The sequence below is a fragment of the Leptolyngbya sp. FACHB-8 genome, assembly GCF_014695575.1.
Lineage (GTDB): Bacteria > Cyanobacteriota > Cyanobacteriia > Elainellales > Elainellaceae > Vacuolonema.
In genome coordinates this window covers 1-57,671 of the sequence record NZ_JACJOO010000076.1, presented here as the reverse complement: position 1 = coordinate 57,671, position 57,671 = coordinate 1, and the positions used below count along the sequence as shown (strand labels likewise).

General features: G+C 50.4%; 48 protein-coding genes and 1 tRNA gene (1 of these 49 running past the window's edge). 26 read left to right on the top strand and 23 right to left on the bottom strand.

The genetic code is table 11. The annotated features are described in order from the left end of the window. Together H6F91_RS21570 and H6F91_RS21565 are read left to right on the top strand one after the other, a co-directional pair. On the top strand, positions 1–1,049 hold the 3' portion of the coding sequence (locus H6F91_RS21570) for a hypothetical protein (RefSeq protein ID WP_190774681.1). It extends 1,084 nt beyond the left edge of the window; the window shows 1,049 of its 2,133 coding nt (coding positions 1,085–2,133); its start codon lies off the left edge, out of view; it ends in the stop codon at positions 1,047–1,049. Positions 1,050–1,217: 168 nt separating this feature from the next. Then, positions 1,218–2,975 carry a DUF3685 domain-containing protein gene (locus H6F91_RS21565; protein WP_190774680.1) on the top strand — a complete coding sequence of 586 codons (1,758 nt, stop codon included), beginning with the start codon at positions 1,218–1,220 and terminating at the stop codon, positions 2,973–2,975. Positions 2,976–3,017: 42 nt separating this feature from the next. Here the strand turns inward: H6F91_RS21565 and H6F91_RS21560 are convergent, their stop codons facing one another. After that, on the bottom strand, positions 3,018–3,968 hold the full coding sequence (locus tag H6F91_RS21560) for an SPFH domain-containing protein (protein WP_190774679.1): 951 nt from the start codon (positions 3,966–3,968) through the stop codon (positions 3,018–3,020). 67 nt (positions 3,969–4,035) lie between these two features. Continuing rightward, positions 4,036–4,461, bottom strand: a complete 426-nt coding sequence (locus H6F91_RS21555) for an NfeD family protein (protein WP_190774678.1) — start codon at positions 4,459–4,461, stop codon at positions 4,036–4,038. 355 nt (positions 4,462–4,816) lie between these two features. On the opposite strand from H6F91_RS21555, the gene H6F91_RS21550 reads away from it, so the two are divergent. Further along, positions 4,817–6,751, top strand: a complete 1,935-nt coding sequence (locus H6F91_RS21550; RefSeq protein WP_199307974.1) for a protein phosphatase 2C domain-containing protein — start codon at positions 4,817–4,819, stop codon at positions 6,749–6,751. A 471-nt stretch (positions 6,752–7,222) separates the two neighbouring features. After that, positions 7,223–7,447 carry a ferredoxin-thioredoxin reductase variable chain gene (locus H6F91_RS21545; RefSeq protein WP_190774697.1) on the top strand — a complete coding sequence of 75 codons (225 nt, stop codon included), beginning with the start codon at positions 7,223–7,225 and terminating at the stop codon, positions 7,445–7,447. Positions 7,448–7,622: 175 nt separating this feature from the next. Here the strand turns inward: H6F91_RS21545 and H6F91_RS21540 are convergent, their stop codons facing one another. Both H6F91_RS21540 and H6F91_RS21535 read right to left on the bottom strand, forming a co-directional pair. Continuing rightward, a complete protein-coding gene (locus H6F91_RS21540; RefSeq protein ID WP_190774677.1) occupies positions 7,623–7,853 on the bottom strand; it encodes a hypothetical protein in 231 nt (76 codons plus the stop codon). Between the two features lie 159 nt (positions 7,854–8,012). Beyond that, entirely contained in the window at positions 8,013–8,810 is a 798-nt protein-coding gene (locus tag H6F91_RS21535; protein WP_190774676.1) for a YdcF family protein, read from the bottom strand. 435 nt (positions 8,811–9,245) lie between these two features. On the opposite strand from H6F91_RS21535, the gene H6F91_RS21530 reads away from it, so the two are divergent. The 3 genes from H6F91_RS21530 (at position 9,246) to H6F91_RS21520 (ending at position 12,803) form a co-directional block, all read left to right on the top strand. Next, positions 9,246–9,917, top strand: coding sequence for an aspartyl/asparaginyl beta-hydroxylase domain-containing protein (locus H6F91_RS21530; RefSeq protein ID WP_242035911.1), 672 nt, complete (start codon positions 9,246–9,248; stop codon positions 9,915–9,917). A gap of 207 nt (positions 9,918–10,124) precedes the next feature. After that, a complete protein-coding gene (locus H6F91_RS21525; protein WP_190774674.1) occupies positions 10,125–11,288 on the top strand; it encodes an aromatic ring-hydroxylating dioxygenase subunit alpha in 1,164 nt (387 codons plus the stop codon). A 222-nt stretch (positions 11,289–11,510) separates the two neighbouring features. Next, entirely contained in the window at positions 11,511–12,803 is a 1,293-nt protein-coding gene (locus H6F91_RS21520; RefSeq protein ID WP_190774673.1) for an aminotransferase class I/II-fold pyridoxal phosphate-dependent enzyme, read from the top strand. 207 nt (positions 12,804–13,010) lie between these two features. On the opposite strand, the gene H6F91_RS21515 is transcribed toward H6F91_RS21520, so the two are convergent. The 4 genes from H6F91_RS21515 to H6F91_RS21500 all read right to left on the bottom strand — a co-directional run bounded on the left by H6F91_RS21515 (position 13,011) and on the right by H6F91_RS21500 (position 17,785). Beyond that, positions 13,011–14,555: a hypothetical protein gene (locus H6F91_RS21515; protein ID WP_190774672.1), complete on the bottom strand. Its 1,545-nt coding sequence runs from the start codon at positions 14,553–14,555 to the stop codon at positions 13,011–13,013. A gap of 402 nt (positions 14,556–14,957) precedes the next feature. Next, positions 14,958–15,926, bottom strand: coding sequence for a DUF362 domain-containing protein (locus H6F91_RS21510; RefSeq protein ID WP_190774671.1), 969 nt, complete (start codon positions 15,924–15,926; stop codon positions 14,958–14,960). A gap of 135 nt (positions 15,927–16,061) precedes the next feature. After that, positions 16,062–16,358, bottom strand: coding sequence for a hypothetical protein (locus H6F91_RS21505; protein WP_190774670.1), 297 nt, complete (start codon positions 16,356–16,358; stop codon positions 16,062–16,064). Positions 16,359–16,375: 17 nt separating this feature from the next. Then, entirely contained in the window at positions 16,376–17,785 is a 1,410-nt protein-coding gene (locus H6F91_RS21500; protein ID WP_190774696.1) for an aspartate ammonia-lyase, read from the bottom strand. 313 nt (positions 17,786–18,098) lie between these two features. On the opposite strand from H6F91_RS21500, the gene H6F91_RS21495 reads away from it, so the two are divergent. Then, the gene (locus tag H6F91_RS21495) at positions 18,099–18,914 is read left to right on the top strand and encodes a tetratricopeptide repeat protein (protein WP_190774669.1); all 816 of its coding nucleotides are present in this window, start codon (positions 18,099–18,101) and stop codon (positions 18,912–18,914) included. Positions 18,915–18,951: 37 nt separating this feature from the next. Here H6F91_RS21495 and H6F91_RS21490 read toward each other — a convergent pair whose 3' ends face one another. Then, a complete protein-coding gene (locus H6F91_RS21490) occupies positions 18,952–19,758 on the bottom strand; it encodes a TIGR01548 family HAD-type hydrolase (protein WP_347280067.1) in 807 nt (268 codons plus the stop codon). 430 nt (positions 19,759–20,188) lie between these two features. Between H6F91_RS21490 and H6F91_RS21485 the strand changes: the two genes are divergently transcribed. After that, on the top strand, positions 20,189–20,488 hold the full coding sequence (locus H6F91_RS21485) for a 30S ribosomal protein PSRP-3 (RefSeq protein ID WP_190774668.1): 300 nt from the start codon (positions 20,189–20,191) through the stop codon (positions 20,486–20,488). 319 nt (positions 20,489–20,807) lie between these two features. On the opposite strand, the gene atpC is transcribed toward H6F91_RS21485, so the two are convergent. Then, positions 20,808–21,218 carry an ATP synthase F1 subunit epsilon gene (gene atpC, locus H6F91_RS21480; RefSeq protein ID WP_190774667.1) on the bottom strand — a complete coding sequence of 137 codons (411 nt, stop codon included), beginning with the start codon at positions 21,216–21,218 and terminating at the stop codon, positions 20,808–20,810. Between the two features lie 177 nt (positions 21,219–21,395). Beyond that, entirely contained in the window at positions 21,396–22,853 is a 1,458-nt protein-coding gene (gene atpD / locus H6F91_RS21475) for a F0F1 ATP synthase subunit beta (protein WP_190774666.1), read from the bottom strand. Between the two features lie 288 nt (positions 22,854–23,141). Between atpD and H6F91_RS21470 the strand changes: the two genes are divergently transcribed. Together H6F91_RS21470 and H6F91_RS21465 are read left to right on the top strand one after the other, a co-directional pair. Next, a tRNA-Gly gene (locus tag H6F91_RS21470) sits at positions 23,142–23,212 on the top strand. A 298-nt stretch (positions 23,213–23,510) separates the two neighbouring features. Continuing rightward, on the top strand, positions 23,511–23,690 hold the full coding sequence (locus H6F91_RS21465) for a hypothetical protein (RefSeq protein WP_190774665.1): 180 nt from the start codon (positions 23,511–23,513) through the stop codon (positions 23,688–23,690). A gap of 3 nt (positions 23,691–23,693) precedes the next feature. On the opposite strand, the gene H6F91_RS21460 is transcribed toward H6F91_RS21465, so the two are convergent. From H6F91_RS21460 to H6F91_RS21440, 5 genes are all read right to left on the bottom strand, one after another. Further along, positions 23,694–24,662 carry a protochlorophyllide reductase gene (locus H6F91_RS21460; protein ID WP_190774664.1) on the bottom strand — a complete coding sequence of 323 codons (969 nt, stop codon included), beginning with the start codon at positions 24,660–24,662 and terminating at the stop codon, positions 23,694–23,696. A 360-nt stretch (positions 24,663–25,022) separates the two neighbouring features. After that, complete coding sequence (locus tag H6F91_RS21455; protein WP_190774663.1) at positions 25,023–25,340, bottom strand: NIL domain-containing protein; 318 nt, start codon at positions 25,338–25,340, stop codon at positions 25,023–25,025. 80 nt (positions 25,341–25,420) lie between these two features. Next, a complete protein-coding gene (gene cysW / locus H6F91_RS21450) occupies positions 25,421–26,302 on the bottom strand; it encodes a sulfate ABC transporter permease subunit CysW (RefSeq protein ID WP_190774662.1) in 882 nt (293 codons plus the stop codon). Continuing rightward, complete coding sequence (gene cysT, locus H6F91_RS21445) at positions 26,292–27,149, bottom strand: sulfate ABC transporter permease subunit CysT (protein ID WP_190774661.1); 858 nt, start codon at positions 27,147–27,149, stop codon at positions 26,292–26,294. Before cysT ends, cysW begins: the two co-directional genes overlap by 11 nt. A 178-nt stretch (positions 27,150–27,327) precedes the next feature. Further along, positions 27,328–28,497 (bottom strand): sulfate ABC transporter substrate-binding protein, encoded by a 1,170-nt coding sequence (locus tag H6F91_RS21440; RefSeq protein WP_190774660.1) that lies wholly within the window; start codon positions 28,495–28,497, stop codon positions 27,328–27,330. Positions 28,498–28,776: 279 nt separating this feature from the next. On the opposite strand from H6F91_RS21440, the gene H6F91_RS21435 reads away from it, so the two are divergent. Beyond that, positions 28,777–29,814 (top strand): TOBE-like domain-containing protein, encoded by a 1,038-nt coding sequence (locus tag H6F91_RS21435; protein ID WP_190774659.1) that lies wholly within the window; start codon positions 28,777–28,779, stop codon positions 29,812–29,814. Between the two features lie 49 nt (positions 29,815–29,863). Here H6F91_RS21435 and H6F91_RS21430 read toward each other — a convergent pair whose 3' ends face one another. Continuing rightward, positions 29,864–30,469 (bottom strand): GIY-YIG nuclease family protein, encoded by a 606-nt coding sequence (locus H6F91_RS21430; protein ID WP_190774658.1) that lies wholly within the window; start codon positions 30,467–30,469, stop codon positions 29,864–29,866. 435 nt (positions 30,470–30,904) lie between these two features. Between H6F91_RS21430 and H6F91_RS21425 the strand changes: the two genes are divergently transcribed. Beyond that, positions 30,905–31,942, top strand: coding sequence for a DUF1611 domain-containing protein (locus H6F91_RS21425; RefSeq protein ID WP_190774656.1), 1,038 nt, complete (start codon positions 30,905–30,907; stop codon positions 31,940–31,942). Positions 31,943–32,162: 220 nt separating this feature from the next. Here the strand turns inward: H6F91_RS21425 and H6F91_RS21420 are convergent, their stop codons facing one another. The 3 genes from H6F91_RS21420 to H6F91_RS21410 all read right to left on the bottom strand — a co-directional run bounded on the left by H6F91_RS21420 (position 32,163) and on the right by H6F91_RS21410 (position 35,170). Beyond that, positions 32,163–32,660, bottom strand: coding sequence for an AAA family ATPase (locus H6F91_RS21420; RefSeq protein WP_190770129.1), 498 nt, complete (start codon positions 32,658–32,660; stop codon positions 32,163–32,165). Beyond that, positions 32,661–33,950, bottom strand: a complete 1,290-nt coding sequence (locus tag H6F91_RS21415) for a glucose-1-phosphate adenylyltransferase (RefSeq protein WP_190770128.1) — start codon at positions 33,948–33,950, stop codon at positions 32,661–32,663. 125 nt (positions 33,951–34,075) lie between these two features. Further along, positions 34,076–35,170, bottom strand: a complete 1,095-nt coding sequence (locus tag H6F91_RS21410) for a patatin-like phospholipase family protein (protein ID WP_190770127.1) — start codon at positions 35,168–35,170, stop codon at positions 34,076–34,078. An 820-nt stretch (positions 35,171–35,990) separates the two neighbouring features. On the opposite strand from H6F91_RS21410, the gene H6F91_RS21405 reads away from it, so the two are divergent. From H6F91_RS21405 to H6F91_RS21360, 10 genes are all read left to right on the top strand, one after another. Next, a complete protein-coding gene (locus tag H6F91_RS21405) occupies positions 35,991–37,031 on the top strand; it encodes a glycosyltransferase (RefSeq protein WP_190770126.1) in 1,041 nt (346 codons plus the stop codon). A gap of 64 nt (positions 37,032–37,095) precedes the next feature. Then, a complete protein-coding gene (locus tag H6F91_RS21400; protein ID WP_190770125.1) occupies positions 37,096–38,553 on the top strand; it encodes an NAD(P)/FAD-dependent oxidoreductase in 1,458 nt (485 codons plus the stop codon). Between the two features lie 196 nt (positions 38,554–38,749). Beyond that, positions 38,750–39,889 carry a glycosyltransferase family 2 protein gene (locus tag H6F91_RS21395; protein ID WP_190770124.1) on the top strand — a complete coding sequence of 380 codons (1,140 nt, stop codon included), beginning with the start codon at positions 38,750–38,752 and terminating at the stop codon, positions 39,887–39,889. Between the two features lie 27 nt (positions 39,890–39,916). Then, the gene (locus H6F91_RS21390) at positions 39,917–42,616 is read left to right on the top strand and encodes a glycosyltransferase family 2 protein (RefSeq protein ID WP_190770123.1); all 2,700 of its coding nucleotides are present in this window, start codon (positions 39,917–39,919) and stop codon (positions 42,614–42,616) included. A 128-nt stretch (positions 42,617–42,744) separates the two neighbouring features. Beyond that, a complete protein-coding gene (locus H6F91_RS21385; RefSeq protein WP_190770122.1) occupies positions 42,745–43,518 on the top strand; it encodes an ABC transporter permease in 774 nt (257 codons plus the stop codon). Next, positions 43,519–44,757 carry an ABC transporter ATP-binding protein gene (locus H6F91_RS21380; protein ID WP_190770121.1) on the top strand — a complete coding sequence of 413 codons (1,239 nt, stop codon included), beginning with the start codon at positions 43,519–43,521 and terminating at the stop codon, positions 44,755–44,757. A 45-nt stretch (positions 44,758–44,802) separates the two neighbouring features. After that, on the top strand, positions 44,803–45,927 hold the full coding sequence (locus H6F91_RS21375) for a Wzt carbohydrate-binding domain-containing protein (protein WP_190770120.1): 1,125 nt from the start codon (positions 44,803–44,805) through the stop codon (positions 45,925–45,927). A gap of 442 nt (positions 45,928–46,369) precedes the next feature. Then, positions 46,370–47,812: a hypothetical protein gene (locus H6F91_RS21370; protein ID WP_190772418.1), complete on the top strand. Its 1,443-nt coding sequence runs from the start codon at positions 46,370–46,372 to the stop codon at positions 47,810–47,812. A gap of 56 nt (positions 47,813–47,868) precedes the next feature. Further along, entirely contained in the window at positions 47,869–48,810 is a 942-nt protein-coding gene (locus H6F91_RS21365) for a glycosyltransferase (protein WP_190772424.1), read from the top strand. A 367-nt stretch (positions 48,811–49,177) separates the two neighbouring features. Continuing rightward, positions 49,178–51,025 (top strand): hypothetical protein, encoded by a 1,848-nt coding sequence (locus H6F91_RS21360; RefSeq protein WP_190772419.1) that lies wholly within the window; start codon positions 49,178–49,180, stop codon positions 51,023–51,025. Between the two features lie 116 nt (positions 51,026–51,141). On the opposite strand, the gene H6F91_RS21355 is transcribed toward H6F91_RS21360, so the two are convergent. Next, positions 51,142–51,564: an OsmC family protein gene (locus H6F91_RS21355; protein ID WP_190772420.1), complete on the bottom strand. Its 423-nt coding sequence runs from the start codon at positions 51,562–51,564 to the stop codon at positions 51,142–51,144. 468 nt (positions 51,565–52,032) lie between these two features. On the opposite strand from H6F91_RS21355, the gene H6F91_RS21350 reads away from it, so the two are divergent. From H6F91_RS21350 to H6F91_RS21335, 3 genes are all read left to right on the top strand, one after another. Further along, positions 52,033–52,512 carry a response regulator gene (locus H6F91_RS21350; protein WP_190772421.1) on the top strand — a complete coding sequence of 160 codons (480 nt, stop codon included), beginning with the start codon at positions 52,033–52,035 and terminating at the stop codon, positions 52,510–52,512. A 673-nt stretch (positions 52,513–53,185) separates the two neighbouring features. Further along, a complete protein-coding gene (locus tag H6F91_RS21340) occupies positions 53,186–53,533 on the top strand; it encodes a hypothetical protein (RefSeq protein ID WP_190772422.1) in 348 nt (115 codons plus the stop codon). Positions 53,534–53,825: 292 nt separating this feature from the next. Further along, positions 53,826–54,803 carry a fatty acid desaturase gene (locus H6F91_RS21335; RefSeq protein ID WP_190772423.1) on the top strand — a complete coding sequence of 326 codons (978 nt, stop codon included), beginning with the start codon at positions 53,826–53,828 and terminating at the stop codon, positions 54,801–54,803. Positions 54,804–55,009: 206 nt separating this feature from the next. Here the strand turns inward: H6F91_RS21335 and H6F91_RS21330 are convergent, their stop codons facing one another. Next, positions 55,010–55,864, bottom strand: a complete 855-nt coding sequence (locus tag H6F91_RS21330; protein WP_190789465.1) for a lipopolysaccharide assembly protein LapA domain-containing protein — start codon at positions 55,862–55,864, stop codon at positions 55,010–55,012. Between the two features lie 370 nt (positions 55,865–56,234). Beyond that, positions 56,235–56,999, bottom strand: coding sequence for a phycobilisome rod-core linker polypeptide (locus H6F91_RS21325; RefSeq protein WP_190789464.1), 765 nt, complete (start codon positions 56,997–56,999; stop codon positions 56,235–56,237). Positions 57,000–57,671: the final 672 nt, after the last annotated feature.

Here is a 57,671-nt window from a genome sequence, read left to right as displayed (position 1 = left end):
GCAATACGGACGAGGCGATCGCCCTGGCCCAGGCCATCCCGACTGACTTACCTCTGGAAGGAGAACTGGCCGCCCTGGTGCGCTACAGCCACGCTCAAAAATTGGCCTCCTGGGACGTAAATACCGACTGGCAACCGTCTCCAGCCCAGCTCTGGCGCTTGCAAGAAGCGATCGCCGCGCTTCAGGGAATCCCCCGTAGCAGTGCCCTCTACAGTGTCGCCCAGACCACGATGGCAGACTGGCAGGGCCAGTTGAAGGATGTGACCCAGTTGCAGATGGCCAGCGCGATCGCCAGCTTGGGCCAGAAGCAGGCTCTGGAGCTAGCCATCAACCAGGCAGCTGACGTGAGTATGGAACGGCCTCGCCGTACGCAGGCCCAAACATTAATTGCCTTCTGGCGATCGCAAATTGAACTCCTTCAGGATCAACCCATACTGGTACGGGCGATTGATCTGGCCAATTCTAAGGTGATTCCTGATTTGCGAAAGGCGATCGCTGTGGCCGAAACCATTGGCCCGGATCGTGCCCTTCATGAAGAAGCCCAGGAGCGGATTGCCGAATGGGTTGCCCAGATCGAAACCATTGAGGACCAGCCAATCCTCGACCGGGCGCGGCAACTGGCGAAGGAGAATAAGCTGCGTGACGCCATTCGTGAAGCCCGTCAGATTCAGGAGGGGCGAGCGCTCTATGCCGAAGCGAGTGCCGCCGCTGACGGTTGGCAGGCCGAAATTGATCGGGTGCTCATTGCCGAAGACCGCAAGATTCTGGATGAAGCCAATGGCCTCGCTGCCCAGGGCAGCCTGACCCGGGCGATCGACACGGCCGCTCAAATCGGGCGCGGTCGCCCTCTTTATGGTGAAGCTCGTGCCTCCATCAACCAATGGGAAGCCGAACGAGATGCCGTCTGGGATAGCTGGAGCGCTCCAGAAGCGACTTCCGACTATGAGGAGCCCGCTTACGAAGAGCCTGCCGACGAGGAGCCCGTTTACGAAGAGCCTGCTTACGAAGAGCCTGTCTATGAGGAGCCTGCTTACGAAGAGGAATATTAGGTGGGAAATTAGGGAAGGAGAAAATTTGGAATAACACAGCCGAGTACCCGTTACCCTTTCCCCATGAGCGGCTTCTAATTCTGCCGTCTGCAACACGGTTCTTCGCTGGTTGAGTGATTAAGCTAGAAAGGGTTCCTGGCGAACCATTTTTCTGTCCCTACCTTGCCAATGCCACCGATCCCCTCGCTGTTATACCTGGTTCTGCTGGATGATGACCCGACCTATCGGGCAGGGATGCGGCTTTGGTTAGAGCAGTTTGGAGATATTCAGGTAATAGCCGACGGTGGGTTGGGTTTGGAAGAGGCGATCGCCACTGTCCTCTCCCTTCCTCCGGCCTCAGATGTAGCGGGTCAACCCGCTCCCCTAATCGTGCTGGGGTTACCCGGAAGCGCCCACGGCTTTGCTTTGTGCCAGCAACTCCGCGCGCAGTTTCCCCAGGTGCCTATTTTGGTACTGGGAACATCCGCCGAACCTGTGCTGGTTGCAGCAACGCGGCGAACGGGGGCAACAGGATTTTGGCTCCGCGATAGCGATCCTGAAACACTAGTGGCTACGATACGGCAGGTAGCAGCAGGGCAGGCGGTTTGGATTGAAATGGCTCCAGCAGCGGCACCCCTTACAACACCCGGCCCGCTACGGAGACTGCGGCGTAATTGGCGAATGCTGGGTACTCAGCAGATTGATCGGGCGATCGCTGACCTGGATAAACAATTGCGCGATCGCCGCCTCACTTCGCTCGATCGCCTTGTGCTGGAAGGCCGCAGGCGGGAGCTCAACGCGTCCCGGTGGCTGGTGCAACGGATCCTGGCAACCCCTACGTTGTCGGCAGAAGAGCCGGTCAGAGATACCAGCACTGAGCCGGTTGCGTCCTCCCTGATGGTGCCTCAAACCATGCCCGTTCCCGCTTTAGCCGCGACGGCTCCCGTGGAGACGTTGGAGACACGCATGAGTGCTCAAAGTTTGCGATCGCTCCTTATCAATGCAGTACTGCGCAGACTAGGAACCAGTGTCGAGAATCAAACCCATACCCCCATGGAGACAGACATCCTGCGGGCCGAACGGAAGCAGGAATTGTTCATTCTCATTCTGCGGAAATTAGAAGATATTCTCGACGAATTGAACTTCTCGCAGGTGTCGATAGAGCACTTGCCAGAGAAGCGATCGCAGCTTCTGCGCGACCTCTGGGAAGCTACCATCATCGACTTCTTGGGCAAATACTACACCCTGACCACTGCCCAGGGGGAGTTGGAGTTAGTGGGGGAATTGCTGGATGAAGCCGATACCGTTCAGGCTGAAATTCTTGACCCGATTCCCGGATTTGAAACGTTAATCACTCACCTGTTATTTCAAACACCTCTCATCATTGATGGCCTCCCCTATGCTGCCGGGAATCCTGAAGCACTGATTCGGGCCGAGATGTTGTTGAGCCACCTGGTCATTCAGGTGGCGAATGGAGTCATGCAACCGCTGCTAAACCGCTTCTCGGATTTAGAAGTGATGAAGCAAAACTTCTACAATCGTCGACTGATATCGACCCGTGAGATCGAACGCTTTCGCAACGATTTATCCTGGCACTACCGCCGCAATCGCTACTTTATCGAACCTCAAGACATCTTTGAAAGCCGTTATCGTCTGCTCACCTTTCAATTCAGCGGGATTCAGTACCGTTCGATTTACGCCCCACGCCGAGAGGAACTCGATCAACTCAACGGCATTCCGTATTTCGTGACTCTGGCCCTGGAAACGCGGGATGCGATCGCCCCCCGTCTACGCTCCGCTTTTTCCGTAGTCGGCAGCAGCCTGGTCTATGTGCTGACGGAGGTGATCGGGCGCGGCATTGGGCTGGTGGGACGTGGCGTTATCAAAGGCGTTGGCAACGTCTGGCAAGACCAGCGCTACCCCCGCAATGGCGAACGCCCCCGATAAACAGGAAGATGTGCCACGCGAAATGCAGCACATCTTCATGCCCTAACCCTTCTTCTCATCTACCAGCGACAACATGCCCTGCAACGCCGCTGGAATGCTGGCTGGATCCATAAACATAACCTTGCTACTGTTGCTGCGGCCAATTTCGCTGGTGGTGTTGAGATAACCCAGGGCCAGGAAAACTTGACCCGCTTCTGCGGCTCGGGGGTCATGCTTAAGAGCCTGAGTAATAATGTTGACCGCTTCGGCTGTCGCCTGGGCCTTTAGCACCTGGCTCTGACGCTCCGCCTGGGCCTGAAGAATTCGGGCCTTCTGATCTGCTTCCGCCGCCAAAATGGTTGCCTTCTGGGAAGCTTCCGCTTCCAGCACCTGAGCTTCCGCCTTCCCTCGGGCAGAGTTGACGGCGGCTTCCCGTTCCCCTTCAGAGGTTAAGATAGCAGCCCGCTTGCGGCGCTCTGCAGACATTTGCAGTTCCATCGACTCCTGTACCGCTTTGGAAGGAACAATGTCCCGCAATTCCACCCGGGTGACTTTGACGCCCCAAGGGTCAGTGGCCACATCCAGTTCATGCAAAAGGGTTTCGTTGATTTGCGATCGCGCCGTAAACGTCTCATCCAGCTCCAACTTGCCCATTTCAGCCCGAATCTGGGTTAACACCAGGTTCACCATCGCGGCATGCAGGTTTTGCACCTTGTAGTAGGCCTTCTCCATGTCAACAATGCGCCAATACACAACGGCATCCACGGTGATCGACACGTTGTCTTTCGTAATGCTGGGCTGAGGCGGAATATCCAACACCTTTTCCCGGATGGTTTCCCGGTAGGCCACGTTATCCACAAAGGGCATCACAAAGTTGAGACCGGGTTTCAGCTTTTTGTTATAGCTCCCCAGACGCTCTACCAGAGCTTCATTTCCCTGGTTGATAATTTTGACCGAGCTGGATAGCCCCGCAATGCCACAGGCCGCCAAAATCAATGCTAAAAGTCCGTCCATAAACTCCAAATCTCCAGTGAAGAGCGAATGTTTCGATTAATCAGGAAGGAATAATGGTAGGGTGCCCTCAGTGCTGGTCAAGCTCATGCAACGGCACAATCAGGAGGGTTGTACCCCGACGACCAACCACAACCACGGGCTGGTTGGGGGCGATCGCCCGGTCGGCATCCAGCAACGCCTGCCAGGAGTTGCCTTCATACAGAACACGACCCGTTTTCCCGGGTAAAATTTCGGTCAGGGTGGTAGCTTCACGGGAGTCTTCTAGCACGTTGGATGGCTTCACGGGCAGAAACCGGCGAGATGCAATCACCAGCACGAATGAAAACACCATCCACAGAGCAATCTGTATTCCCGTATTGGGAATGACCAGCGCCAGCAGACCGACCAGAATCGCACTTATCCCCAGGGTTAATGTCACGAAGGCGGTGGGCAGCACAGCCTCAAACATGCACAGGGCAAGCCCTGTTAACAACCAGATCGTCGTGGAACTCATGGAATTTTTGTGTACCGAACCATCAAGGTTTCCATCGCGATAGACAGTACCGTGTTGCTTCTCAATCTAGCCCAGGATTTGGGTAGCTCCTCGGCGCTATCACCTTATCTTCAGAGTTGCAGCGTGCCGAGGGAGGCGGTAGTATCCCTTCAACGAGTACTACAACTTTTTGCCTTTTTATTTCGGGAAACGTTGAACTTTGGCGAATATAAAATGCAGGGTTGTGATGCAGCACGATAAAGCTAGTTCCCCTTAAAAGGGTTTCATTTCAAAAGCAATTCGCTATACTGCTCTACATTTAGTAGCACCTGACAAGAATTATTTTTTTAGTACGCTACCGCTAACGCGATCGCCTATGCAGACCCCCACGCTTTCTCAAATGCAATGCCCAAATCCGGATTGCTTATCCGAGGATACGCCCTTGGGGCAACGGCTGTGCCAGCGATGCAAGACCCCGCTGACCTACCGTTACCTGTGGGCTATTGGTAACGGCATTGAAAAGATTGCACCCGGAACCGTGGTCGGCGATCGCTATCGCGTCATAGCCCCACAAATCTGGTTGGATACCCGCCCCAACCGTCCGCCAGAAGCTCCAGAAGAAATTCCAGAGAACTTACTGGCTTACCTCAAATTATTTGCCTACCGACTACACACTCCCACCATTTACAGCTTCACGGTATGGGAATCAACAGGAGTGTTGCTGTTAGAAAATGCCCCCATTGATTCGTCGGGAAAGTTGTTTCCGGCGATCGCCTCACTCCTACCCACGGCAACGGCGGTACGGCAGGTCTACTGGCTCTGGCAATTACTCGATTTATGGGTGCCGTTGAAGGAATTGGGGGTTGCTACCAGCCTGCTGATTCCGGACAACATTCGCATTGAAGGGTGGCGAGTGCGGCTCCGAGCCCTCTATCTGGATAACGAAGAGACAGCCCCACCCCAACTCGGTGATCTGGCTGCCCTCTGGCAGTCCTGGGCGACTGGCTATCGAGAGACCATCCAGCAGCCTCTACAGCAAATCAGCGAGGCGATGCAGGCCGTAGAGATCAATGCCCCCCCAGAGAAAATTCAGGCGATCGCCCTACAACTCAACCAACTCCTACTGGAACGGGCAGCGACTCTGCCTCTGCGCTTAAATATTGCTTCGGCTACCTCCACAGGCCCTCGCCGCAGCCTCAACGAAGACTATTGTTATCCCCATCCCAACGCCCGCAGCTCGTCCGAGTCAGATGCCCTCGCCTCTCATTTGGCCATTGTCTGTGATGGCGTAGGTGGTCATGCGGGTGGGGAAGTGGCCAGCCAGATGGCCGTGCGATCGCTACAAATTCAGCTTCGAGCTCTGCTGAACGAAATTTCTGAGCAAACGGAGCTTTCCTCTCCCCAGGTCGTAGCTGAGCAATTGGAGGCCCTGATTCGTATTGCCAATAACTTAATTGCCAATCAAAACGATGAGCAGGAACGGGAAGCGCGCGATCGCATGGGCACCACGCTGGTGATGGCACTCCAACTTCCCCAAATGCTTCAGACTGAAGACGGCCAGGGCAATAGCCATGAGCTTTACCTGGGTCACCTGGGTGATAGCCGTGCCTACTGGATCACCCCTCGCTACTGCCATTTGCTCACCGTTGATGATGATGTCGCCGTCCGGGAGGTACGCAATGGCCGCAACCTGCACCGAGAAGCCCTCCGTCGTATGGATGGGGGCGTACTGACCCAGGCTGTAGGAACCCGCGTTGGGGACTACATCTACCCCACGCTGCAGCGGTTCATTCTGGAAGAGGATGGGGTGCTGTTACTTTGCTCAGATGGTTTAAGCGATAAAGATCGGGTAGAGCAGTATTGGGAAACCGTCTTCCAACCGCTCTTTAAGGACAGAGCCACCTTGGATGAGATTGCACAACGCTGGGTCGATTTAGCAAACGAGAAGAGCGGCCATGACAATGTCTCAGTTGTGCTGATGCACTGCCAGGTCACTCCAGAGCAGCCCAGACTCTTCGATCCAAGCCGCGTAGTAGCAGAAGAAAAAACCGCTGAGCCCACAGAAACTGAGCTCTCTGAGTCAGCCCGAGCCCTGCTTTACGACACCGCCGAAGCCCCCCGCCAGGCTGAGATTCCAAAAACTCCTACGCCCGGCAAATCCAACTACTGGATGCAGGTTCTCACTTTGTTGCTAGCCATGCTAGTGGTAGGGGTAGGAAGCACAATTGTGTGGCAGTTGCTCAGTCCTGAGAGCTTCAACCGCTTCTGGCAGCGGTACCCTGCCCCCGAGGAGACCACACCTGAACAATAGGCGACACCCATCATAGCGATGCCATTGTTGATGCGCGACGAGCAGTTCTGTCGCTGTCTTCCTTGTGTTTGCCAGCCAAAGGGTTAACTTAACCTCAGTTTGGGATAAGCTAAAGCGCCCGCCAAAATGGGCATTTTCGAGTGCCAGACATTGCGCGGTACTCGAAAACAGCCTTAACCGAAACTCAGGTTGATTTAGGACGATAGGGCAAGGAAGTTTTAGCAGCAATTCTCAGTATGGGCATCAAAGCCAAGAGTTCACGCCCTACGGGCGTGAACTCTTGGCTTTGATGCCCGAAAACCGCGCCCCTTTGGCGCGCGGTTTTCGGGCCTGATTTCAAAATGAGAATTGCTGAAGTTTTAGCTCATCTGTCTGCAGGAATACCAAGCTGTGCAAAGATAATTAGTGTTCTGTTTTCAGCGTTGGTGATTTTGCCCCGGCAAGCCACCCAGGAGTATGTTGTCGAACCCTATGAAAGCTGGCGATCGCGTTCGTGTTAAAGAATCCGTTGTGGTTTACCATCACCCCGAACACCGCAACCAAGCCTTTGATCTGCAAGGTCAGGAAGGCGAGGTCGCTGATTTGGTCAAGGAGTGGGAAGGGAAGCCCATTAGTGCCAACTTTCCAGTTCTGGTGAAGTTTTCCAAAAAGTTCAAAGCCCACCTGCGGGAAGATGAGCTAGAAACGATTGAATAATTGAAACCGTTGGTCGTTTACGTTGTCACGACCACCCGGGGTTCGTAAATTTCCAATTCCCTTTTGAGGGCTGCGCAGCAATGCGTGGCCCTCAAAACATGCTAGAAAGTGTGAAATTGGCACGGAAGATTTATGCTTTCCGTGCCAATTTCACACTCCCAGCAACGCCTGAGGTTCACTGGCGGCCATAAAACCATCCCAGAATGTTGATGTCCTTCTGCATCGCAGATAATTCCTGACGATGCTGCTCCGCAACCTGGTAATACCAGGCACAGTAGGCATCCAAATCTTCCCGGTACTGCACTTCCTCGTAAAACTCGTGGGCAACCTCATAGGTTGCAAACACATCCTCCGCTTCTGGAGGCAGTGGAACGATCTCGCGGTGGAAAATGGAATCGTGGGCCATGAAACCTGCCGATCGGGTCTGATGCCGATCTTACAACGATCCTTCAAGTATCGTGTTGGGCTGAAACCTTTGACGTAGGGTCATTGCATGCAATGACCCTACGCTAAAGGTTTCAGCTTACAAAGTCAGTTCAAAACGACAATCCAAATTGCGGAAGTATTACAGCCATCCCTTCAGGCGGTAAATCAGCATGCCGATATACTCCTTCAGAACCCGCGTCGTTTGCTGTACGCGTTCTGCATCTGGCAAAATACTCAGCACGGCTGATTGAGGACTGTTGCTAAGGTCCCACAACTCTCGTTCAGACACGAGAAAATCCGTTGGGGCAGGGATGACCTCAATGCCTTGTTTTTGGAAGATTTTAAGCGATCGCGGCATATGCATGGCTGAGGTCACGAGCAACACCCGATTAATCCCCTTCTCTTGCAAAATCTTTTTCACATTCACTGCATTCTCATAAGTATTGAGCGAAGTTGGGTCTTGCAGGATAGCTTCAGCGGGTACATTCAGAGCCTCGGCCAGGGTTGCCATATCCTCCGACTCTGAGACTTGCGGCCCTTTCCCACTCCAATCGATATGTCCCCCGCTAAAAATGATCAGCGGTGCTTTTCCTGCCTTGTAGAGCCTGGCGCTGTGGAGGATGCGATCGCTCGCCTCTGACAAGTCAAACCAGGGCCGGGGTGGCATCTGCGGTTTCAATGCCCCACCCAACACGACGATCGCCTCTGCCTGAGGCACGGATTCGAGCGGCAAATTCTGCCACTCCAACGACTTCACCAGTCGCGTTGCCACTCGCCCATTTCCCGCCACTAGCAATAACGCCAGCGCTACGCTAATACAAACTGCTGCCTGCCCCGGATGCTTCCAGAGCCGAAACAAGGCCACTGTCAGTAACAGGCAACTCAGACCAACCGGGTAAATGAAGAGTGGGAGGAGTTTAGAGAGGTAGAGGAACATGAGGAGTGAATGAGTCGATGAGTGGGTGGAACGATCTGGATTTGGGCCTGCCAAAGTTTATTGGCCGAGTATGGCCGTTGGAGGAATGTGGCAGCCGAGAAACTTACCCACGAGTTTCATTTCTCGTGCTGACCTCAACTACACACAATAGACATACAATCCCTCCCAGCATAAATAACGCCATTCCTTAAGCAAAACTTTTTCCCTCACTCACTTCCCCCCTACTTGCCCATCTCTGGCTCACCTGCCCATGCACTCATCCTCGTATCGACCTATCCACGCCCCACCCATCCCCCTGACTAGGACAATCCCCGTATCTGTCACCCCAACCCCCCACGCTTGCGCCTGCCACCCTGTAACCTGTTTTCGTGTGGCATATCATTGAGGCTTGGCATGAAAGGTTGGCTTGCGTCCGTGGCGCAAAAATTGGAGAGCATGGTTCCCGCTTATTCAAAGGTGGGAGATTCAGTGTTCTTCACGAATGAGCAGTTTCCCTTCAGCTATGAGTTGGAGGCAAACTGGAAAGTGATTCGGGAAGAACTCGACCAGGTCATGCTGAATGTCGATGATCTGCCCAACTTCCACGACATTTCTCCCCGTCAGGTGCGAATTGCTGGCGACAATCTCTGGAAGACTTACTTTTTCTGGGCCTTTGGATTCAAGTCCAAGGCCAATTGCGATCGCTGCCCCGAAACCGTCAAACTCCTCAAAAAAGTTCCCGGTCTGAAGGTAGCGTTTTTCTCCATTCTGGCTCCTGGCAAGCACATTCCGGAACACCGGGGCAAGCACAAGGGTCTCATTCGCTATCACCTGGGTTTGAAGGTTCCCGAAAAGAAAGAAGCCTGTCGCATTCGTGTGGCTGATCAATTCGCCCATTGGGAGGAAGGGAAAAGCCTGATTTTTGACGACACTTTCTATCACGAAGTATGGAACGACACGGACGAATATCGCGCTGTGCTGTTTCTTGATATTGCACGCCCTTTGCGCTTTCCTCTCTCCCTGGTAAATGGGTTAGTCAACTTCATGATTGGCGTGTCCCCTATCGTTCAGGTAGCCCGCCGTAACCACGCCACCTGGGAAAAACACTTTGAAGACATTCTGAAATAGTGTTTAGTCAAAGTGAAGACATTCTGAAAGAGTAGTTTGGTCAAACTTCTGTCTTTTTGCCTACCTGCAAGGAAATTGAGGGATTTCCGTTTCAACAAGCTACATTAAAGGGTGTTTACACTTCGAAACACTCTCATCCGTTCACTCTTATCGAGCCGCCATCACAGGCTTAACATTGAGCTCACTGACTGAGGAAGGCCATATTCAATGGAATTGGAAACAACACTTCGGGGGCATACTGTCCAAAACGCCGTACGCGAGGTGGGCATTAACCCAAACCACTGGTATCCGGTAAGCTGGGCCGAAGATTTGAAGCCCGGTGCGGTTATTCCAGTAAAGGTTTGGCAACAGCCAATCGCTGTCTATCGGGATGTCTCTGGCCATCTTTATGCGATGGAGGATGCCTGCCCTCACAAGGGTGTGGAAATGCACAAGGGTCAGGTGAAGGGCGATCGCCTCACTTGCCCCTATCATGGCTGGGAGTTCGACCCCACCGGCAACTGCGCCCACATTCCCTATTTTCCTGAGGGCCAAAAGCTGCCCTGCGCTCAGGCTAAGGTTTACCCGGTGAAAGAGCGTTACGGCATTATCTGGGTGTTTCCGGGAGATGCAGCATTGGCGAGGGAGCGATCGCTTCCCGAAGTGCCCGAGTATGACGACCCAAACTATTTCATGATTCCGATTCCGGGTCACTTCAAGGCACACTTCTCCATCTGCAATGAAAACACGATGGACGTGTTCCACGGCTATCTGCACGAAAACTTGCAGGGCTGGTTCAACCCTGAACTGCTGAAGTTGAAAGAGTCGGACGATTCAATTCAGGCAGAGTATCGGGTCTACTACAAGGGCTGGATTACGAAGGTTCTGGGTCTCAGTACAGATGGTGGCGTAACGACCCGTCAGGTGTCCATTCACTACCAGTACCCCCATTACCACAGCAGCATGGAAGGCGTTTCCTCGCTTTACTTGATGCGCCTGCCTGTTGGCCCCCAGGAAACCCGCTCCTTCTCGATGCTGTTCTTGCGGTTGCCCTTTCCCCAATGGCTTGTTAACCCCATCCGCAAGCCGCTCATGCCTCTAATTCGTGAGCGTTTCTTCATGCCCTTCCTGATGCAGGATGTGGAAATGATGGAAAGCGAGCAGGTCAACTACAACCGCAACTCAAAGCGGCGCTACGTAGAGATTAATCCGGCCATTATTGCACTGCAACGGGTTATTTATCGGCAATATACCCAATTCCTGCAACAATCTAGCCCTCAATCTCGTCTAGAAACCTATCAGGCAAAAAATGGTAATGGATCGTCCCTCTCAGCCGAAACAGAGCAGGGATCGGTTCCGACTGGAATATCTGTGGACAGTTCTAGAGTCTAATCCCAACTGGAACAGGAGCGGTGGTAAGAAAACACAACTTCTGGCAAAGTATGGAGAGCTTTCTTAACAATTTCATTGGGAACCTTAATCGGTAGAGTGGCGCGCTGGCGCTCCTGGACTTGGCTTAGCCTCAGTTCTGTCTATTTAGAAATCGGCCACGGATGTAAGCCGTGCCCCATGAAAAATGTCACGTTTAGCGAATTACGGTGAGGGGAGTTTACTGTGCAAGTTGTAAAGGAATACGTTCAGCGCTGGTACGAGAGTGGTTTGGATCCAGATGAATACATCTGCCACGCCAAAAATGGCAACATGGTAGACATCGAAGAGACTGAAACCGGGAAGCGCCACAACGTACTGACCTTCTGCACCAATGACGTTCTCGGTCTGGTGCAAGATAAGGCAGTGCAGCAGGCCGCCATCGATGCCATTCTGCAATACGGTACCTCAAATAGTTCCACCTCTGTGCTGAGCGGTCGTATCGACCTGCATCGGCAACTGGAAAATGAAGTTTCTGAGTTTAAGCATCTGCCCCATACTCAATTGTTCCTGAACGCCTGGATGGCGATGCAGGCGTTGATGGATGCTTTCTGCCACCTGGCGATTCCCGTTCCTGGTTTCCAGAATACCCGTGAAACCCTGATTCTCACGGACGTTCTAAATCACGGTTGTATCGTTTCCGCTCTGGCAAACGCCGGTACTCGCTCGGGCAAGATGTTCGGTCATAGCCCTCGGGTTCGCGTTAAAGCCTACCGTCACTGCGATATGCAGGACTTTGCTCGCAAGCTAAAGCGCTACGCTCAGCCGGACGATCGCATCATGGTGATTTCCGATGCGGTGTTCTCCATGGATGGCGACTTGGCTCCCCTGCCCGAAATGATCGACATTATGTCCAACTATCCTGGCAGTGTACTGGTGATGGACGAAGCCCATGCCAGCGGTGCCATCGGGCCCACCGGACGGGGTATTTATGAGTACTTTGGAATCACTCCCCAGTACGCTATCGAGCGGGGTGTGGTACCGCTGATCATGACCACCTTCTCCAAGTTCGGTGCGTCTGTGGGCGCTGCTATCAGCACTCACGTTGCAGAACTGAAGCCGTTGCTGAATGTTTCCCCCACCTCCATCGGTACCTGCTCTCTGTCTGCTCCTCTGACGGCTGCCGCTTTGACTGCCATCCGCACGGTGCGTCAGAAGCCTGAGCTGGTGCAGAAGTTGCAGGAGAACACGCGGTATTTGCGCGATCGCCTCGCTGAAAACGGCTTTGTGGCGATCGGCGAAACGAACGTTATCCCCGTGATGCTACCCTCCGAGGTCAATCCCAAAGTCTTTGCCCGTGTGCTGCTAAACGATTACAAACTGTGGGTCTCCCCCATCTGGTTCATCGCCAAGCCTCGTCTGCGCATTACGGCGAACGCCGTCCATACGAAGGAGGAAATGGATCGTCTGGTGGAAGGTATGGTTGCCGCCCGTGAAGCAACCTACAAGCCTGCTCTCGTGAGCACTATCAGCGCCTAATTACAACTTGATCAATAGTCTCCGCTAAACCTTAGAGACGCGCCCAGCGCGTCTCTTTTTTGCGTCAGACTAAGCTCATGTATAAACCTCTTGTAGGACGTTGCATGCAACGTCCTACAAGAGGTTCAATATCCTGCATGAATGGTTGGCGGTGAAGCTGCGCAACCATTCATGCAGGAGGTCTAATACATAAGTTTGGCTTCTCCTTTAGGGATGCTTTAGGCTGACAAATTCTTCGTGGTCAGGGAAGGGGTAAACGTGCAACTTCTGTTGGATAGTGACATTAAGCTTGGTGTAAAACATGGGATGAATGACACACAAATCATCCGTTGATAGCATCAAGCGGCCCTTCTTAAAGTATTCAAAATCTGCCTCAATAATACCTGTGGTATCATCTTTGCGTCTAACACGACCTACAATTCCTAATTCCGCCACAAACTGCCGAAATCGGTAAGGCGAATAGTCTCCCTGCCATTGAGATGCTGTTTGATGAGCACGTTTATCCAACTCTTTTGCCTGAAAAACGGGTGAAATTCCCGATAAGGCATCGGCAATTCTTGACGCTTTTGGATACACCGAACTATAAGCGTTAAACACCTCATCGGCTAAAGAATCACTGGCGTTTTGAACACCCATCACAATATTCCGCAAACTAAAATTGGGGAAATTTTGGTTTCGCAAAGCCTCTTCAGCAACAGAATTACAGAGAACAATTAATTGCCGTGGGCGGAGGTGAGTATGGCGCAGAATATAGGGAAATGTTTTTTCCTGAGTCTCACAGCCATCATCCAGACATTCCCCAAAATAAGGTTTCCAAATCTTCTCTTTAACGTCCCGGTAACTATCCCAATCAATCTGCTCAGCTCTTAATTTGCAGATGCCTTTGAGCCTTAAAGACTGAAATAAACGCCAACAGATCATCCGCATCAGATCCTTCGGCTTCCAGTGTAAATAAACCTCATTTTTGACATATTTCAACGTGTTAGAAATATAGTCTTCAATGAGATAGGGAAACATTTCATCCATCAAAAAGACTTTGATATGGATGTTTTTTGGAGCAAACTCTCTAGAAAATAAGGCTGCAAACTCCACCAGTGCGGCTACAGTGGTCATCAGCCGTTCGTCACTAACGGAATACTTCTCTAATGTGTCAAGGGCAACAATTAGTGGCCTCTTTCGTGCAAACTCTAAAACAGCTTGCTTGGCTTCACGAAAGGTTGTGCTGTAAAAAATTTTATCTAATGCATCAGAAACCGTATTATTAACGCCTAAATATTTGGAAAGTAAAGATTGAAGTATAGACCGAATAACTTTTGAAAGCCCCTCATCATCTGCGAAACTGCAGGCTGCACGAATTCTTAAATCCTTGTTTCTTAACTGGTAAAAAATAGCTGTCCAAACAATGTATTCCCAGATCTTAACAAGTTGAGGAATTTGCAGTTCACGATTTAATGATGTTTGCTCTGCAATCCGTGACATTACCTCATGGAAAGCCACAGGTTCATCAATCGCAATTTCCATGCAATTGGGGATTGTTTTTTGGAAGGAGAAGAACTTGGTTAACGCTGTTTTTCCCGCTCCCCTTCGTCCCAAAATCAGATATACAGAAGGGTCAAGGGATGCTTGATTGAAGTGCGTTGAGTGAAAGTAGTATCGGCTATAGGCAGCTTCACCCAGTATTGCCAAATCGGATTCACAGTCAGGAGCACCAAAGGGCGGGAGAGAATGAATAATATTCTCGGCAAGCACCATAGTTTTCTATCCTGAGTTTTAGTTCTGTAAGGTTAGCGTCTGACCATCCAACACCGCATCAAGGCCCAGCGTTTCTAAAAGCTTAGAGGAATCTGGTGATTCTGACAGTACCCTGTTAGGTAACCATCATGCACTTTTGTGATCATTCTCAGCACAATACCAAACCTCAGTTCGTATAAATTGGCAGTGTTCTAGACGTGTGGATGAGATGTGGTGAAAGGGGTACGAAGTACCCCTTTCACCACATCTCATCCACACATTTGAAACAGGACCTATCAATTGAAGTGCCTACTCTGGCGTGCGTGAATGCTGCGCAATGTGTGGCGCTCGAAAATGTTTTCTGCATCAATGTGAAGGGTGGCCGGTAAAACCGGCCACCCTTCACATTGATGCAAAAGCCCTTCAAATTGAACGTCCGGCATACGCTTTCATCGGTTCTTTGATGAAGCGGATGTAGAAATGTCGGAAAGTGGACTTGATGACACGGGGCAACCCGAAGTCAATGGGCACCAGATTTTCAGGATATTTCCAGTCAGAAATCTGTAGATGGTGGGGCTGCTCCAATGGGAATTCGATAGAAGACAGGGCAGGAGACATGCCAAGACGCTGGGCCGCCACCAGAGTCGGCACGGTCGCAATGTCGGCTTGAAGGATTTCTGCCATTGCTCGATCTAGCGCAAACACATCAGCGGAGGCCGCCAGAATCCCTAAGGTGCGTGGAGTGCCACCACTGGGGCCATTGCCTTCGTGACCGATGATGCCATCGAGAATGGTGAGTGTGGGAGCGATCGCCCGCGCCGTCTCCACCAACATCGTGCCAAAGCGCAACCGATCCTTACCGGCTTCCATATGCCACCAGGCTTTCATCTTACCGGGAACGCAACCAAACAGATTTTTCACACCCATCGTCAGCGTTAACTGCACATGGGATTTCATCTTGGGCAGGTTGATGATGACATCCGCATTCATCGCCTCTTTAGACAGCAATAGATGGTTAAATTCTGGGTTATCGGTGGCGTAACGATTCCCACTAAATTCTGTGATGGGGATACCCAATTCATTCAGGATGGGTTGGTAGCCATTGGCGATCGCCACCCCTCGCGCACTGCCAAACGCCGGACTATCTCCCAGAAACGGTTGGCCACCCGCTGCCACCACCATCTCTGCCACACAGTAAACCACCTCCATCCGGGTCGTGCATTCGTTTTGGGGGCGGCCACCAGTCAGCAAGTTGGGCTTGAGGAGAACGCGATCGCCCGGTTTCACAAAAGCTTCGATGCCACCCAAGGGTTGCAGCAGAGCCGTGAGAGATTCTCTTAGGGCCGCATATTTATAGTCGTTTGCACGAAGGAGACTAACGCTCGGTGCCATAGGTCTATCGAGTAGGATGTCACACTTAGCTTTAGACGTATTATGGCCGCACCTGCCCAAAACTCCAAACCCGCTCTTTATTGTCGCTAAGCAACGACAAAGAGCGGGTTTGGAGTTTTGGCACCTGATAGAAGCCTAACGACCACGATTGAGAGCGGTTACCCGCTCTGCGTTAGAGAACACATCTTCACCCTTCAGCTCGGCGATCGGAGGTTTCATCTCCACTTTGACGACGTTTTCAATGTTGATGAAAACGGTCTGCTCTGACAAATTAATAATCCACCAGTCTTTTTTTAGGAGATGACGCACTTCCAATTGAATGGTTTGATTGCTGCCATCCGACTCAATCGGTGCGTAGAGGTTGAACGACTCAGATTGACCGTTCATGTAATGAAACGTGATCTGAGTGTAAATCGTGTCCTGGCTGTACATAGGGAACTCTCTGGTTACTAGGAAGGTGAACCATCCGACGGAGGCGCAGGCATGGCGCTCATCTGCTCCAGGTTTAACACCTGCGCCAAATCCGCCTCTGTCATTAGCCCTTTTTCTAGCACAATCTGCCGGAGAGACTGCCCAGTCTCCAGAGATTCTTTAGCAACGGCGGCCGCGTTGAGGTAGCCAATGTGCGTGTTAAGGGCCGTCACCAGAGCTAAACTACCTTCGGCATAAGCTAGGCAGCGATCGCGATTCACTGTCAGCCCTTTCAGTCCCTTCTCGGTCAACGCCTTCAGGGTATTACCCAGTAACTCGATACTGTGGATGAGGTCGTAAGCGATCAAGGGCATCATTACATTCAGTTCCAGTTGTCCGGCTTGAGCGGCGAGGGCGATCGCCGCATCGTACCCCATCACCTGGAAGCACACCATCGAGGTCATCTCTGCCATAACGGGGTTGTACTTACCCGGCATGATGGAAGAGCCCGGTTGCACAGGAGGCAGTTGAATTTCTTTGAACCCAGTTTTAGGGCCAGAATCCAGCAGTCGCAAATCGTGGGAGATTTTGGCAATATCCTGGGCCAGGTTTCGCAGCGCCCCCGACACATTCACAAAGGGAGCCATACTCTGCATGGCAGCCATCAGGTGGGGAGCCGTCTTCAGCGGCTGGCCAATTAACGCAGAAAGCACCTCGGCCACTCGGAAGCGGTACTGAGGGTGAGTATTGAGGCCGGTTCCGGCAGCACTCCCTCCCAGCCCCAGCACGGTCAAATCCTGCGCAGCCGTTTCGAGACGTACCAGGTGATCCGCCAGAATTTGTGCCCACGCCCGGAACGTTTCGCCCATCCGTACGGGAACGGCGTCCTGGAGGTGAGTACGGCCCGATCGCACCACGTCCTGGTACTCTTCCGCTTTGGTATCGAGGGTGGCGATCGCTCCTGCCAGAGCCGGATACAGCGTAGCCTCTAGGGCCAGCAATCCGCCAATCCGAATCGCCGTAGGAATCACATCATTCGTGGACTGGCCGTAGTTCACATGGTCGTTGGGGCTGACCCGTTTGTAATCCCCCTTGTCGCTACCTAGCAGTTCCAGCGCTCGGTTCGACAACACCTCATTCACATTCATGTGGTGTGAGGTACCCGCTCCCGCCTGGTAAACGTCAACAACAAACTGATCACGCAGTTGGCCCTGCAATACCTCGTCTGCCGCCTGCACGATCGCCTGGCTAATATCAGCGGGAATACAACCCAACTCCCCGTTGACAATCGCCGTTGCTTTTTTGATCAACACACAGGCATCGACATAGGTTGGTAGCGGCTTCAGCCCACTAATCGGGAAATTTTCTGTTGCCCGTAGGGTTTGAATCCCATAATAAACCTGATCTGGAAGCTGCCGCTCCCCCATTGAATCGCGCTCAGTTCGCATAATTTCAACAAATCTTTCCGTAATCTTGGTGCGAATTTTATATATATTGTCCGTCCAGTGGGCATACTGGGCCATAGGGTGTCTTTACAATCTGCCAATCCTGCCGCCGTTTTCCTGATCTGAAGACGCTATGGAGTGCGGCGCTCTATCGAGCAAGCCACAGCTTTTTACAGAGAGCCGATAGCGATTTCGGGGAGTTCGTTCGACTCTCTGAAGCGGTGTCACTGTGGAGCGTTCCTCAAGCTTCGGGATAACGTCTCTCAAAAATTTTCGACATCTACCGATCTGGGTTATGCCTTGATCTTGCACCACCATGGACAGCAATCCTGAAGTTCACACCTGGTTGAGCCAGGGCACCGCCCTCTTTGTTGTAGGACGTTATGAGAAAGCGGTATCCCGCTTCGACAAGATTCTTAAGATTAATCCCAGTCACATCGAGGCCTGGAATAAACGAGGCCACGCTCTCCAGGCCATGGGGTTATACCCAGAAGCCCTCGATAGCTTTGAGCGCACGTTAGACGTCGAGCCGAAAAATACAGCGGCCCTACAGGGGAAGGGATTGGCTCTGGCCAAGCTGGAGCGTTATGAAGAGGCGATCGCCTGCTTCAACCGGATCATTAAGTTCAAGCCTGAAGATGCCAAAGCCTGGTACAACAAGGGTCATGCCTACCAGCGAATGTTTCAGTATCGGGAGGCGATCGCCTGCTTTGACCGAGTGGTAGATTTGCGACCGGAGAATTATCGGGCCTGGTACAACCGGGGTGTTGCCCAGGCATCGTTGCGGCGCTATGACGATGCGTTGAGTAGTTTAGATACAACGATCGCCATTAAACCTAACTGCCACTACGCTTGGAGCCATCGCGGTATTGTGTTGACCAAACTCAACCGCCACGACGAAGCCATTCAAAGTTTTAATAAATCCCTTGATCACCGCGACGATAACCCAGAAGCCTGGTATGGCAAAGCCTGTTCGTACGGTTTGCGGGGCGACATTTCCCAGACTATTCGCAGCCTGCACCGTGCCTTTATATTAAGCCCTAACCTATACCGGGTCATGGCCCAAACCGACTCCAGCTTTGACGAAGTTCGTCACTACGAGGAATTTCAAAGCCTAATTAGCCTGATGTAATTTCTGCATGGCAAGCTGGCAAAAACTTCTGAAGAAATCATTTCATTAATTGCCGCACCCGGTCGGGGGTCAACTGCTGAACATTCGCCAGGGTCAAACTAGCTCCTGCTTCTATCAAACCGTTGGAGTAATTTAAGGCATACTCCGTCGAACCCAACACATGGGGCGGCAGGATTCCTACCCCAATCCAGCGTCGCGTTGAGTCTTGCTCCCGTGCCCGCAGTACTGTTTGCATATCTGCCACCGTATCCCCAGCGTAAATGACAGGCATGCCACGGTTTTCTCCTTCTAACCGGCTCACGGCTTCAAAGAGGCCGGTTGGGTCAGGCTTGCCAGGAGCATCCTCCATGGCCACCAGTACCGGGGCCGATAAGCCCAAACGTTTTTCCAGCACAAACGTTGCCGATCCCCGAGTTGCCCCACTAAAAAAGCCCCAGGACAGCCCCGCTGCTGTTAGCTGGTTTAAGTAATCGGCCTCTAATAGCAGCGGTTCCTGGCAGATATACCCCGTCCAGTTGTCGGGATCTGGCCCCCGATATCGACTCTGAAAAAAGCGCACCAGAACGTCATAGTCCAGGCCAAGCTCCGATCGCGCCTTTCCCTGCTGCTCAAAATAGCGATGAACCATTTCCTGGGAGGCTTCCCAGTCGTTATTCCAAATTCCCTCACCTTTAAGAGCATCGATGTCGGTCTGTGTCGGACGGTAGGAGCCCTGGGTAAAGTGCTCCACGGTATCCGCAAGAGCGCGTCGATAGGAATTGCTCACATCTCGAATGACGCCATCAATGTCAAAAACGATGATTGCGATCGCCTCGTTCCCCACAGCTTCCAACCTCCTAACCACACAACCCAGCGATCCTATCAAATTGATGTCTTGGTTTTATCAGGACGCTTCGCATTGATTTCGTCAGCAATTCTCATTTGGGAATAAAGCCTGTGAGCTTACGCCTACAGACACGAACTCTCAGCTTTGATGCCCGAAAATAGCCCGCCGAGGGCGGGCTATTTTCGGATTGGATTCCAAAATGAGAATTGCTATGGTTTTGTCAGCAATTCTCAGTATGGGCATCAAAGCCAAGAGTTCACGCCCGTAGGGCGTGAACTCTTGGCTTTGATGCCCGAAAACCGCGCGCCTTTTGCGTGCGGTTTTCGGGCCTGATTTCAAAATGAGAATTGCTGATGGTTTTGTAGAGGTGCAAGATGTAAGCCTAACAATGAGTTACCATGGAGGATTGTAGGAGTTTAAAGCAGCTCAGTTCTGTCTGGAGGTTCATTTGTCAAGGTTTATTCTCAAAGTACTGTGGTTGGAAGAAAATGTTGCCCTGGCTGTAGATCAGGTCGTTGGTAAAGGCACCAGCCCTCTCACGTCCTACTTCTTCTGGCCCCGCAATGATGCGTGGGAACAGTTGAACGGCGAACTGCAATCCAAAACCTGGATTTCTGATACGGAGCGGGTAGAACTGCTGAACAAAGCCACGGAAGTTATTAACTACTGGCAGGAAGAAGGCAAGAAAAAATCCATGATGGAAGCCCAAGAGCGGTTTCCTGAAGTGGCCTTCACCGGCAGCAACTAATTGGTTGGCCTCAGGCCATTCGACAAAGCTTTGCAAAAAAAGAGAGAGCGGGGGTAAAGCCCCTGCTCTCTCTTTTTCTCCACACGGTTTAGTTAACCTCAGTTCGGGATAAGCTGCAGTACTTATTTTGGCGTGCGCTTTGCGCACGCCAAAATAAGCATTTTGAGTGCCGCGCGTTGCGTGGCACTCAAAATGCCCTTAACCCAAACTCAGGTTAGTTAAGGACGGAATGCGTCAGCTCTGAACAAGAAGGGGGAGCTGGAACCAGCTCCCCCTTCTGAGGCGACGCACATCTCAATCTGAATTTCAGGGAATTGCCTTAAGCAGCACCACCAGCGGCTTGAACCCGTGCTCGCGCCCGCTTGAATGCTTGGGTCGCTTGAATTTGTTCTTGACGAGAACCCGAACCACGAAGGCTATTCATCTTCGCTTCAGCCTCGGCAAAGGCTGACCGTGCTTCTTCTAGATTAATGGTTTCACCGCGCTCAGCCGCGTTGACCAGAATAGTCACTTCGTTGTTCTCAATTTCGGCGAACCCACCCATGAGGGCGATCGCCACCCAATCTTTCCCTGCACGCACACGCATCACACCCGTATCCAGGGCAGTCAGCAGCGGCGCGTGGCCTGTCAAAATACCCAGTTGTCCGGTCGTGCTGGGCAGAATCACCTCATCGGATGTATTATCCCAGACGGTTTTATCCGGTGCAATTACCCGTACAGCTAGTGTCATAGCAATATCTAGAAGTGAACGAAAAGTTAGCTCTGCTGGGGGCAATACGAGAAACCTGTCGGGAAGAAGCATTTGATCCCCCAATCCTCCTTACATCAGGAGGAGCCGCTTCCGGAAACCCCCTTTGCAAGGGAGATTGGGGATTCCCGTTAGAGAATCCCCAATAAGAGGCAAGAATTACTTACCTTCAGCTTTCATCTTGTCAGCTTTGGCGATCGCTTCGTTGATGTCGCCCACCATGTAGAAGGCTTGCTCAGGCAGCTCATCCAGCTCACCGCTGAGGATCATCTTGAAGCCCTTGATGGTGTCTTCCAGCTTCACGTACTTACCGGGGGAGCCGGTGAATACTTCAGCCACGAAGAAGGGCTGAGACAGGAAGCGCTCAATCTTACGGGCTCGAGCCACAACCTGACGATCATCTTCCGACAGTTCATCCAGACCCAGAATGGCGATGATGTCTTGCAGTTCTTTGTAACGCTGGAGAGTGGACTGCACCGCACGAGCCACGTCATAGTGGTCGCCGCCCACGATACCGGGCTGCAACATGGTGGAGGTAGAACCGAGGGGATCCACAGCGGGATAGATACCCTTGGAAGCCAGACCCCGAGACAGCACGGTGGTACCGTCCAGGTGAGCGAAGGTAGTGGCAGGAGCGGGGTCAGTCAAGTCGTCCGCAGGAACGTAAACGGCTTGAATGGAGGTGATTGAACCTTCGGTGGTGGAGGTAATCCGCTCTTGCAGGTCACCTACGTCAGTACCGAGGGTGGGCTGGTAACCTACCGCAGAAGGCATCCGGCCCAACAGAGCGGATACTTCAGAACCGGCCTGTACGAATCGGAAAATGTTGTCAACGAACAGCAGTACGTCTTGCTTGTTCACGTCACGGAAGTACTCCGCCATGGTCAAACCAGACAGACCAACACGCATCCGGGCTCCGGGTGGTTCGTTCATCTGACCATACACCAACGCGATCTTAGACGCGTTCAGATCGTTAGGGTTGATTACCCCAGATTCGATCATTTCGTTGTAAAGGTCATTCCCTTCACGGGTCCGCTCACCCACACCGGCGAACACCGACACACCCCCGTGCTGGGTAGCGATGTTGTTAATCAATTCCATCATGATCACGGTTTTGCCTACACCGGCACCACCGAACAGACCAATCTTTCCACCTCGACGGTAGGGGGTCAGCAGGTCAACCACTTTAATCCCGGTTTCGAATACGGAAGGCTTGGTCTCCAGGTCAGTCAGCTTGGGAGCTTCACGGTGGATGGGCAAGGTCTCCGACACGTCGACGGGGCCTTTCTCATCTACAGGCTCACCCAGTACGTTGAAAATCCGGCCCAGGGTTACTTTGCCGACGGGAACGCTGATAGGAGCGCCACTATCCACAACTTCCATGCCCCGTACCAGACCGTCGGTAGAGCTCATGGCTACCGCGCGGATCTGGTGGTCTCCCAGAAGCTGCTGCACTTCGCAGGTAACTGAAACTTCGTTCCCGGTCGCATTTTGCCCCCGAACGACTAACGCGTTATAAATTTTTGGCATCTGGCCGCTGGGAAACTTTGCGTCCACAACGGGGCCAATAACCTGAGTGAGGTAGCCAACGTTTGTTTTCTCTGCTGTGGTGACCATGCTTACGCCTACTGCTTATCTGCTTTTGAGGGGTAAAGTGACAGATTTAACATACTGTAAAATTGCCACTTTTCAGCTTATCACCAAAGGTTACCGAAATTTTTCAGCTTCCCGTTGACAGCAAGGTTTGGCGCACATTCATGATCCCAGGTGGGGGCTGCGATCGCCTTCACACCCACCGTTCTCAACATTTCTCTCCATGCATAAGGATAATTTTCGAGAGTAATAGAAATACTCATTGACATAAGCGGTGAGGGTTATGCTACACTAGCTAAGGCAAGCAAATTTGCGGGCATAGTTTAGTGGTAAAACCTTAGCCTTCCAAGCTAATGATCGCGGTTCGATTCCGCGTGCCCGCTTTGAAAACACGATGTAATTCTTCAACATCATCCTGACCCAAGCATCAGGGCGAAACCTAAAGCATAGGTGTTCTCATTCAGTTGCCTCAATAGCGAACAGAATGAGTGAACAGCTTAATGAACTCAGGTGCTGGTTTACCTCTCTGTGCCAACCTCCTAACACAAGCGCCGCTGTCTCTACCGCACTGGCGCTTTCCTTGTAGCCCAGGGGGACGGCAATTGGCTCGCTGTCTCTTGGAAATGGCCCAAGCAATAGAAGGCATTAAACATTCTCCGACCTGAACGTTTGTATGAGGGTATGAATATTACTGGAATGAATGGCTTAACAGAGGCGCAGAAGGCCACACTGAAGGTGTTGGGAGCGATCGCCAGTGTCGCTTCAAAGCTGTCTCGTTTGTGCAACAATAAAGAGAGTGTGGCAATGCCACACTCTCTTTTTGTATCAGTGGACCTGGCGATCGCTCTTACAAAAGCTTGACGCTTAAGCTAAGCCCACCAGCTTCTCGCTCAGTTCCCACAACCGTCCGGCCTTTTGGGTGTCCTGCGCTTCGTCAGACAACTCCTGATCGAAGGAGCGACGACCGGGCTTCTGACGGTTACCCCAACTCCAGTACACTCCAGATTGGCGGAATTCGGAGTCGGCAGTCACCTGGGCTACCCGCTCTCCAGCGAGTTCCTGAGTTACGTAACCGCCAGTGACATTCTTTTGGAACCAGGGGAAAATTGTGCGGAACAGCGGATAGTGATTGCGGAACAGCGGCGTATCAGCCACACAACCGGGATAGAGGGAGCTGAAGGTAATCCCAGTATCCTTGCTATAGCGGCGGTGGAGTTCCAGCATCGTCAGCACATTGCACAGCTTGCTGTCTTTATACGCCTTACCGGACTTGAACTTCTTCCCATCGATCATGGCGATCGGCGCTTTGAAGCCCTGAACAAAGCCATCCAGTTCGCCCAGGTCTGGGGGAGCAGGAATAGGAATCTTGCCACCCAGTTCTTTCGGGTTAGCCGTTACCGTACCCAGAATGATCAGGCGCTTATCTGCGGCGGGAGAACTCTTCAGGTCATCCAGCATCAGGTTACAAAGCAGGAAGTGACCCAGGTGATTGGTAGCCACGCTCAACTCATAGCCATCGGCGCTACGCTGGGGTTCTTTTTCGATGGGTAGGTAGACGGCAGCGTTGCAGACTAAGGCATCGAGCGATCGCCCCGTCCCACGAAACTCTTCTACAAACGTGCGTACACTCGCCAACGATGCCAGATCCAGGTGCAGGATGGAATAGTTGCTCTCTGGTATCCCAACTTCCTGAGCGGCGGCTTTTGCCTTGTCCAGGTTGCGGCAGGCCATCACTACATGCCATCCCCGGTTGGCCATTGCTTTCGCGGCGTATAGACCAACCCCCGAGGAGGCTCCAGTAATTACAACGGTTGACTTCCGATCGTTTTCCATTCTCGTAAGACTCTATTTCAATCGCCGTTTACTAATGTCGAGAAAGTGCCTGGATCGAAATCCGGGGTTTCCAACCGCAGAGCAGTTGACGGTGCCAAATGCTCCACGGTTTTACAGGATAGGGGGAAAGGGGATCCGTTGTAGCGATCTCGTAATCTCCAGTAACAGAAACGTTAGTTTTATCAACATTCAGTAATATGCCTCATAGGTACTCGAAAACGCCCCTTTTGGCGTGCGCGAAACGCACGCCAAAAGGGGCACCTCAACTTATCCCGAACCCAGGTTCCTTAAATCGGAAGAGGCTATAAAACAAAGAGCGGGGACAAAGCCCCCACTCTTGGTTGCTAGAAATCTAACGCCCTACCAGCCGCCGTCGTGGTTATCTGATTCCTGCCAGATCTCTACGCCCAAATCATTGAGATGCAGAATACCGTTATTAATCTGCTCTGTTGCTCCCTTTAGCTCCAGATCAAACCACCCACTGTCGGTGCCCTGACCACTGAGTTGTGCAGCCAAAATATTAACCGTCAGCCCGTATTGGGTGATGAGCACTGAGAGCACCGGATCCTGCCGATATTCTGCCGGAATTCTCACGCGCAATCGGACATGACCTCGATGCCTACCGTCACTCGACAGTTGATTGGGATCGATGGGCTCAAGGGATTCGACAGAAATCATGAGGGCCTCCAGGAGTAACGATAAGGAGTGATGCCAAGCTAAATGTCTTTCTAACCGAGAAGCCGAGAACAACCTGACGATTAGCCTTCCTTAATTTGGGTTCTGCGCTCTAAAATTTCTTTCAAAATAATCGTGACTACGGCTAGCAACGCTAAAACCACAGCGGCAGAATAAGCAGCCTGGCTTTGGTATTGCACATGGGCTTCTTCTACAAACAGGGGCAGGGTTTGTGTTTTACCCGTAATGTTGCCCGAAACAACGGAGATCGCCCCGAATTCACCCATAGCACGGGCATTGGTCAATAGAATGCCGTATAGCAAGCTCCACCGAATGGAAGGTAACGTTACCCGCCAGAGTACTTGCCAGCTATTTGCTCCCAAGGTTTTGGCCGCTTCTTCCTGATCAGTGCCCGCATCTTCCAAGGCTGGTAAAACTTCCCGAGCGACAAAGGGAAGCGTCACAAAAGCAGAGGCCAGAACCATCCCAGGAACCGCAAAAATGATCTTGATGTTGTTTGCATCTAACAATGGGCCAAACCATCCGTTTCGGCCATAGAGCAACACAATCATCAGACCCGCAACCACTGGAGAGATCGAGAAAGGCAAGTCAATAAGGCTCAGCAGCAGAGTACGGCCGCGGAAGGTTTTATGGGCGATCGCCAACGCCGCACACAAGCCAAACACCGTATTGAGGGGAACGGCGACCACCGCCATGATCAGGGTGAGTTTTGCCGCATGAAGAAACTTGCGATCGGTTAGGGATTCAAAAAATCCTCCCAATCCCCCACTAAATGCCTGTACAAAAACGTTCAGGGCGGGAACAAAGAGCACTAATGTCAAATAAACCGCGACGGAAGCAATTAAAGCCCATTTAACCCACTCTCGTTTGCCCTGAACCTTAGCGTGAGGCCCGGGTGCTGTAGTAGCCGCCGCCTTAGTATTGAGTCCAAGTTTAATCGTCATAGCGCCGTCCCCAGGCTTGCAGAAGGTTAATCACAATCAGCGCAGCCAGGGAAATCAGCAGCAACACCGCCCCAACCACTGTTGCCCCAGCATAGTCAAATTGCTCTAACCGTTGAAACACTAATACAGGAGCAATTAAGTCTTGAAATGGCAAATTACCGGAGATGATTACGACGGAGCCGAATTCACCAACAGCTCGGGAAAAACCCAATGCCACGCCCGTCAAAACAGCGGGTAACAGGGGGGGTAGAACAACACGCCAGAAAGTTTGCCAGTCGGATGCCCCTAAACTCCAGGCCGCTTCTTCCATCTCCGGCTCCATTTCCTGAAGCACAGGCTGCACCGTGCGTACAACGAAGGGCAAAGAAATAAAGATCATGGCAACCAACACCCCTAATCGGGTGAAGGAAACCTTAATACCAAAGGGTTCGAGTAATGAGCCAATCCAACCAACATTGCTGTAGACCGTGGAGAGGGTTAGACCTGCTACAGCAGTAGGCAGGGCAAAGGGTAAGTCAATCATGGCGTCCAGGAAACGACGGCCGGGGAATTTGTAGCGGACTAATACCCAGGCTGTCGCCATTCCTGCAACACCATTGATGGCAGCAGCCACAAGGGCTGTAAAGAAGGTGACTTCATAAGCCGAAATCGCAACGGGATCGGTGGCGATCGCCCACATTTGAGCAGGTGACAGGCTACTGGTTCTCAGGAACAAAGCTGCCATCGGTAGGAACAGCATGATCGTGAGATACAGCCAGGTCACACGCCAGGTCCAGGGGAGATGGATGGCACGGTGCAGGAATTGCCGGAGTGGTGAACCCGATGTGGGTGCAGAAGAGGCGGTCATAAATAACGCTGAAGATACGATAGAAAACCAAGAAGGGCAAAGGACAATTCGCTCCTCATTATCAAGCAAATCGTCCTTTGTCTTGATCAAGTCCGATTTCTAGGCTGTTTGAGTTGATAATTCGTGTGCCTTGCACACGAATTATCAAGCTTCTAGGGGTCCTCAATCGCCCTCTGGACTATTTCTTACCAATGGAGGCCTGAATTTTGTCAAAAATGGCCCCGTCATCAAAGAATTGCGCTTGAACTGTATCCCAACCACCCAAATCAGCCACAGTGAAGAGTTGCTTAATTTCAGGGTATTGGCTGGCAAATTCCTGGCTAACAGCTTTATCAACCGGACGGAAGCCTACCTTGGCAAACTCACGCTGCGCTTCGGGGGTATACAGAAACTCGACAAAGGCTTCGGCAACTTCACGGGTACCGTGCTTATCAACATTCGCATCAACCACGGCAATAGGGTTGTCGATTGAGATGTTGACATCAGGAATAATAAAGGTCGAATCCTCACCTTTCTGCTTCGCCAGCAGCACTTCGTTTTCGTAGTTGATCAGCACATCTCCCTGACCTCGGGCAAAAAATATGTCAGTAGACTCCCGAGCATCCTTAGCAAGGACAGGTACATTTTTATAGAGGTTCGTCACAAATTCTTCAGCTTTCGCCTCATCTCCCCCAGCCTGGGTTACAGCGCCCCAAGCTCCCAGAAAGTTCCAGCGAGCACCTCCAGAGGTTTTCGGGTTTGCTGTTACCACTTTTACATCATCCCGAGTCAGGTCTTCCCAACCTTGAATATTCTTGGGGTTACCATCCCGCACCACAAGGGCAGCAACGGATTTGGTAACAATGCCATCGTTGGGCGCTTCCTTCTCCCAACCGGGCTGAATCAGCCCTGCTTTTTCAATCTTTTTGGTGTCGAGAGCCAGAGCCAGAGCAACAACATCAGCTTCTAGGCCATCAATAACGGCACGAGTCTGGCTACCAGAACCGCCGTAACTCTGGTTGATGGTAACGTTCTGGTTATGCTCTGCCTTCCACTTCTCTACAAACAGAGGAATGATTTTTTCATAAGCCGCCTGAGTAACCGCAAAGGATACGAGGGTCAATTCTACGTCAGGCTTGGGAGATTCAGCAGACTGCGCATCGGGGCTTGCGCTACCTGCTTCTGTATTTGTGCCAGAATTCGTGCAGGATACAATTGCAAAGCTCATCGCCAAGCCGCTAAGGAATAGAGCAGTTCTTCTCTTAACGGGCCGAGAGGCAAAACGATTAACTGTTAAGTTGCTTGCTTCTTGAGCCTGGGGCGATCGCGCAGAAGATTTACCGAAGAACTTAAACCCAAACTGAACCATTGTTGCTAACTCCTAGAAAGCGGCGAATCTAACGATTTAGGTGGCGAGGCTAATTACTGAAAGGCTTGATACAAAGTACAAGGCAGACGCAAGAGGCATTTTCCTAGTACCCTGTATTTCACAATCACCATAAACCCTATCGGCTTATGAGTGTATCATGGCAAGAGGGGAATTCAAACAAAATGTAGCTTGTTTTTTTTAGGATGCAATTTTGATTGCATTTCGATAGAATTAGCCCGTTAGCCCCGCCACCATTGCTGGCTATCAAAAAAGAGGATTATGGGAATCAAAGTAGAAAATGTCTCCCGTCGTTTTGGAGATTTCCAGGCCGTCGATCAGGTCAGCTTAGAAGTTGAAACAGGTTCTCTAACAGCTTTGTTAGGCCCGTCTGGTTCTGGAAAATCTACGCTGCTGCGTCTGATTGCTGGCCTGGAAACATTAGATGAAGGCCGCATTTGGGTGACAGGGCGAGATACGACCCATCAAAGTGTGCAAGACCGCCACGTTGGGTTTGTGTTTCAGCACTACGCCCTGTTTAAGCATTTGACGGTACGGGAGAACATTGCCTTTGGCCTAGAAATTCATAAATGGCCTAAAAAACGGGTTAAGAATCGTGTTGATGAACTACTGGAATTAGTGCAATTGACGGGATTGGGTGATCGCTACCCCTCCCAACTCTCCGGTGGTCAGCGGCAACGGGTGGCCCTGGCTCGGGCGCTGGCGATTGAACCCAATGTGCTTCTACTGGATGAACCCTTTGGCGCGTTGGATACAAAAGTCCGCAAAGATCTGCGGAATTGGATTCGCCGACTGCATGATGAAGTTCATGTCACAACAGTTCTGGTAACCCATGACCAGGAAGAGGCCATGGAAATTGCCGATGAAATTGTGGTGATGAATAAAGGGCGGGTCGAACAAATTGGCTCTCCCGCCGAGATTTACGACCACCCGGCAACCCCGTTTGTCATGAGTTTCATTGGCCCGGTCAACGTACTGTCGGGCGCATCCCACTTAGTGCCAAGCCATTCGGCAGCGCGTGACAGCCAACGACTCTTCCTGCGTCCCCACGACGTTGTCATTCGTTCTGAACCGGAAGCAGGTACCCTTCCAGCTTCTGTGGAGCGGTTGATTCACCTAGGCCGTGAAATTCAGGTGGAATTGTCACTCGCCGATGGGCAATTTATAACAGCTCACCTTTCTCGCGAAAACTTTGACACCTTAGATTTGCGTCGGGCTCAGCAGGTATTTGTAAAGGCTCGTCGCGATCGCATCTTCAAGGATGTCGATGAGCGTCAGCTCGTCGCTATTCATTCCTAGACAAATTACAAAGAAAAACCGCACCTTAAGGTGCGGTTTTTCTTTGCGTTTAATCAGGGCTTTTCCCACCGGTAAAAGGTGTGCCCCAAAGAGTCCAGTTCTCCTTATTGAAGGGCGATCGCCACTTCAAAATCAATGCCAATTCCAACTGTTGCCGAGGTCGGGTAGCCTGTGGCGCGTGGGGCCAAAACGCAATGTTGAGCTGCGTGGGAATCTGGTGCGTGTAGTGGATCATCCGGTAGTTATCCAGGTATCGCTTACAGTCGTGCTCGCCTTTCCATCGCTGATTGGACTTCACCGTTTCCCCCACATACAGCAGCAAAGGAACCTCCTCGTCAATCACGAAATAGAGGGCAGAGGTTCCCGTGTCACTGGCTTGCCATCGCCAAAATTCCGTGTTCTGCCTGGGTAAGGTAAATGGATTTAAGCTATCTGCCTGGGTGGGAGTAGGTTCCAGGTCAAATAAACTGACCTGCGTTGGGGCCGGTTGCTCTCGCACCTGTTGCTGAAAGTCAAAGATACGCTGTTTCCAGCCTTGCAATGCTTCTGGGCTAATATCCAGCAGCATGGAGGGGGCATTAACCCGATAACTTCCCGACACATCTGCTGCCGAAAATAGAGACGGCTGTTCATACCGTGGCTCATATTGTGTCATAGCCCATCCCACACCACTAGATATGGCAGATCAGCGTAGCATACGAGCTGTTTTTGTAAAAGGGCTGGAACTTTGCGTCAGCAATTCTCATTTTGAACCTCAGTTCGGGTTAAGGGCTTTTTCGAGTGCCGCGCGAAGCGCGGCACTCGAAAAAGCCCATTATTGCGTGCGCGACGCGCACGCAATAATGGGTGGTTCGGCTTATCCCGAACTGACGTTTTTGAATTGAAGCCTGAAAATAGCCCGCCTTCTGCGGGCTATTTTCAGGCTTCAAAGCCGAGAGTTCGCGCCCGACGGGCGCAAACTCTCGGCTTTGAAGCTCATAATGAGAATTGCTGATTTTGCGTGCATAGGGTACACAAAATTCCAGCCCTTTTACAAAATCACTTCTAAGGATTCGCTAATCTAAATCAGAAAAGACGCTCAGGGAAACTTATGCTCAGTTCTGGCGATCGCGTAGCCATTTTGCTCCATGGGGGCACCACGACCAACCGGGGGAAAACTGGAATCTCATTACTTCGCTATAGCAACCTCCCCATCGTGGCTGTTATTGATCAAGACTGTGCCGGGGAAGACTTGACTCAATTAACTGGCATTGATCGCCCTATACCTATCGTCGCGTCTGTCGCAGATGCCCTCGCCTACGGCCCCACCGTACTCAGTATTGGCATTGCGCCCTCAGGTGGCGCACTACCCGACGCCTGGCGTGCAGAATTAAAGCAAGCGCTGGAGGCAGGGCTCTCCATCGTCAACGGCCTGCATACTCGTATGGCCCAGGAACCGGATCTGAAAGCTGCCCTTCAACCGGATCGCTGGATCTGGGACGTGCGCCAGGAGCCCACGGGGCTGACGGTTGGCAGTGGCAAGGCGCGATCGCTCCCCTGCCGCCGCGTTCTCACCGTAGGTACTGATATGAGTGTGGGCAAGATGTCCACCAGCCTGGAGCTACATCGGGCTTGCTCAGAACAGGGGATGCGATCGCGCTTCATTGCCACCGGGCAGACTGGGCTTATGTTGGGAGAGGATGGCATTCCTCTCGATGCAGTGCGCGTTGATTATGCCGCTGGAGCCGTCGAGCAGATGGTGATGAAGTATGGTCATGAGCACGACATTTTACATATTGAGGGCCAGGGTTCCTTCATGAACCCTGCCTCCACGGCCACCCTCCCTTTGATACGCGGGAGCCAACCCACTCACCTCATCCTGGTACACCGCGCCGGACAAACCCACATCCACAGTTTTCCAGACTTCCAAATCCCCTCCTTGCCAGCGGCCATTCAAGTCTACGAAACTATCGCCGCTGCCGGGGGCACATTCGCCCCCACAAAAGTTGTAGGAATTGCCCTGAATACATTCCACTTAGATGATGAAACCGCTCAGAAGGCGATCGCTCAAACCCAAGCAGAAATCGGTCTCCCCTGTACAGACGTCATTCGATATGGAGCGGCCCCTCTACTGAAAGCCATCCTGTAAAGAGGCTGACTTGATCGCGCTAAGCGCTTAGAGCGAGGAGAGTTTATTTTTGAAAAGCTGGGCTCCGCCCAGCTTTTCAAAAATAAACTCTCCTAATCAACCTGAGTTCGGGTTAAGGGCTTTTTCGAGGGGCGCGCAAAGCGCGCCCCTCGAAAAAGCCCATTTTGTAGTGTGCTTCACACACTACAAAATGGGCTTTTGAGCTTATCCCAAATTGAGGTTAATCAGATGACGTCAGGCTATCCGTGCATTGAGTGGGCATAAAATCTACTGTAATTAACGCATCCAACCCCTCTTCTAAACTGGGCCTTCCCCCTTCTAGCCGTCGATGCATGCGGCAAATGACATCAACTGGGACTTGACGCGATCGCCTCTGATTTCGCTCCAAACAAACCTCCAACGGCACATCCAACCAACAGGCCGTGACCCGCCTGAAACCCCAGCTACGAGCCAGGGCAATCAACTGACGTCGTGGGCGACGGACAACATTCGTCGCATCGTAGAGGGCTTTGCCGTGGGGGAGTTGGGCGATCGCCCGCAATTCTCGTTGCACCTCCCCCCATACCTGCGCCCAATTTCCCTGAATGGCCTCGTCACCATAAAGTTGAGCTCGGATGCGATCGGTCGAAACCCATGTCCAACCTTCTAAAGCAAATTGGGCTGCCAGGGTAGACTTTCCACTACCTGGCAACCCAATCATGATCAACAGTTGCGCCAACTAGATAATTGTCCCGTCTGGGATGCAGGCGTTCTTCGGAACAACAACGATGCCGCTGCGAATATAGAAGCCTTGAGCTTCACGATCCGCTTCTTCAACGTGATCCTTGTTGATGATCTGAACATCCGAGCCGATACAGGCGTTCTTATCAATGATGGCCTTACGAATCACGGTGTTAGAGCCAATACCCATCGGAGGCTTACCCGTGTTCTGGACAGTTTGACGTTCCACTAGAGGCTGATAGAAGTCGGCCCCCATAATCAGCGTGTCTTCAATAATGCTACCCGCTTCAACCCGAGAGCGAATACCGAGAATAGAGTGGCGAATCTGGCAATCCTTAATGATGCAGCCTTCGCCGATCATCGATTCGGTAATTTCGCAATTCAACAGTTTGCTGGGAGGCAGAGAGCGACCCCGGGTGTAGATAGGAGCTTCTTCATCGTAAAAGCTGAAAGGCGGCTGTGGCTGCCGGGTGAGAGCCAGGTTTGCGTCATAGAAAGCCTGGATCGTCCCGATGTCTTCCCAGTAGTCGTTAAACAGGTAGGCCTGAAGGTTGTAATCTTTTGCGGAATTGGGGATGACTTCCTTACCAAAGTCCGTATGCTCTGGCATCTTCTTCAACAAATCCACCAGCGCATCGCGCTTGAAAACATAGATACCCATGGACGCGATGTAAGGGCTTTGTTTCGCATCTTCAGGATTCAGCCCCAGGACGGTGGTATCCACCTGCATCTGCTTCAGGGCTTCCCCTTTGGGTTTTTCGCTGAAGTCTATGACGCGTCCATTATTATCAATCTTCATTAAACCGAAATCAGACGCCCGCTGCTCATCAATCGGAATCACTGAAAGGGTGATATCGGCGTTAGTTGAGCGGTGGTGTTCGATGAAATGGCAGTAGTCCATCCGGTAAAGGTGGTCACCGGAGAGAATCAGGTACTCATCCACATCGAACTCTTGGAACAACCAGATGTACTGGCGTACAGCGTCCGCAGTACCCTGAAACCAATTGGGGTTCTCGGGAGTTTGTTGAGCCGCCAGCACCTCGACAAATCCTTCATGAAAGTTGGAGAAATTGTAGGTGCGAGAAATATGGCGGTTCAACGACGCTGAGTTAAACTGCGTCAGAACGTAGATTTTGAAAATATCAGAATTAATACAGTTGCTCACAGGCACATCGATCAGCCGATACTTACCCGCCAACGGTACTGCCGGTTTGGCCCGCAATTTTGTGAGGGGATACAGGCGGGTACCTGCACCGCCTCCTAGAATAATGGCTAAAACTCTTTTCACCAGCGCCCCCTTAACCGTCTATTAAACGCTTATCAGTTTCACCAACAGTGTGGTACGCGACTGCGCAGTTTGCAAGGGGATCAGGGCAGAGAAATGGATTTTTCTTGAAAAAAGATTCAGCCCCTTTAGATAGACGCCAGATCATACCCGCGCAACTTCAGGTGCCTATCCCAAGACCACTCCTCCAGTAGAAATTTTTTGGTATCTCGATAACCGTTTATATAAAGGTAGTCTTTTGTCTCATTGCTGAGGTTGAATTCGGTGGCACTGACGCCTTCTGTATTGATGTGGATGACACGCCCCTGCCCATTGCGTTGCAGGTGATAGCGATCGCTCGCCTTCATCGCCGTTTGTAGAAGGGCCGAGAAGATATCGATAGCATTGCCAATTTTTTGCCGTTGCCCATCCTCTGAGAGCCGTAGCCCAAAGGTCGGCCAACGGGGGGGCTGGTTGGGGGAGGTGACGTCAAAAAGCCAAAGGGGAAAGTTACTGAGAATGCCACCATCCACAATGGTGCTATCACCCAATTTGCCGGGGGTGAAGAAGAAGGGAATACTCATGGATAAGCGTACTGCCTCGGCAACCTCAAACTCTAGCGATCGATCCAGGCCATCCTGAACCCGATACCCCTGGATACGCCGGTTCAAGTCATCTGGAAGCACCAGCATTTCCCCCAGACTAATATCCGAAACCACCACCTTCAGGGCACGGCCATCCCGCCAGGCAATGTCTTTAAAGGTACGGAGGCGATCGCCTAATACGTCCTGCAACCACCGCTTGAAGGGGTCAGTCGAATACTGCCCAAGTTTCTGGTTGGTTAGCAGGCCCAGGATCATGCCTATGGGCTTATCCAAATCATCCTTGGGGTCTCCATTCAGAATAAAGGGACTGGTTTTCTGCGGTAGAAAGGCCGCCAGATAATCCAACCCGCCGATGATTTGCTCTAAGGTATCAATGCCCAGATCAGCCACGACCAGAGTGGCCGTGATAGCTCCTGCTGATGTGCCTGCAACTTTTTTCCACTGAATCCCAACATCGTTAAAACAACGTAGCGCCCCCAGGAAAGCCGTTCCTTTAACACCTCCCCCCTCAAAAATCGCATCCGCACAGTACGTACCATCCTCCCGTTGAGGCAGCTTCGCCAAAATTGCGCTACGCTCAGCATCCGTCAGGGAGAGCTCTGCCTTCGCACGGGTTTTTACCGGGTCCCAAATAGGCATAGATAAATCCTCGAACAAATAAAATTTTATTTGAAGTTAATGAAAACACCTTTTTGAGTTGTGGGAACTTTAAGGTAGGTGCGACGGTAATCGGCATCACAGATTACAAGCCCCCTCACAAGCTCAAGCCATTTTTCTAGGCCTTTAAAAAGTGACGATTTCCTCTAACTTCATTGACCATATAACGCTATTTCTAGCAAGAATGCGCCTAATTGTGAAGGGATTGCAAGGAAAGATTCTTTTACATAAAGAAGTCATCAACAAGAAATTTTGAATCATTTTTTCACTTCAATTTCCTCCGTAATTTCACGAATTTAATTTACCTTACCTTCAAATAATTTTCCAATTCAGAGAGATTACTAGGAGAACAATTGTCAACAAACTTTTTTCTATAGCTTTTAGGGAGTTAAATTATCCAGCAGCCAAATAATCGAATCTGTACAGTTAAGACGAATAAAAGGATTATTCGTGATGAAGTCTTTATAGTTAGAGCCGGCGCATGAAATATTGGTGAAACCGCTGGAATCCCAAGGGTACCTGACCAAAAGAAAGGCCATAATCTCTAACAAGAGGCTGAAATATTGGTTCTGAGGGAGACAGAAACCTCGTCAAAAAACCTTCTGCTGCAATTTTCATGAGTTTCGATTCAAGCGTAACTCCTCTAGCCAAAATTGCTTTTTAACTAGGGAAATTCCAGCTCAAGGTTAGAAGAATAGGTTTTCTAAAGGCGTCTTACTTCACTCCTTAAACTCGACAATCTCTAAACCAAATTCACTTCCTTAGACTCATCTAATCCCTGTTTGTTCCCAAGGAAATCGCTATGAGCCTGTCCAATATCCCTTCGGTTTCTGTCATTGTTCCGGTGTACAACGGAGGGGAAGCTTTTCTTAACTGCTGCAATGCCCTAAAGACTGCTTGTCCGGCTCCCCTTGAGGTAATTGTTGTAGTAGATGGACAGGATGATGCATCAACTTACGTTGCCAAACAGCATGGCTTTAGAGTTGTGAATCTACCCACTAATCGGGGGCCAGCAGTTGCACGGAATTATGGAGCCAAGATATCCAGTGGCGATATCTTATTTTTTGTCGATGCCGACGTGCAAATCGCGCCCAACGTCATCGACACAATTCAGACTCTATTTCTCCGCTCTTCGGACTTGTCCGCCGTGATTGGGTCTTATGATGATGCGCCTGGGTGCCCTGATTTTCTTTCTCAATATCGCAACCTCTTTCACCATTACACGCATCAAATCTCTGATGAAAATGCATCGACCTTCTGGGGAGCTTGCGGTGCAATTCGACGAGAAGCATTCTTTGCTATCAACGGCTTTGACGAGCGGTTCCGCCGCCCCTGTGTTGAAGACATTGATCTGGGCTATCGCTTGAGAAATGCAGGATACCAAATTCGACTTTGCAAAAATCTCCAGGTGAAGCATCTGAAGCGCTGGGGCCTGGTCACCCTACTTAAAGCCGACTTTTTCTACCGTGCACTTCCCTGGACTCAACTCATTCTTGAGAACAAAGCTCTAAACAACGACCTAAACTTACAAACCTCTAGCCGAGTCAGTGTCGTTTTGGCTTACGGGTTCGTTGCCGCACTATTACTTTCCCCCCTATGGCAACTGGCTTTGCTAGTTGCCTTCTTTTTAGGGGCAGGGCTGTTGTGGATTAATGCTTCAGTTTACCGCTTCTTCAAACGGAAACGGGGTCTAAAGTTCGCGCTAGGAACGATTCCTATGCACTGGCTGTACTATCTCTATGGCGGGCTTGGGTTTGCCATCGGCTGCTGCCAGTACTGGTTATCTTCCCTAATGAGTACGCTAAGCTTCCCAACTCTTGCTTCTGAGAACTTAGACGCTTGAGTGTGCCCCGATATGCTTCGTTCATCCCTGAGCTACTCAGTCCCTTAGAACTAACGAGATTTTCATGACTCACCCATCCACCGTAATCATTGGTGCAGGCCCTGCAGGTCTTACATCAGCTTATGAGCTGGCTAAAAACGGACATTCGACTGTCGTTCTAGAACAGGGCGATCGCGTCGGTGGCATCTCCCGTACCGAAACCTACAATGGTTACCGCTTTGACATCGGTGGTCATCGGTTTTACACCAAGGTGAAGGAAGTTGAACAACTCTGGGAGGAAGTACTGGGCGACGAGATGATCTCAGTCCCTCGGCTTTCCCGCATCTATTACGATGGCGTCTTTTTCAACTACCCGCTGGAACCCAAGGATGCCTTACTCAAACTGGGCTTTTGGAATAGCCTGGCTATCGTCCTGAGCTATCTTAAATCTCGGGTTTCTCCTCTACCTCAGGAGGAAGATTTGGAATCTTGGGTTATCAACCGCTTTGGTGAGCGGCTTTACCATACATTTTTCAAGACCTACACCGAAAAAGTTTGGGGCATTCCCTGTGACCAAATTCGCGCTGATTGGGCCGCCCAGCGAATTCGTGGGTTGTCCTTAAAGAAAGCCATTACAGATGCCTTCTTTGGCAGCACCGATACCAAAACCCTGATTAAATCGTTTGTTTATCCCCGCCTTGGCCCCGGCATGATGTGGGAGCGGTTTCAAACCCTGCTAGAGCAGAAGGGCAACCCTGTTCACCTGAATACAGGTGTTGTACGCATTGAACGTGAAGGTTTCCGAATCACCCGTGTTGTAGCGGAGCAGAACGGTAGCCCAGTGACGTTTGAGGGTAACCATTTCGTTTCCAGTATGCCAGTGAGCAAGTTACTGCAATACATGAATCCGGCCCCACCCGAAGAGGTGATGCATGCAGCACGCTCCTTAAAATATCGCGACTTCCTGATTGTGGCCCTCATGGTAGATGCTCCAGATTTATTTCCTGACAACTGGATCTACATTCACAGCCCTAAATTCCAGGTAGGACGCATTCAGAACTTCAAAAACTGGAGCCCTGAAATGGTACCTGACTCTAGCAAGACCTGTTTAGGGATGGAGTACTTCTGTAGCCAGGGGGATGCTCTTTGGGAAACCTCGGATGCTGACTTGATCAAGCTCGCCAGTCAGGAGGCACGAGGGCTTGGTCTGGTACAACCTTCTATGGCGATCGAGGACGGTACGGTCATTCGTCAGCGGAAAGCATATCCCGTTTACGATGCCGAATATCGCCAGCACCTGCAAGTGATTCAAGACTATATCGAGTGTTTTGAGAACCTGCAGACCGTTGGCCGGAACGGAATGCACCGCTATAACAACCAGGATCATTCGATGCTAACCGGGCTATTGGCCGCCCGCAATATCATCGGCGAACAGCATCCCTTATGGGACGTTAACACCGAACGCTCTTACTACGAGGAGTTTGAGCGTTCTAAAGCAGAGGTTGCTGTTCCTGTGGGCGCCCAACAGTTGCAGTACAGCTAAAGCGAAGCACAGAGTGGGTGGGTGTTTTTTTGTGGGAAACCTACAGAAAGCACCCTTACCTCAAGATCAATCCAACTATCTAAAGCTCCTTCAACGCCAAAGAGATGTTTGAAAGATCAGCCCCCAAGATTTTCAGACATGGAAACGGTGCACGTGAGGGTTGACCTCACATTGAAATAACTCATAGGACGAGCTGATGTCTAGCGATAAGCCCCTGGTATCGGTAATCATCCCTGCCTACAATGCAGCCAGCTTGATCGAACGAACCCTCCGTTCGGTGCTAAGCCAAACCTATCAAAATCTGGAAATCCTGGTGGTTGATGACGGTTCTACCGATCAGACTCCAGAGGTCGTGACCGCGATCGCCCACCAGGATTCCCGACTCCAACTTCTGCATCAAACCAATGCAGGGGTTGCAGCGGCACGTAATTTGGCGATCGCCCATGCCCAGGGCGAATTTGTTGCTCCCATCGATGCCGATGACCTATGGCATCCTCAGGCCGTCGAAAAACTGATGGAAAGGCTCCAGGACGCGGGAGACAATACCGCAGTGGCCTATGCCTGGTCTATCGACATCGATGAGCAGGATCAATCCTTGGGGATTATCCATGCCGATATGGTTCAGGGAAACGTACTCAAGACCCTGCTCTGCCATAATTTCATTGCCAATGCCAGTGCAACGTTAATCCGTCGGCGTTGTCTAGATCAGGTTGGTTACTACGACCCTCAGCTCAAGGCTCAAAATGCCCAGGGTTGTGAGGATTGGGATTTATACCTGCGCCTGGCCATACATTTTCAGTTTGCTGTTGTGCCAGAAGTTTTGGTGGGCTATCGCAAAGTATCCAGCAGTATGTCAGGAGACTTTGACCAGATGGCCCGTTCTCACCTGCTCATGCTGGAACAAGTGCGCCAGAAGTGCCCAACCCTTTCCCCTCTTCTATTTCACCTGTCTTGCAGTAGCTTTTATATCTATTTTGCCCATCAATGCTATGCCTATGGTAAACCGCACAAAACACTCTACTGGCTAAGCCAAGCGCTTCAGGCCGAACCCGTAACACCGCTCATTCGCCCCGGTTTTTATCGGCTTGGGTTATTTAGCTTGTGGCAGATATGGCAACAGCGGGAACACTCAACCAAGGTAGATAGTGCCAAAGGAAAAATTGAGACGCTCCGTGTTGCAGACCCAAGCGAACCAACACCTAGCGGCTCCATTTCTCATTCATCGCTGTTTGCTACATTCCCCTTGAATATTGCACAGTCACCGTCACTTCTTGCATTCCTTCGCCTCAGGCTTTTTGTAGGACATCTGCTTCATTTATCTCTGGCATATCTTTAGCCCCTTATCAAAACAGGAAGCCCTCTCATGCTTTTTCCCATCAAAGTTGTAGATATCGAACTGACTCAGCCCCTACCTACCTTCGAGGGTTTAGAGGCCTACATGGGGCTGAAGGGTCTGGTACGACTCCATGGTGTTCCCCTGGGTTATGTGGAAGCCCCAATTTCTCTGGGGCGTTGCACAGCAGAAACTTTGAGCAAGCGAATTCTGGAACAACACAGTTGGGACATTATCTGCCAATTACTTAAAAATGGGCTGGCATCCCCACAGCACCCGAAGGATCTGTCCCTGGAGAATTTAATTGGTCTGCCTCCTGTAGAGTATGAGGGTGAGTGGCCTCTAGTCACTGTGGCGGTATGTACGCGCGATCGCCCCGATGATATGAAGCTGTGCCTGGAAGCCCTAAGCAAGCTCGACTATCCGCACCTCGATATTCTGGTTGTGGATAATGCCCCTCAAACAGGCTCAACAAAGGAATTAGTTGCAAACTCTTATCCGTCTGTACGCTACGTGCGCGAACCCCGCCCCGGGTTAGACTGGGCACGTAACCGTGCCATTTTAGAGGCCAAAGGCGAAATTATTGCCTATACCGACGATGATGTTGTGGTTGATCCGGGTTGGGTTAAAGCTCTGGCTCGGGTCTTTAGCGAGAATACGGAAGTGATGGCCGTAACGGGGCTGGTTGTTCCGTATGAACTCGAAACACAGGCTCAAGTCATCTTTGAAAGCAATGGAGGATTTGGGCGAGGGTTTGAGCAACACTGGTACCGCAAGACGGGTTCTAAGTTACCCTGGCAACTATTAGGGACAGGACAATTTGGCACAGGAGCTAACATGGCCTACCGTCGTTCCCTTTTCAGCAAAATTGGGCATTTTGATCCGGCTCTAGATGTTGGTACCGTAACCAATGGGGGCGGGGATCTGGAGATGTATTTCCGGGTGTTGCAAGAGGGATACACTCTAGTTTACGAACCTAGAGCAATGGTTCGCCACCGCCATCGTGCAAGCTATGAAAAACTGAAAGCTCAAATTACGAATAACGGAATCGGGTTGTACTCCTACTTTGTCTGTGGAGCTACATCTTATCCAGATGAGCGTTCATTGTTTCTCTGGATAGGGTTGTGGTGGTTTGTTTACTGGAACTTACGCCGTCTTTGGATTAACTTTAAACATCCAACGAGAATCCCGTCTGAGCTTGTATGGGGTGAGATGAAAGGCTCTCTAACAGGCCTCTTCCGATATCAGCAGGCCTGTCAAAGGGTGCGTCAAATTGTTCAGGAATTTGGCGAACAAATTCCTGAATTAGAAACAAATTCTCATGCTGAACAGCAGAATGAGACAGTACCTGTTGGGGCAGTAGAAGAAGCACCAATACATTACTCCGATGGTATTGCGATTCGGCAGGTTCGACTGGAACAGCCCCTTCAGCCCCTGACAGATATCTGTAATTATGGAGTGACAAGGGTTTTTCTAACTCTTGGTGAAGATCTCTTGGGTAGTCTCGATATCGACAATCGCTACCACCCCATTAGTGTTGATCGTTTATTAAATCTTGCGATCCCAAGTTTCTCCTCAAAGCTAGCGGAAGCCTGGTTGCATCTAAATGACACAGAAGTTTGCAACCGGCTACAACAGCATTATCGTGTGGTCCAAAGTCAACCCGTGAGATTGCCCGAGCAGGTTAAAGTAACAATTAACTTGGCAACGTTTGACCGTCCCGACGACTTGCGTAACTGCCTACGGTGCTTACTAGCCCAAGATACCCAACGCGAAGTCGAAATTGTGGTGGTGGATAATCATCCCAGTTCAGGTCTAACCCCTCCCGTCGTTGCTGAATTCCCGAGTATTAAACTTGTTAATGAGCCACGCCAAGGGCTAGCCTATGCTCGCAATGCAGGCTTTGTCGCCAGCACCGGGGAGATTATTATCGCCACAGATGATGATGTAACGCTTCCTTCAGATTGGTTAGAAAAAATTCTGGCTCCCTTTGCGCGTCATGATGTCATGATTGTGACGGGTAACGTCCTACCTATCCAGTTGGAAACGCTGTCCCAACAAGCATTTGAAGAGTATGGTGGACTAGGTCGAGGGTTCCGAGCGTTCGAAGTAGGTGGCGATTGGTTTGAATCGGTTCCACGTTATGCATTGCCAACCTGGAGTTTAGGGGCAACAGCAAATGCTGCATTTCGTGCCGCAATTCTCTCTCACCCTGAGATTGGATTGATGGATGAAGCCCTTGGTCCTGGTATGCCATCTGGTGTTGGGGAAGATACTTACCTCTTCTACAAGACAATTAAGGCAGGCTATACCCTGGTTTACGAACCTTCTGCCTATGTATGGCATAAGCACCGAAATACTGACGCTGCCCTTCGGCGCCAACTGTATGGTTACAGCAAGGGACATGTGTCCTACAACCTGACAACATGGTTCCGGGATGGAGACTGGCGAGGAATTTATCAAATTCTCATAGGTCTTTCCTCTTACCATCTCAAGCGGCTCGTTCTCTGGATGCTAGGCCGCAGAGATTATCCCCTCTCTCTAATTCTTTTAGAAATTTGGGGCAACCTGGCAGGACCGTGGTCTTTGTGGCAGTCTCACCGAAGGGTAGAGCGAGAAGGCAAGAGCGATCGCTACATCCCCCCGGCTGAAAGATCTGAAGCGAAACTTGAAGCCCCAGTCGAGCTCATGGAACGAGTTGGGGTAACCACCTTAGAGCCTTTCCGATAATACGGTTAGTGGCTTGAAGCCATCAGTAACAAGAAAAAAACGTTGATTTTGTGGCTCTACAAAATCAACGTTTTTACCCCGCGCTAAGGCAGAATCAATTGTTCCAGTGGTTAGGATAACCCATCCTTATGTTACAGAAATGGCGGCTATCTTACTTGAGCGATTTGTTACGATCACTTGTTGATCGTGAAATGAAACTCATGTACAAGCGATCAGCCTTGGGAGTAGCTTGGACATTAATCAGTCCGTTACTACAACTATTAGTATTCATTTTTGTCTTTCAAGTTATTATCAAAATCGATATTGACCAATATTCTTCCTACGTATTCACAGGCCTACTGGTTTGGAACTGGTTTCAGAATTGTTTATTTCAAGCGACTGGCATTATCATCAATAGCCGTCCATTAATTCGACAACCAGGCTTTCCTATTGCAATTCTACCGGTTGTTGTTGTCACGACTGGCCTGGTTCATTTTGCTTTAGCTCTACCTGTTCTGGTAGCATTCCTGCTCATTGATGGGGTAAAACTCACACCACTTGTTCTACTCCTACCCCTTCTGCAATTGATTCAATTTGCTTTAACAGTTGCCTTTTCCTACTTTTTAGCCGCTCTCAACGTTACATTCCGAGACACGCAACACACTCTTGGAGTTTTGCTCCAGTTCTTGTTCTATCTCACCCCTATCTTCTACGAGCTCGATAGTATTCCTAATAAATATTGGTATATTTATGGGCTTAACCCTATGGTGCATGTCGTTACAGCCTATCGGCAAATCCTCATATGGGGTGTTCAGCCAGATTGGCTAGCATTAGCCATTATTTCGGGGCTGACCTTGCTCCTACTTCCTATCGGCTATCGAGTTTTCAAGCACCAAAGCCTTCGATTTGTGGAGGAAATTTAAATGCGGGACGCTATTCTAATTGAGGATTTAGGGAAGCGCTTTAACCGCTACCATGCTGCAAAGCCCATCACCTTTATGGAGGCAGCTCTGACTAGCTTCCGGAAGATTCAATCGGTTGATGAATTTTGGGCATTGCGGGGCGTGTCCTTTAGCGTGGCTCCTGGGGAAATGCTGGGAGTGATTGGTCACAATGGTGCAGGGAAATCTACATTGTTACAGCTGCTTGGTAAAGTAGCTTACCCCACAGAAGGGCGTATCAAAATGCGTGGTCGGGTCGGCGCATTGTTGGATTTGGGAGCGGGCTTCCATGGTGATTTGACAGGGCGAGAGAATGTCTTTGTATCAGCCATCGTTGCCGGATTACCACGCCAAGAAGTCACCCGTCGTTTCGATCAAATTGTGGCTTTTGCAGAATTGGAAGGTTTTATCGATAATCCGGTTCGCACCTACAGCTCTGGGATGATGATGCGCCTTGCCTTTTCTGTGGCTGTCCATACGGATCCTGAGATTCTACTGGTTGATGAATTTTTGTCCGTTGGAGACCTATCTTTTCAGTCAAAATGCCTGAACCGGATTGCTGAGATGAAGGAACAGGGATGTGCAATTGTGCTGGTGTCCCATGATGTGGGACAGGTGGAGCGATTGTGCGATCGCGCCCTTTGGCTTAAGCAGGGCACTGTTGCTGCCTGCGGGGAGCCTACGGTAGTTGCAGGGCAATACACTACGGAGATGCGGTCGCAAAGTCAGCAGCGCACCCCCCAACGCCCACCTCAGTTAACCCGTATGGGTACGGAATTGCGGGTCAATGAGAATCGCTTTGGTTCTCAGGAGATTGAGATTGTTGATGTGCGCTTGCAATCTACTAGTCCTCTTATTTCAGGTGGCCCTCTCTGCATCGAAATTGAGTACCACGCAAACCAGCCGATTGATTCTGCCGTCTTTAGCGTCGGCATTAGTCAGGAAAACGGTACCTCCTGCATGGATGTAAATACAGCAGATATGAATGTGCCGATTGAAGTTTTGAAGGGGAGGCAGACTATTCGATTGTGGTGCGATCGCCTTGATCTGGGAACAGGCAAGTACTTTGTTAACGTCGGTATCTTTAAGCAGGATTGGGCCTATGCCTACGACTACCACTGGCATGTTTACCCTCTAACGGTTCTGTCTGAGGTGCATTCTAAGGGGATTCTAGCCCCACCCTTACGTTGGGAATTGGTGTCTCAAATGGTTGCATCATAAACAGACCTGTTTTCTTAATCAACAATAAATCTGGAGGTTTTTCAGATGACTGAGCAGGTTTTGCATGAACCCTATGATCAGACATTTTTTGAAGCCCTCCGGGATGGTTCTCGGCAGTCTGCTGCTGTCGTTGTGCCACTCATTTTAGATTGGGTTCAGCCAAAGCAAGTTGTAGATGTGGGATGTGGAGATGGAACCTGGCTTTCCATGTTCCGGAAGCATGGAGTTACAGATGTTTTAGGCATTGACGGCGACTATGTTGAACCTGAAAATCTTCAAATTCCTGTCCAGCAGTTCATGCCGTGGAATTTGACCCAACCTCTAGGCCTGGATCGAACCTTTGACCTGGCAATGTCTCTGGAAGTGGCTGAGCATTTACCTGAAGCCAGTGCTTCTGATTTCGTGGATTCTCTGATTCGTCTTAGTGATGTCGTTTTATTCTCGGCAGCCATTCCCCATCAAGGTGGAACTCATCACATTAATGAACAATGGCCGGATTATTGGATTCAACAGTTTGAGAATCGGGGATACATAGCCGTTGATGGTCTGCGGGCACAGCTTTGGGATCATCCCCTAGTAGAACCCTGGTATGCCCAAAATAGCTTTATTTTTGTGCGGTGTGAATGCCTCCCTAACTACCCAAAACTTCAGGCATTAATCCAGTCGCCCTGGGCCAAGCAACCTCTTGTACACCCCAAAATCTATCTCTATCACTACCAGGAAACAACCGATTCCTCCTCAGCCACAGCCTCAAACCCGTCGCCGAAGCAAACCGTTCAACACATAAAAATTCTTAACCTTACCTGTCACCCTGATGCTGCAATTCAAACGGGTGAAGGGGTAACGTTGGAACTGACCTATCAACTTCAGGCTCCTATTGAAGCGGCAATCTTTAGTATTAGTTTGAGTGATCATAAAGGGTTTATCTATCTAGACACCCAGCTTAAAGTAGAACCTCTTCCTGAAAGTTGTGAAATACTGCATCGGCTTCAGTTACAAATTGATCGCCTGGATCTCATTAGTGGAGAGTATTTTCTAAACGCGGGTGCTTTTACGCCAGATTGGCAATATATGTACGATTTCCACTGGCATCGTTATCCCGTTACAATCTCAGCTCCTGTATCGCAACAGGGAATTTTGAATCCTCCTTTGCGATGGCATATACCCTAAATGGAGCAGCCCACCAAAGTGAGCTGGCTAAACAACCAGGTTCTGAATAAAACAGGGCCTACAAAATGGTGTTGTTTGGTAAATTAGGGCGATCGCCCATGAGAATTTTGAGGGTATTTTGCACTCTCAAATTCTCAAAAGCTTAGAGAAAAGAGGCACAAATCGTTCCCTTCTAGTTTTCGAGCACATTTGCGATCGACTGAGATTCTACAAAGCTGATTCAAGCGCAAAGCGCTGTATTTCAGTACCATTGGACTTAAGTTATTTCTACAAAACCAATATTCTGGACAGTTTTTGTGAAACCCTTGATTTTGCGTGCGCTTCACGCACGCAAAATCAAGGGTTTCACAAAAACTGTCCGAACTAATGTAAAACGTTAGTTTACTAATGGATAAAACCTATAGAGAAGCGACCCTACTGTAATCAAAGGTTTGAAGTAATCATGAAACGTTTATGGAAGATATTATTGGGCATCCTTTTGGGTTTCTCGATCGCTATTGCTTGGGGTACGGCAGGTCAAGCTGTAGCACCCAGGCTTGAGTCCACAATTAAGGTTTATGACTCAATCTTAGGAAGCAGCACTCGTTATATCGGAGCCTGTGAGGGAAATGTTGGCTTTAATATGGCCGACCTATCGGATTTAGGAATCAATACTTATCGCATCTACGGTGGTATGTCCCGATGGGAAACTGAGGATGATGATGGGTCGTATGGTTTACCGAGTATTGCCCAGATTAAGGCCAACCCAAATGTTATTCCCTGGGAGCATTGGGATGAGGTCATGACTCACCCAGAAAGTGGCTCAGACTACACTTTTTCTGGTGCTTCAGAGGAAGTATGGCAGGGAAATGCTAGAACGATTTTTGAGTCCTTGAAACAAGCCCATATTCGTCCTGTCGTGACGATTCGCAACAGCGATCCGGGTTGGCAACCAGATTGGGCATTGCAACTCAATCCTCCACGCACAGAGGCGGACTGGAATGAATGGTGGGAGCATGTCTTCGCCACTGTGTACTGGTTAAATGTGCGGAATGATTATCAGGTGGACGATTTCGAAATTCACAACGAGCCCGATAATCGACAGCAAGGGTGGGGAGGCAACCAGGAGGACTATTTTGAGTTAGTTCGGGTAGGCGCTGATGCGATCGCTCATGTTTATCAAACCTATCTACCCGATCGCCAATTTCACATTCATGCTCCGAAAACTACCGGGGGAAGCAGCTGGCCTGTGGCTACCCTGGCCTCTGTCCCTGATTATTTTGACAGCGTGAACGTCCATAATTACGACCTGGATATTTCCGGCTATGTTCGGCAGGTGCGACAGTGGATGCAAGGCACTATCCATGCGCGATCGCCCCTTTGGTTAGGAGAATGGGGAACCTATACCGGGGGTTACAATGACCTTTCCTTCTCCTTGAATCTGGTTCGAAATATGATACGAGCCTCTCAACCGGGCGAAACTTACATATACGGGAGCCATCTCTTCTCGCTTTATGATTGGGGTCGTAGTGGCCAATTTGCAGGGCTGGTTGATGGAGGGGGCGATCGCCGCCTCAGCTATTACGCCTTTCGCATGGGAATTCGAGCGTTGCAGGGTGGCCGTCCAGTGTTTTTGACCACCAGTTCTGACCCTGAGGTGATGGCGATCGCCACCCAGGACGGCCAGCAACAGATTCATCTGCTTTTAGTGAATGATTCTGATGATTCTCAGGTAATTACGGCAGACTTGGCTTCACTGGTGTCCGAAGGAGAGGCCACCCTGTGGGAGTTTAGTGAACAAGTTCATGATGAAGTGGCCGGGCAAGAACGCGTTCATGATGGAATCATCCGGTTAGAACTGCCCGCTCATGCCAGTCGCTTAGCTATGATTCGTTCAGGGGGTTAGTTTTTTATCATCTCAATTCAAGCAGATGCCCCGGCTGCTGAGGGCGTGATTCCATGGTGCCGACCTACTCATTTGTTGTTCCCATCTACAACGAAGAGGAGACGATTGCAGAGCTATATCGGCGCATTAGTCGAGTGATGGATCAGCTAGAGGGAACGGTTGAATTAATTCTGGTGAATGATGGGAGCCGCGATCGTTCCCTCGACCTACTACGAAAACTACGAGAAAGCGATCAACGGGTCAAGTATCTCAGCCTGGCTCGTAACTTTGGTCATCAAATCGCAGTCACAGCGGGATTGAACTTTACTCAGGGTCAAGTCGTTGTGATCCTCGACGCTGACTTGCAAGATCCGCCAGAGCTGATTCCGGCAATGGTAGAGCTGTGGCAGCAGGGTTATGACCTGATATATGCTCAGCGGACTCACCGTCGTCGGGAAAGCTTCTTTAAGCGCCTGAATGCCTATGTGTTCTACCGAGTGCTCAAGCAATTGGCGGATGTGGACATTCCCACGGATACAGGCGACTTTTGCCTGATGGATCGAAAAGTAGTTAATGCCCTCAATGCCATGCCGGAGCGTAATCGCTACATCCGAGGGTTGCGGGCCTGGGTAGGGTTTCGGCAAACGGTCTTACCCTTTGAACGGGAGCCTCGGTATGCAGGTGAGGTGAAATATACCTTTCGTAAATCCCTGGCTCTCGCGATCAATGGTCTGGTTTCCTTTTCTAAGGTGCCGTTGCGGTTGGCGACTTATACAGGGCTGTTGGCGGCGGCGATCGCCCTCATTATGGTCATCCTGGTACTTTACTGGCGGCTATTCCAGCCAAATTCCCCCGTCACTGGATTTGCCTTAATTGCAATGGCCATTTTTTTCTTGGGAGCCGTACAACTGATTTGTATTGGAATTTTGGGGGAATATGTTGGTCGTATTTATGAGGAAGTGAAGGGTCGCCCTATGTATACCCTTGCCGAAATGGATGGTTTTGAGCCATTAGATTGAGCCCCAAACGTTTCGTGGATAAACTGATTCACAGCGCTTTTTAAACGCTTAAAATCTGGTTATTTTTGTGAGAGCCGCGCTCCGCACAGCTCTCACAAAAATAACTATGGCTGATTCAAGCGCAAAGCACCTCAGGTCAGACACAAGGGTGTGTCCCATACCCTTGTGTCTGACCTAAATGAGAAATGCTGCAGTGACAGATTGGGGGTTTAATGCAAGATTTGAGTGATTTTATATACGCGGTGTACGGAAAGAACGGATAGTTTCAGCAACGTCTTTATTTATTACTAGATAAACTTCAGCGCAAATTCACCCGATCTTCCCCTGACAGATTCTATGATGGCATCAGCTTCCCCTATCAAGCTCCATGCTTTATTTCTTATTTGCCTGGGCCATTTTAGCAACGGTAAGTCTAGCCATTGGTTCCCGTTTAACTTACCAATTGGGACTGTCGTATGTATCTACTAAGGCGGCATATAATCCACGCCAACTTCCAGGCATACGGCATGAACAGTCCAAAACAGCAGTTCTAAACCCCATCGTTCTGCGCCCTAAACCAGACTTTGGATCTCACCTACTCAAATTAGAAACTCTACTGGCTCTGTGGTTGGGAATTGTTTGTCTGGCAGTCTCGCTATTAGCTGTAAGCCTAATACTTCCCCTGTCACCCTGGATCGGGGGTTTGGTGGCGATGGGATGGATCACCTGGAGTGCAAGCCACCCCGATGTTCGACGGGAGCTGGTGCGGTTGAGGTATGAAGTGCTATCAAGGCAGGGGCTTGAAGTTGGGGCGATCGCCCTGGTAGCAGCAGGTGTCACCACAGGCCCCGTTACCTGGGGAGACACCGGGCTGTATCACTTTGGCAGCATTCGCTGGCTAGCTGACTATGGCACAGTGATGGGCGTTGGGTTAATTCATGACCGCTTTAGTTTTGCCTCATCCTGGTTCGCCCTGGCAGCCCCTCTAAACCCGGCATTTTTGGGCTCCCATGTCACAGCCGTAACGAATGGGTTTATGTTGTGCCTGGCCATGGTTCATTGGTGGGCCACAGTCACACACCTTCGTACTAAAAAGCCTTGTCTGGCAGACTGGTTCAGCCTCAGCGCTTTAACTTGTCTTCTGGCACTGTGGGTTGGCTCTAGTCTCCTCTCAGATTTGTTCGTTTCTCCCTCGCCCGACATCCCTGTCATGCTGCTTTCGCTCCTGTCGGGTTGGCTGCTCTTGCAACTGGGAGAATATCATCTGGTAGACCGTGTAGATGGGATCCTGGTGTCTCTCCTCATCCTTGGGGCGGGCGCTGTCACCATTAAATTGAGTGGGTTACCGTTACTGGCGGTCGCTGTTTTTGCCTACCTGTTCCATTACCGTCGCCGCTACTGGGCGTTACTGAAAGGCGTGGGATTGGTGGTTGCATTTCTCACACCGACAGCCTTATATGGATACATGACCTCGGGTTGTGCGTTTTACCCAGCCTCGTTGCTGTGTGTAGACGTACCCTGGGGAATTCCGTCTGACGCAGCGGCAGCAGCACTGGCCCAAATCCAGGGCTGGTTTAAATGGTTTGGGACGCCACCTGAGGGAAAGCCCTGGCTGCTCTGGGTCATGATGCAGTGGTTTTCTTTGAGCACCATGAACAAGGTCATGGCCGGATTAGCGGTGATGCTGCTGGTTACCGTTCTATTGCTGATTCGCCGCTGGACAAGGACACCGCCTAGCCTTCATGCTCAAGCTAAGATTTGGATGATTGCCCTGGCTATACTGGGTAGTCTTTTCACCTTTGCCACAGCTCCCCTAATTCGATTTGGACTGGGCTATCTGCTGCTAATTCCAGCCCTTCTCATGGCCTGGATAGCCCATCGAGGTTTGGGCCTGTGGTTAGAGCGAAACCCAGGCTGGAAGCGAGTTGGGAAGTCTCTTTCATTCGGGCAACTGCATCGCAAACGATGGTTGTCGGTGGGAGCGATCGCCCTGCTGGTGGCGATCGGTTTGGTCAAAGGAACCAACCACTTTCTCCTGCCACCTTCACTTCCTAGACCTGCATTAGTGGCAGCTCAAAGTGGGGATGTCTCCTATGTTTACCCAGTACGGTTTGGGGCGGATGTCTGTTGGGGAGCCCCTAATCCCTGTGCTTTGGGGCCATTAGACTGGGAGGTGCGCCTGCGTAATCCACAGCGAGGCATTGCCGGAGGGATAGAACGGGCTCCGGTACATTAGCCTCAACTGGGCTAACGACATTTTCGAAGGTAGCGCACAGCGCTACCTTCGAAAATGTCGATTCGTAATGTCGATTCGTTTGGTACAGGATCTGAGTATGAGTATTGATTGATGCTTCATGCAATTCCGGATGCTAGTTGAGTGTGGATATCGGCACTGGCACTTAGCATTTTATGAATGGGGCATTTGTCGGCAATCACCAAAAGCCGTTGGCGTTGTTCGTCCGTTAAATTGCCTTCGATATGCAAAGTGGCTTGAATTTGAGGGCGATCGCGCCCCTTTCCTTCCAAAGCATTCCCCCCGCTGGCTTCGGTTAGTTCGACATGAACGTGATTAAGAGACCAGCCTTTTCGTTCAGCATACATTTTGAGGGTAATCGCTTTACAAGAACCCAGGCTAGCTAACAGCAGCTCTGTGGGTTTGGGGCCACTGTCATCGCCTCCTACAGCAACAGGCTCATCAACAATCAGGCGAAACTGACGAATATGAATATCCTGGGTATAACGGGCACTGGTTGACGAAACAGTCACGGGCTTCATAGACAATTTCCTGAGTTTCTGCCACGGTAACAGAAGAGGCCAGTAACGGGAGAGTTCCTCTGGCATCTATTCATTCAGCTGCTTACCCCTTTGTGAGTTGACACCCAGGAGCACGGTTTTGTTTTCTGAGGGTTTTTCTGAACGGCGATGTTAGCCCGAACGCAACCGATCATTCTCAGCAACAGAAAAACAGTTAGGGACGTTAACAGGTTGTGGCAACGGAAGCATCTCCCGAAAGAGAGGGATGCATGGTCTTGCTTGAATCGCTCAAGATTACCAAATCTTGAGTAAACACCTTGTATCTTGCAATTAATCCTGGCTGTATTTTTTCCTAGGGCAAAGAAACAGGGATTTGGGGCTGATCGCGCGAATTACAGGCGTGAAACTCATGCTTGGGATAGTGAGTTTACTTCTATAAACCGAGTATAAGAGAGAAAGCGGCAAGAGAAGTTTTCGGCTTAGTGGGTTATGTATAACATCGCGATTGTTGATGACAATGAATCATGGTGCTATGTTCTGGCACTGCGCCTACAGCAACAAGGCTATGCGGTTTCCACCTTTACCAATGGCTATAAATTTCTTCAGCATGCAAGTCTGTTTGACTTGGTCTTGGTAGACTTTTCGATTCCAACACCGGCCTATCAGATCGCAATGGATGGGCCCGAAATTATTTGTAAGGCCAAGCAGATTCTTGAAAAGCCGCCTCTACTCGTTTTAATTTCTGGCTACTTCACCAAAGATCTGTTAAGTCACGCGGCCCATTCCTGCCCTGAGGCAGATAGCATTATTAGCAAACAAACAGATATTTCGGAAATTATTTCAGAAGTTGAGCGTTTGCTGCGTCATAGACCAACACGAAATCAAAACCGTCAGCTCTCCAAACAAGCATCTGAAGTAGAATCCTTCAAATCTCAATCATTCTCTACATCTCAAATGCAGGGAAGTTGATAAGTATCGCTTCAAGTACCCGTGGAAATGTTGAGTATTGTTGAGGCAAGCCACTTTTAACAGCTGTCACCAACGCTAATTCGGCATTTCCAGAATTGGCTTAAAGAGAAAATACTCATTTTCTTTTTTAATACTCCGAAGTTCCTCTAAAAGACAGATAGCGCTTCCCAAGAATCTCAGCCATAACAGATTAAAAAGCCACCTAATATTGCTGATTCATCTCCCTTGATATGTCAACAACTCTTGACCAAACTCTTTTTACTGTATACCTAAGTAAAGACGGTATTGAGCTGCGCCCTGGCTGTGATGATTATCCAAATCGGCAAGCTCTTCATACCTCAAAATCTTACGAAGCGGCTGAACAATTTGCACAGATTGCTGCTTCTAACCGAAATCTTCCTGTTAGCATCTGGTAGGTTATACAGTCTAAAGGCTCATCTAGAAAGGTTAATTTTTTGTGTGCTCGCATACAAGAAATTAACCTTTTTAATGGCCTCTCAAATAGCCTCTAAGAGGGTATTTGCAGAGTAATTCCTAAACACTATCTTTCTGATCCCAGCTCTATAAATTTGGGATTTGAGAAACAATTATGATATTTTTTGCGTCAAAAAGGGTATCCTCTGGACAGAGTTGAGCTTGAAAACTCCAGAGAACCAAGGATAGGAAAAGAGAGATGATGGTCACTCGAGAAAACCCAAATCAATTGGTTATTTCGGTAGAAGAGCTCGCAAACCACTATTCTTTCCAGCTAAAGCAGGTAGGGGTTGCTGATTCAAATGCATTGGATCTTGCTTCTTTAATGGTCCAATCAACGAAGCAATTAACTGAATCTGAGCAGGCGCGCCGAGATGATGCAATCAACCTCCTTGAACAGCAAAAAGTTGCGGCTCCCATTTCCATGCGGAAGCGAAGATATCGTAAGCGGCGCGCTCGTCCATCCCGCCCCGTTGTCGAGACAACTTATCAAACGCCGGAGTTGAACGGTTTATATGGTATGCGGCATCTCTATAAGGCGATGTAGGGTGCGCTTTAAAGCTTGCTAGAAGGGCTGTTTTTTGTGCAAAGTGTACGAGAAACAACCTTTAAAACAGTTCCCTGTTTCCGTTACAAAGCCTGTCCCCTTTTTGTCGTCGCTGAGTGCGAGCAAAAGAGAACATACTTTCCCCATCAAGAACGTGGCCGTTCTCGTGCTGAGCGAGAATTTTGTTGGGCAGGTAAAAATACAATAAGAATTACTGAAATATAGCAATCTCTCTTGACAACATCGCATCAGTTGAGAGGATAGCGGTGTATGCACGCCGGAGAGATAACGCATGAAAACGAGTGCTGCACCCTCCTATGCATTGAGCCAGGATCTGCGCGCAGCGGTCACAGATCTCGAACAGGTCAATCCCTGGGTAGGCCTGTGGCGCTTTGTGAGCATTGGAACACTTTTTTTGAGTTTTGTGGTTCTGGCCTGGTCAAGCTCTACGCTCGTAGGATTTATAGGGTTTAGCGCGATCGCCGGGCTGCTCTACGCCTTCTGGCTCGTCTGTACCCATGACACAACTCATCAGACCTTAACGGGCTGGCGTTGGTTTGACACCTGGATGCCACGTCTGGTGGCTTACCCCATGTTGTGGCCCTATGGCACCTATGCTCGGCTCCATCGGTTGCATCATGCCTGGAATGGGATTGATTTGCGGGATCCCGAACGGGTTCAGTGGACAGTTGCCGAATACCGGCAGGCCCAACCCTGGCAGCAATGGTATGTGCGGCACCAGTGGAGCATGGATCTCTTTGTCCTGGGGGGACTGGGGCTCATTGCTAAAACTGTCTACCAGGGACTCAGGCTGCGGAGGCAGGTGCCAGATCTGGGGCGATCGCTACTCCTGGATGGAGTAGGAATACTGGCTATGCAGAGTGGGTTTGCGATCGTCGCCATCTTGCAAGGTCGCTTTATTGATTACCTGCTGTTCTGGCTGGTACTTGAACGCATTATCGGAGCCGTCCAACAGGCTCGGGATCATTTGGAACATTACGCCCTCTGGAAAACCGAGAAGAACCATCAAATGACCCAACTCTATGCCTGCCGTAACCTCACAACCTCCAGTTTTGTTAACTGGTTGATGGGTGGCTTGCCTGATCATGCGATACACCACGCATTTCCTGGCATTCCTTTCAATCACTTGCCCGAAGCGTTCCGCCGAACCCAAGCTGTGCTGGAGCGCCACCAACGGCCCCTCCTGGTGCGCGATCGGGGATATCTGCGCGAGACACTACACTTCAGTTCCCAAATTCAATTGATATAGACGGCCATGTTTTAGGAGGTTTCTGCATAAAAATTTACCCAGAATGTTGGTGCTTTGCCCGCGAAGCGGGCAAAGCACCAACATTCTGGGGGTAATTTCATTACTGGAAATCTCCTTAGGCGTGTGGAGGCAGTGAAAGGGGCGATCAGGACCCCTTTATTCCATCCATATCTCTAGAACGCTACAGTGCTGGACAAGAAGCGTCTTTAACTCCGTACTTCAACCAGGCGAAAACGGTTACGTCCTCGTTGTTTTGCCTGATCTAGCGCATTTTCTGCCTGTTGCTTGAGCAGAAAGGCATCCAGACCTTGGGGAGAATCGGCAAAGCCAATCGCTCCTCCCAAACTGACCGTCATCGGTATAGATGTCCCATCGTCCAGTTTTAGTGGCTGATCGGCAAAAGAGGCGCGAATCGCTTCGCCATAGTTAGTGGCCGCTTTAATATCTAGCCCTGCAGCAATGCAGCCAAATCGTCCCTGGCCGTCATGGTGCAACCAATCCTCAATGGCAGTGGTGGCTTTAAGGCGGTGGGCGATCGCCCGCCTCAATCGCTCTGCCATCGGCCCATCTATGGGCATTCGCTCATCTAGATTTGGGTCAAGCAGGTAAACACAAACAGAGATGGGACGGGGAGGACCCGGTGGGGCAGCCATTTGCTGAAGGCGGTAGCTGGTCAGGGACGCAATCGTGTCCCCCCGCAGCAATCCCGTGGCTGGATCGGTGGCTCCCAGGGCCGTTAACAAATCTTGAAAGCTAGCCCGCATTTGCTCTGATTTCTGAGACTCAGCCATGATTGCCTGGTCTTTGGCCTGGAGCTGCGCGTCTAGATTTTGCACCTGACGCTTTTGCCCAGATATGCGCCAGTTTCGCCGTAGAACCGATGGGATGGTCACCAGTACCCCCACCAGTACACCAATAACGAGGGTCAACAGCAAAATCAGGGCCAGAGAGTCCTGAAACTGCAATCCGAAGAAGTTAATAATGACGCGGGTCGTATTTTGCAGGGCAAAGAGAACAGTGCCCAGGGCGATCGCCAGCGCCAGAATAATAAATAAAGGCATAAGTGACCCAACGGCGTAGGATAGAGGCCTCTTTAAGATTACCTGCCGCCGCTCGTTTTCGAAAAAGCTAAAAAGGGATTCTGCCGTTGTAAAACAAAGACAGAATCCCTTTTAGATGCAAAGCTTGCCTAGAAGTAAGCCCTGATAGATTCTTACGAGGTGGTGTAGCACACTGCACCCCCTCGTCATCATGGTTCAAGCCTTGGTCTTAAAGAGTGTTTTTTCGTGCGCTAAGCGCAGAAAAAACAACCTTAAAAGCTGACCCTAGTACTTTGTCAAGAAGTTTTTGAGGAGTCTACGCCCCCTCAAAAACTTCTCAAATTTAATGTTCAAGTGTGGGGTAACCCCACACTTGAACAGTGACAGACCGCTAGGGAACGATCGAACCTGTGGTAGACGATACCAGAAGTGTTAAGAAGCTCAGGCCGAAAACGAGCAGGAACACGGCAAAAACCATAGACCAGTTCGCCCGCTGCACAAAAGCCTTCCAGGAGAATGGCTCAAACTTATCAAACAGACCTACATTGCGTGACCAGCTGGTACCAGGTAGCAGCGTGGGGGAGGGTAGGCGATCGCGATAATCCGTTCCATAACGGGCCATCCGTTCAAAAGGTTGCTCACCCCGGCTCTGCTGAGGCAGTACGCGGCGACGCTGATAGGGCACGATATCGTCGCCAAAGTTGTTCAGGTATTCTTCACTGTTGACCAACTCGTCAACAAAGCCGTTCAGCCCCTTTGTAGCCAGCACAATAGACCAGGCCAGGCGTTCGCGATCGTTATAAACAGATCGCCCCAGAATGCGCTGAATGCACATCTCTACAAAACGGTAGTTATTGTTGACCTCGTAATTCAGCCGACGAAACGCATCAGAGGTTGCCACACCCTGTACAAATTCACGCACCGTAATTTGACCAATGCGGAGTTGGGATTCGAGATTTCGCTGCCGATTGACTTCGAGCATCTGTTGCTCATGAAAAATTTGCCGATAGGCAGCAGTAATGACCTCGTTGACCTCTTCAGGTGAACGCGTTGTGCCTGTGGTATAAATCCGCGGGTTCTCATCACCAGGAATTTCAAAGCCATTAACCCGTTGGTTTTGAGAAGATGGGGCGTAGGTTAAAAGGGGAATTGACATTTAAAAACCTCTATCTCAAATACAAAAAAAGTTCGATAAACCGCTCGTTGCTATAGGTAAGATTACTTGTTTAGCGATCGCCCCTTCGTTTTTTCTTAATATTTAGTAGCAGTCGTTAATGTTTAGAGTCATTAGATAAAAAAATGGTTTTTAGTTCCAGAAATTAACTCTTTCAAACAAAGGAATCTATCAGCTTTATTGCTGGAGTTGCTTATATATCAATAGGTGCAGGGTTTTAAGGCATCGTCTTTGCATGCAGCCCAATCCTGAACAATCCCTACATTGATAGAAGTTCTCATTATTTTTCTTCACAACTTTCGAGCCCTATCTATCGTTTAGGAGCAGGTATTTCTATGCATTTAAATTCTTTACTGAAGTTTAGATTAATAGAACGATAAAAATAGCTAAGGTACAACTACGAGGGTTTCCTTGGCGATCGCTTCATTCATCAAGCAACACCATATGTAGAGCGCTACATACCCAGAATCAGGCGGTTTATTTTTGAAAAGCCTCGCTCTATGAGGCTTTTCAAAAATAAACCGCCGTTAGATCCGTCCTAATACCAAACAAATATGAAGCTGCGCCAAACTAGAAGAGTCCTCTTTGAGGTGATGGGCGATGACAGGACGTCCTTTTCAAGTCACGGTGACGGAGAGCCTGGAGCAGTTAGAG

Bases quoted from the DNA above. Each gene is read 5' to 3' on its own strand.
- H6F91_RS21565 (WP_190774680.1), top strand. From the start codon at position 1,218: ATGCCACCGATCCCCTCGCTGTTATACCTGGTTCTGCTGGATGATGAC.
- H6F91_RS21560 (WP_190774679.1), bottom strand. From the start codon at position 3,968: ATGGACGGACTTTTAGCATTGATTTTGGCGGCCTGTGGCATTGCGGGG.
- H6F91_RS21555 (WP_190774678.1), bottom strand. From the start codon at position 4,461: ATGAGTTCCACGACGATCTGGTTGTTAACAGGGCTTGCCCTGTGCATG.
- H6F91_RS21550 (WP_199307974.1), top strand. From the start codon at position 4,817: ATGCAGACCCCCACGCTTTCTCAAATGCAATGCCCAAATCCGGATTGC.
- H6F91_RS21545 (WP_190774697.1), top strand. From the start codon at position 7,223: ATGAAAGCTGGCGATCGCGTTCGTGTTAAAGAATCCGTTGTGGTTTAC.
- H6F91_RS21540 (WP_190774677.1), bottom strand. From the start codon at position 7,853: ATGGCCCACGATTCCATTTTCCACCGCGAGATCGTTCCACTGCCTCCA.
- H6F91_RS21535 (WP_190774676.1), bottom strand. From the start codon at position 8,810: ATGTTCCTCTACCTCTCTAAACTCCTCCCACTCTTCATTTACCCGGTT.
- H6F91_RS21530 (WP_242035911.1), top strand. From the start codon at position 9,246: ATGGTTCCCGCTTATTCAAAGGTGGGAGATTCAGTGTTCTTCACGAAT.
- H6F91_RS21525 (WP_190774674.1), top strand. From the start codon at position 10,125: ATGGAATTGGAAACAACACTTCGGGGGCATACTGTCCAAAACGCCGTA.
- H6F91_RS21515 (WP_190774672.1), bottom strand. From the start codon at position 14,555: ATGGTGCTTGCCGAGAATATTATTCATTCTCTCCCGCCCTTTGGTGCT.
- H6F91_RS21510 (WP_190774671.1), bottom strand. From the start codon at position 15,926: ATGGCACCGAGCGTTAGTCTCCTTCGTGCAAACGACTATAAATATGCG.
- H6F91_RS21505 (WP_190774670.1), bottom strand. From the start codon at position 16,358: ATGTACAGCCAGGACACGATTTACACTCAGATCACGTTTCATTACATG.
- H6F91_RS21500 (WP_190774696.1), bottom strand. From the start codon at position 17,785: ATGCGAACTGAGCGCGATTCAATGGGGGAGCGGCAGCTTCCAGATCAG.
- H6F91_RS21495 (WP_190774669.1), top strand. From the start codon at position 18,099: ATGGACAGCAATCCTGAAGTTCACACCTGGTTGAGCCAGGGCACCGCC.
- atpC (WP_190774667.1), bottom strand. From the start codon at position 21,218: ATGACACTAGCTGTACGGGTAATTGCACCGGATAAAACCGTCTGGGAT.
- atpD (WP_190774666.1), bottom strand. From the start codon at position 22,853: ATGGTCACCACAGCAGAGAAAACAAACGTTGGCTACCTCACTCAGGTT.
- H6F91_RS21465 (WP_190774665.1), top strand. From the start codon at position 23,511: ATGAATATTACTGGAATGAATGGCTTAACAGAGGCGCAGAAGGCCACA.
- H6F91_RS21460 (WP_190774664.1), bottom strand. From the start codon at position 24,662: ATGGAAAACGATCGGAAGTCAACCGTTGTAATTACTGGAGCCTCCTCG.
- H6F91_RS21455 (WP_190774663.1), bottom strand. From the start codon at position 25,340: ATGATTTCTGTCGAATCCCTTGAGCCCATCGATCCCAATCAACTGTCG.
- cysW (WP_190774662.1), bottom strand. From the start codon at position 26,302: ATGACGATTAAACTTGGACTCAATACTAAGGCGGCGGCTACTACAGCA.
- cysT (WP_190774661.1), bottom strand. From the start codon at position 27,149: ATGACCGCCTCTTCTGCACCCACATCGGGTTCACCACTCCGGCAATTC.
- H6F91_RS21440 (WP_190774660.1), bottom strand. From the start codon at position 28,497: ATGGTTCAGTTTGGGTTTAAGTTCTTCGGTAAATCTTCTGCGCGATCG.
- H6F91_RS21435 (WP_190774659.1), top strand. From the start codon at position 28,777: ATGGGAATCAAAGTAGAAAATGTCTCCCGTCGTTTTGGAGATTTCCAG.
- H6F91_RS21430 (WP_190774658.1), bottom strand. From the start codon at position 30,469: ATGACACAATATGAGCCACGGTATGAACAGCCGTCTCTATTTTCGGCA.
- H6F91_RS21425 (WP_190774656.1), top strand. From the start codon at position 30,905: ATGCTCAGTTCTGGCGATCGCGTAGCCATTTTGCTCCATGGGGGCACC.
- H6F91_RS21410 (WP_190770127.1), bottom strand. From the start codon at position 35,170: ATGCCTATTTGGGACCCGGTAAAAACCCGTGCGAAGGCAGAGCTCTCC.
- H6F91_RS21405 (WP_190770126.1), top strand. From the start codon at position 35,991: ATGAGCCTGTCCAATATCCCTTCGGTTTCTGTCATTGTTCCGGTGTAC.
- H6F91_RS21400 (WP_190770125.1), top strand. From the start codon at position 37,096: ATGACTCACCCATCCACCGTAATCATTGGTGCAGGCCCTGCAGGTCTT.
- H6F91_RS21395 (WP_190770124.1), top strand. From the start codon at position 38,750: ATGTCTAGCGATAAGCCCCTGGTATCGGTAATCATCCCTGCCTACAAT.
- H6F91_RS21390 (WP_190770123.1), top strand. From the start codon at position 39,917: ATGCTTTTTCCCATCAAAGTTGTAGATATCGAACTGACTCAGCCCCTA.
- H6F91_RS21385 (WP_190770122.1), top strand. From the start codon at position 42,745: ATGTTACAGAAATGGCGGCTATCTTACTTGAGCGATTTGTTACGATCA.
- H6F91_RS21380 (WP_190770121.1), top strand. From the start codon at position 43,519: ATGCGGGACGCTATTCTAATTGAGGATTTAGGGAAGCGCTTTAACCGC.
- H6F91_RS21375 (WP_190770120.1), top strand. From the start codon at position 44,803: ATGACTGAGCAGGTTTTGCATGAACCCTATGATCAGACATTTTTTGAA.
- H6F91_RS21370 (WP_190772418.1), top strand. From the start codon at position 46,370: ATGAAACGTTTATGGAAGATATTATTGGGCATCCTTTTGGGTTTCTCG.
- H6F91_RS21360 (WP_190772419.1), top strand. From the start codon at position 49,178: ATGCTTTATTTCTTATTTGCCTGGGCCATTTTAGCAACGGTAAGTCTA.
- H6F91_RS21355 (WP_190772420.1), bottom strand. From the start codon at position 51,564: ATGAAGCCCGTGACTGTTTCGTCAACCAGTGCCCGTTATACCCAGGAT.
- H6F91_RS21350 (WP_190772421.1), top strand. From the start codon at position 52,033: ATGTATAACATCGCGATTGTTGATGACAATGAATCATGGTGCTATGTT.
- H6F91_RS21340 (WP_190772422.1), top strand. From the start codon at position 53,186: ATGATGGTCACTCGAGAAAACCCAAATCAATTGGTTATTTCGGTAGAA.
- H6F91_RS21335 (WP_190772423.1), top strand. From the start codon at position 53,826: ATGAAAACGAGTGCTGCACCCTCCTATGCATTGAGCCAGGATCTGCGC.
- H6F91_RS21330 (WP_190789465.1), bottom strand. From the start codon at position 55,864: ATGCCTTTATTTATTATTCTGGCGCTGGCGATCGCCCTGGGCACTGTT.
- H6F91_RS21325 (WP_190789464.1), bottom strand. From the start codon at position 56,999: ATGTCAATTCCCCTTTTAACCTACGCCCCATCTTCTCAAAACCAACGG.